This window comes from Nocardioides sp. (genome assembly GCF_964228225.1).
Taxonomy (GTDB): Bacteria; Actinomycetota; Actinomycetes; order Propionibacteriales; family Nocardioidaceae; genus Nocardioides.
Genome location: NZ_CAXQZB010000075.1, coordinates 1 through 43,959, shown reverse-complemented (window position 1 = coordinate 43,959; position 43,959 = coordinate 1). Strand labels below are relative to the sequence as shown.

38 protein-coding genes are annotated in these 43,959 nt (G+C 73.7%); 17 read left to right on the top strand and 21 right to left on the bottom strand.

Annotation, left to right across the window (positions count from 1 at the left end):
• Positions 1–112: 112 nt before the first annotated feature.
• From ACERUJ_RS17405 to ACERUJ_RS17365, 9 genes are all read right to left on the bottom strand, one after another.
• On the bottom strand, positions 113–1,261 hold the full coding sequence (locus ACERUJ_RS17405) for a substrate-binding domain-containing protein (RefSeq protein WP_370250139.1): 1,149 nt from the start codon (positions 1,259–1,261) through the stop codon (positions 113–115).
• 554 nt (positions 1,262–1,815) lie between these two features.
• A complete protein-coding gene (gene guaB / locus ACERUJ_RS17400; RefSeq protein ID WP_370250138.1) occupies positions 1,816–3,315 on the bottom strand; it encodes an IMP dehydrogenase in 1,500 nt (499 codons plus the stop codon).
• A gap of 30 nt (positions 3,316–3,345) precedes the next feature.
• A complete protein-coding gene (locus ACERUJ_RS17395; protein WP_370250136.1) occupies positions 3,346–3,744 on the bottom strand; it encodes an arsenate reductase ArsC in 399 nt (132 codons plus the stop codon).
• Positions 3,745–3,770: 26 nt separating this feature from the next.
• On the bottom strand, positions 3,771–4,721 hold the full coding sequence (trxB, locus tag ACERUJ_RS17390; protein ID WP_370250135.1) for a thioredoxin-disulfide reductase: 951 nt from the start codon (positions 4,719–4,721) through the stop codon (positions 3,771–3,773).
• A 152-nt stretch (positions 4,722–4,873) separates the two neighbouring features.
• On the bottom strand, positions 4,874–5,716 hold the full coding sequence (locus ACERUJ_RS17385) for a hypothetical protein (RefSeq protein ID WP_370250134.1): 843 nt from the start codon (positions 5,714–5,716) through the stop codon (positions 4,874–4,876).
• A 73-nt stretch (positions 5,717–5,789) separates the two neighbouring features.
• On the bottom strand, positions 5,790–6,503 hold the full coding sequence (gene sigM, locus ACERUJ_RS17380; RefSeq protein WP_370250133.1) for an RNA polymerase sigma factor SigM: 714 nt from the start codon (positions 6,501–6,503) through the stop codon (positions 5,790–5,792).
• The gene (locus ACERUJ_RS17375; protein WP_370250131.1) at positions 6,496–8,364 is read right to left on the bottom strand and encodes a hypothetical protein; all 1,869 of its coding nucleotides are present in this window, start codon (positions 8,362–8,364) and stop codon (positions 6,496–6,498) included. The genes sigM and ACERUJ_RS17375 overlap by 8 nt, the downstream gene beginning before the upstream one ends.
• Positions 8,365–8,440: 76 nt before the next feature.
• Positions 8,441–10,123: a murein biosynthesis integral membrane protein MurJ gene (gene murJ / locus ACERUJ_RS17370; RefSeq protein ID WP_370250130.1), complete on the bottom strand. Its 1,683-nt coding sequence runs from the start codon at positions 10,121–10,123 to the stop codon at positions 8,441–8,443.
• Positions 10,120–12,699: a DUF6049 family protein gene (locus tag ACERUJ_RS17365; RefSeq protein WP_370250129.1), complete on the bottom strand. Its 2,580-nt coding sequence runs from the start codon at positions 12,697–12,699 to the stop codon at positions 10,120–10,122. Before ACERUJ_RS17365 ends, murJ begins: the two co-directional genes overlap by 4 nt.
• Positions 12,700–12,784: 85 nt before the next feature.
• Here ACERUJ_RS17365 and ACERUJ_RS17360 point away from each other — a divergent pair, with 85 nt between their 5' ends.
• Both ACERUJ_RS17360 and ACERUJ_RS17355 read left to right on the top strand, forming a co-directional pair.
• Positions 12,785–14,200: a CCA tRNA nucleotidyltransferase gene (locus tag ACERUJ_RS17360; protein ID WP_370250141.1), complete on the top strand. Its 1,416-nt coding sequence runs from the start codon at positions 12,785–12,787 to the stop codon at positions 14,198–14,200.
• Between the two features lie 31 nt (positions 14,201–14,231).
• A complete protein-coding gene (locus tag ACERUJ_RS17355) occupies positions 14,232–14,708 on the top strand; it encodes an SRPBCC family protein (RefSeq protein ID WP_370250127.1) in 477 nt (158 codons plus the stop codon).
• Between the two features lie 86 nt (positions 14,709–14,794).
• On the opposite strand, the gene ACERUJ_RS17350 is transcribed toward ACERUJ_RS17355, so the two are convergent.
• From ACERUJ_RS17350 to ACERUJ_RS17340, 3 genes are all read right to left on the bottom strand, one after another.
• Positions 14,795–18,181 (bottom strand): immune inhibitor A domain-containing protein, encoded by a 3,387-nt coding sequence (locus ACERUJ_RS17350; protein WP_370250126.1) that lies wholly within the window; start codon positions 18,179–18,181, stop codon positions 14,795–14,797.
• A gap of 216 nt (positions 18,182–18,397) precedes the next feature.
• The gene (locus tag ACERUJ_RS17345; protein ID WP_370250125.1) at positions 18,398–19,483 is read right to left on the bottom strand and encodes an inositol-3-phosphate synthase; all 1,086 of its coding nucleotides are present in this window, start codon (positions 19,481–19,483) and stop codon (positions 18,398–18,400) included.
• Positions 19,484–19,580: 97 nt separating this feature from the next.
• Positions 19,581–20,168, bottom strand: a complete 588-nt coding sequence (locus tag ACERUJ_RS17340) for a PadR family transcriptional regulator (protein WP_370250124.1) — start codon at positions 20,166–20,168, stop codon at positions 19,581–19,583.
• Between the two features lie 267 nt (positions 20,169–20,435).
• Here ACERUJ_RS17340 and ACERUJ_RS17335 point away from each other — a divergent pair, with 267 nt between their 5' ends.
• Together ACERUJ_RS17335 and ACERUJ_RS17330 are read left to right on the top strand one after the other, a co-directional pair.
• Positions 20,436–22,724, top strand: a complete 2,289-nt coding sequence (locus tag ACERUJ_RS17335) for a transglycosylase domain-containing protein (protein WP_370250123.1) — start codon at positions 20,436–20,438, stop codon at positions 22,722–22,724.
• 27 nt (positions 22,725–22,751) lie between these two features.
• Positions 22,752–24,143, top strand: a complete 1,392-nt coding sequence (locus tag ACERUJ_RS17330) for a hypothetical protein (protein ID WP_370250122.1) — start codon at positions 22,752–22,754, stop codon at positions 24,141–24,143.
• A gap of 3 nt (positions 24,144–24,146) precedes the next feature.
• Here ACERUJ_RS17330 and ACERUJ_RS17325 read toward each other — a convergent pair whose 3' ends face one another.
• The 3 genes from ACERUJ_RS17325 to ACERUJ_RS17315 are packed head-to-tail and all read right to left on the bottom strand — an operon-like array spanning position 24,147 to position 27,217.
• A complete protein-coding gene (locus ACERUJ_RS17325; RefSeq protein WP_370250121.1) occupies positions 24,147–25,199 on the bottom strand; it encodes an alanine racemase in 1,053 nt (350 codons plus the stop codon).
• Complete coding sequence (locus tag ACERUJ_RS17320) at positions 25,196–26,368, bottom strand: lipid II:glycine glycyltransferase FemX (RefSeq protein WP_370250120.1); 1,173 nt, start codon at positions 26,366–26,368, stop codon at positions 25,196–25,198. Before ACERUJ_RS17320 ends, ACERUJ_RS17325 begins: the two co-directional genes overlap by 4 nt.
• Positions 26,369–26,398: 30 nt before the next feature.
• Positions 26,399–27,217 carry a deoxyribonuclease IV gene (locus ACERUJ_RS17315; RefSeq protein WP_370250119.1) on the bottom strand — a complete coding sequence of 273 codons (819 nt, stop codon included), beginning with the start codon at positions 27,215–27,217 and terminating at the stop codon, positions 26,399–26,401.
• A 235-nt stretch (positions 27,218–27,452) separates the two neighbouring features.
• Here ACERUJ_RS17315 and rpsF point away from each other — a divergent pair, with 235 nt between their 5' ends.
• From rpsF to rplI, 4 genes are all read left to right on the top strand, one after another.
• Complete coding sequence (gene rpsF, locus ACERUJ_RS17310) at positions 27,453–27,743, top strand: 30S ribosomal protein S6 (protein ID WP_370250118.1); 291 nt, start codon at positions 27,453–27,455, stop codon at positions 27,741–27,743.
• Positions 27,744–27,916: 173 nt separating this feature from the next.
• Entirely contained in the window at positions 27,917–28,453 is a 537-nt protein-coding gene (locus ACERUJ_RS17305; protein ID WP_370250117.1) for a single-stranded DNA-binding protein, read from the top strand.
• Positions 28,454–28,566: 113 nt separating this feature from the next.
• Complete coding sequence (gene rpsR, locus ACERUJ_RS17300) at positions 28,567–28,803, top strand: 30S ribosomal protein S18 (protein ID WP_370250116.1); 237 nt, start codon at positions 28,567–28,569, stop codon at positions 28,801–28,803.
• A gap of 17 nt (positions 28,804–28,820) precedes the next feature.
• Positions 28,821–29,267, top strand: a complete 447-nt coding sequence (gene rplI, locus ACERUJ_RS17295) for a 50S ribosomal protein L9 (protein ID WP_370250115.1) — start codon at positions 28,821–28,823, stop codon at positions 29,265–29,267.
• 86 nt (positions 29,268–29,353) lie between these two features.
• Here the strand turns inward: rplI and ACERUJ_RS17290 are convergent, their stop codons facing one another.
• Genes ACERUJ_RS17290 through ACERUJ_RS17270 form a run of 5 tightly spaced genes read right to left on the bottom strand, consistent with a single transcriptional unit; the run spans position 29,354 to position 33,980 of the window.
• The gene (locus tag ACERUJ_RS17290; protein ID WP_370250114.1) at positions 29,354–30,565 is read right to left on the bottom strand and encodes a hypothetical protein; all 1,212 of its coding nucleotides are present in this window, start codon (positions 30,563–30,565) and stop codon (positions 29,354–29,356) included.
• A 42-nt stretch (positions 30,566–30,607) separates the two neighbouring features.
• Positions 30,608–31,177 (bottom strand): hypothetical protein, encoded by a 570-nt coding sequence (locus tag ACERUJ_RS17285; protein ID WP_370250112.1) that lies wholly within the window; start codon positions 31,175–31,177, stop codon positions 30,608–30,610.
• Positions 31,178–31,232: 55 nt separating this feature from the next.
• Entirely contained in the window at positions 31,233–31,967 is a 735-nt protein-coding gene (locus ACERUJ_RS17280; RefSeq protein ID WP_370250111.1) for a hypothetical protein, read from the bottom strand.
• A 33-nt stretch (positions 31,968–32,000) separates the two neighbouring features.
• Complete coding sequence (locus ACERUJ_RS17275; RefSeq protein ID WP_370250110.1) at positions 32,001–32,621, bottom strand: hypothetical protein; 621 nt, start codon at positions 32,619–32,621, stop codon at positions 32,001–32,003.
• Positions 32,622–32,630: 9 nt separating this feature from the next.
• Positions 32,631–33,980 (bottom strand): MATE family efflux transporter, encoded by a 1,350-nt coding sequence (locus tag ACERUJ_RS17270; protein ID WP_370250109.1) that lies wholly within the window; start codon positions 33,978–33,980, stop codon positions 32,631–32,633.
• A 618-nt stretch (positions 33,981–34,598) separates the two neighbouring features.
• Between ACERUJ_RS17270 and dnaB the strand changes: the two genes are divergently transcribed.
• From dnaB to ACERUJ_RS17255, 3 genes are all read left to right on the top strand, one after another.
• A complete protein-coding gene (dnaB, locus tag ACERUJ_RS17265; RefSeq protein ID WP_370250140.1) occupies positions 34,599–35,930 on the top strand; it encodes a replicative DNA helicase in 1,332 nt (443 codons plus the stop codon).
• 8 nt (positions 35,931–35,938) lie between these two features.
• Positions 35,939–36,442 (top strand): hypothetical protein, encoded by a 504-nt coding sequence (locus ACERUJ_RS17260; RefSeq protein WP_370250108.1) that lies wholly within the window; start codon positions 35,939–35,941, stop codon positions 36,440–36,442.
• Positions 36,443–36,712: 270 nt separating this feature from the next.
• Positions 36,713–37,684 (top strand): aldo/keto reductase, encoded by a 972-nt coding sequence (locus tag ACERUJ_RS17255; protein WP_370250107.1) that lies wholly within the window; start codon positions 36,713–36,715, stop codon positions 37,682–37,684.
• Between the two features lie 129 nt (positions 37,685–37,813).
• Here the strand turns inward: ACERUJ_RS17255 and ACERUJ_RS17250 are convergent, their stop codons facing one another.
• Positions 37,814–38,707, bottom strand: a complete 894-nt coding sequence (locus ACERUJ_RS17250) for an esterase/lipase family protein (RefSeq protein WP_370250106.1) — start codon at positions 38,705–38,707, stop codon at positions 37,814–37,816.
• Positions 38,708–38,767: 60 nt separating this feature from the next.
• Here ACERUJ_RS17250 and ACERUJ_RS17245 point away from each other — a divergent pair, with 60 nt between their 5' ends.
• From ACERUJ_RS17245 to ACERUJ_RS17220, 6 genes are all read left to right on the top strand, one after another.
• Positions 38,768–39,433 (top strand): TetR/AcrR family transcriptional regulator, encoded by a 666-nt coding sequence (locus tag ACERUJ_RS17245; protein ID WP_370250105.1) that lies wholly within the window; start codon positions 38,768–38,770, stop codon positions 39,431–39,433.
• Positions 39,430–39,996 (top strand): GNAT family N-acetyltransferase, encoded by a 567-nt coding sequence (locus tag ACERUJ_RS17240; RefSeq protein ID WP_370250104.1) that lies wholly within the window; start codon positions 39,430–39,432, stop codon positions 39,994–39,996. The genes ACERUJ_RS17245 and ACERUJ_RS17240 overlap by 4 nt, the downstream gene beginning before the upstream one ends.
• Positions 39,997–40,046: 50 nt before the next feature.
• The gene (locus tag ACERUJ_RS17235; protein WP_370250102.1) at positions 40,047–41,249 is read left to right on the top strand and encodes a sensor histidine kinase; all 1,203 of its coding nucleotides are present in this window, start codon (positions 40,047–40,049) and stop codon (positions 41,247–41,249) included.
• Positions 41,246–41,929 carry a response regulator gene (locus tag ACERUJ_RS17230; protein WP_370250101.1) on the top strand — a complete coding sequence of 228 codons (684 nt, stop codon included), beginning with the start codon at positions 41,246–41,248 and terminating at the stop codon, positions 41,927–41,929. The genes ACERUJ_RS17235 and ACERUJ_RS17230 overlap by 4 nt, the downstream gene beginning before the upstream one ends.
• Before the next feature lie 162 nt (positions 41,930–42,091).
• Positions 42,092–43,042 (top strand): ABC transporter ATP-binding protein, encoded by a 951-nt coding sequence (locus ACERUJ_RS17225; RefSeq protein ID WP_370250100.1) that lies wholly within the window; start codon positions 42,092–42,094, stop codon positions 43,040–43,042.
• The gene (locus tag ACERUJ_RS17220) at positions 43,039–43,908 is read left to right on the top strand and encodes a hypothetical protein (RefSeq protein ID WP_370250099.1); all 870 of its coding nucleotides are present in this window, start codon (positions 43,039–43,041) and stop codon (positions 43,906–43,908) included. Before ACERUJ_RS17225 ends, ACERUJ_RS17220 begins: the two co-directional genes overlap by 4 nt.
• Positions 43,909–43,959 lie beyond the last annotated feature (51 nt).

Below are 43,959 nucleotides of genomic sequence, written 5' to 3'. Positions count from 1 at the left end.
CCGCCGCCGGGGGTGCGGGCCATGCGATCGACGCTGGGCCGGCACTCGATCCGGAGCGGACTCGGACAGGGCCCGAACCCGATCTCGGCGTCCTGAGGCGTCCGCTAGGGGCTCAGTGCTGGAACGAGCCCGTCCGGTAGGTGCTCGGCGTGGTGAGGTAACCCAGGGTGCCGAAGCCGTAGCGGTTGATGATGGTCTTCGCCGCGCTGCCGTTGAGGCCGCCGGTGAGCGACGACACGAGGTTGGCCTGCTTCGCCGTGGCGGTACCACTGCGGAAGGCGGCCGGGATCACGTTGTAGGTGTCGCGGTTGAAGGTGCCGGCACCGGGGACAGGGACGGTGTTGTAGCTGGTGCCGACCCGAGCGCCGAAGAGCGCGCCGGGGGTGAGGTTCGGCGCGGTGCCGTTGGTGGGCACCTGGCCGTTGATGCTCGCGAGCGCGGCGTTGGCGAAGGAGCCGGTGGCGTTCGAGGCCCCGTTGTTCTGGCCGATCCACTGGGCGGCCGAGAACGGGATCAGGTCGCCGCCGTTCGGGATCGCCGCCACGCTGTTCTCCGGCAGGCCGGCGGCACCCGCGGGGTCGGAGATGTAGGAACCCAAGGCGAGGCCGGTCAGGCCCGCAGCCGAGATGAAGAAGCTCCGGGTGCCCGAACCCTGCTGGGGGATCTTGGGCTGGACGGCGGTGCCGTTGACGAGCGGAAGGCCGCCCGAGAAGGTGACGACCGAGTCGGCCTCGTCGTCGACGCCGGTGTACAGCTCCTTGATCTGGCCGGTGGTCAGGTTCAGGTTCGTGAGACCGGTCGTGGTGTTGTACGCGATGCTCACGGCGTCGCGGGCGAACGGGATGTAGTTGAGGTCGGCGTTCGCGCCCGAGGGGCCCGACGACGAGCGAGCGAAATCGATCTCCTCGTTGAGGAGCTGCTTGCCCTTCCACACGCGGTTGGCCGGGTCCCAGGCGCCGGAGAGCGCGCGGACGCCATTGCCGGAACCGGAGGGGCGGACCAGCCAGACGCCGGCCGTCTTGGTCTTGATGAGCTGGTTGTCGTTGGCCACGCCGGAGCCGTCGAAGGCGTCGTAGTTGGCGATCGACGACAGCGGGCCGCCGTCGTTGGTCAGGCCGTTCCAGACGTCCTGGGTGGTGTCCGAGCCGGCGGCGGCGTAGGGGCGGACGGGCTCGGCATGGGCCGGGAGCGAGCTGCCGACGACGAGCGCTGCGCTGGCGAGGGCGGCGAGGCCGCCGGTGATCAGCTTGGTGTGCTTCATGTCCGTGAGGCTTCCGATCTTTCTGGGTCTCGTGCCGGCCTCCCGAGCGCGGGCAGCAGGCAACGGGCACGGCAGTGCGCCGAGCCGAGGGATGGACGAGCGGTAGAGGCGTGAGGACGAACCGATGAACCTGGCACGGGCCGGCGTGAGCCGGTCGTGCTGCCTGGCCGTGGGAGATCCCCGTGCCAGCCCGAGAGCGCTGCGTAGGACCCGAGTCCCGGGCGAAAGTGTTCGTCACGCCGCCGTGGCGCCGCCAGGGACGGGCTCGACAATGAATGTGAAACAAACGGTGAACTCGACCGGTTTCACGCCTGAGACCCCGCTGAGAAAGGGGTCACTGTGGCGTTTATCTCTGGGACGACGGGGAACCTTGCGGCACCGCGTTCACCGGCCGTTCGCCGGGCGTTGCGAGGCCCGTTCCGTAACGCGCTCGTCACTGAAGATTCTTGCGGCGCGCGAGCGCCGAGGACGGCGTCCGCACGGCCTCCGCAGAGGCTGTCGGCGTGGGAGAAAACGCTTGCGACCCCGCGAGACGAGGGCGGACGGGCCCGACGTCAGGGGCGGTAGTTGGGGGCCTCGACGGTCATCTCGACGTCGTGGGGGTGGCTCTCCTTGAGCGAGGCCGAGGTGATGCGGATGAAGCGGCCCTTCTGCTGCAGCTCCGGCACCGTGCGCGCGCCGACGTAGAACATCGACTGCGACAGGCCGCCGAGCAGCTGGTGGGCGACGACCGAGAGCGGGCCCTTGTAGGCCACGCGACCCTCGACCCCCTCGGGCACGATCTTGTCGTCGCTGGTGACCTCGGCCTGGAAGTAGCGGTCCTTGGAGTAGGACTTCTTGCCGCGCGAGCTCATCGCGCCGAGCGAGCCCATGCCGCGGTAGGCCTTGTACTGCTTGCCCTGGTGGAAGACGACCTCGCCGGGCGACTCCTCGCAGCCGGCGAGCATCGAGCCGATCATCACCGAGTCGGCACCGGCCACGATGGCCTTGGCGATGTCGCCGGACTGCTGCAGTCCGCCGTCCGCGATGACGGGGACGCCCGAGGGGGCGGCGGCCAGGGAGGCCTCGTAGACGGCCGTCACCTGGGGCACGCCGCAGCCGGTGACCACGCGGGTGGTGCAGATGGAACCGGGACCGAAACCGACCTTCACCGCATCGGCGCCGGCGTCCACGAAGGCCTGCGCGCCCTCGCGGGTGGCGACGTTGCCGCCGATCACCTGCACGTGGCGGGTGGCGGGGTCGGACTTGAGCCGGCGCACCATGTCGAGCAGCAGGGTGACGTGGCCGTGCGCGGTGTCGGCGACGAGGACGTCGACACCCGCCTCGATCAGGCCGGTGGCGCGCTCCCAGGCGTCGCCGAAGTAGCCGATGGCCGCGCCGACCATGAGGCGGCCGTCAGCGTCCTTGGAGGCGAGGGGGAACTGCTCGGACTTCACGAAGTCCTTGACGGTGATGAGGCCGCCGAGGCGACCCTGCTCGTCGACCAGCGGCAGGCGCTCGCGCTTGTGGCGGCGCAGCAGCGTGGTGGCCTCGTCGCGGCTGATGCCCACAGGGCCGGTGACCAGCGGCATGGGGGTCATGACCTCGTCGACCTTGGTGGTGGCCCACTCGGCCACCGGGGTGAAGCGGAGGTCGCGGTTGGTGCAGATGCCGAGGAGCCGGTTGTCGGCGTCCACGACGGGGAGGCCGGAGACGCGGTACTCGCCGCAGATGCGGTCGAGCTCCTCGAGGGTGGCCTCGGGGCCGATGGTGACCGGGTGGGAGATGATGCCGGTCTGGGTGCGCTTGACGAGGTCGACCTGGTAGGCCTGCTCCTCGGCCGAGAGGTTGCGGTGCAGGATGCCGATGCCGCCCTGGCGCGCCATGGCGATGGCCATGCGCGACTCGGTGACGGTGTCCATCGCGGCGCTGATCAGCGGCGACTTCAGGGAGATCTCGCGGGTCAGCCGCGAGGTGGTGTCGATGTCGTCCGGCGCGAGGTCGGAATGCCCCGGCAGGAGCAGGACGTCGTCGTAGGTGAGACCAAGGGCTGCGAACTTGTCCGGGACCTCCACCGGGCCAGTCTAGGGCCCGGCGCGGGGGCCTCAGACCGCCAGGGAGGTGATGAGGGCCTCGATGCGGGTGCGGATCTCGTCGCGGATGGGACGCACCGCCTCGATGCCCTGCCCGGCCGGGTCGTCGAGCTTCCAGTCCTCGTAGCGCTTGCCCGGGAAGTAGGGGCACTCGTCGCCGCAGCCCATGGTGATCACGACGTCGGAAGCCTGCACGGCCTCGGTGGTGAGCACCTTCGGGGTGTTCGCGGCGATGTCGATGCCCTCCTCGGCCATCGCGGCGACGGCGACGGGGTTGATCTCGTGGCCGGGCTTCGATCCGGCCGAGAGCACCTCGATGCGGTCGCCGGCGAGGTGCTGGAGGTAGCCGGCGGCCATCTGCGAGCGGCCGGCGTTGTGCACGCAGACGAAGAGGACGGTGGGCTTGGTCATGTCGATTCCTTCGGGGGTGGTGGGACTCATCGGGTGGAGGAGGCGAGGTGTTCTCGGACGGCGAGCCAGCGCTCGGCGTCCAGGGCTGCTGCACATCCGGATCCGGCCGCGGTGATGGCCTGGCGGTAGGTGTGGTCGACGAGATCGCCGGCCGCGAACACGCCCGGCAGGTTCGTGGCGGTCGATCCCGGCTGCGTGAGCACGTAGCCCTCGTCGTCCAGGTCGACCTGGCCGGCGAGGAGCTCGCTTCGCGGCTCGTGGCCGATCGCGATGAAGAGTCCCGTGGCGTCCAGCTGCCTACGGTGCCCCTCGATGGTGTCGACGAGCGTGATCGAGTCGAGACTCTCGACTCCGTCGAGCGAGGCGACCGCGGTGTTCCAGAGGATCTCGACCTTGTCGTCGGCGAGGGCGCGCTCCTGCATGATCTTGGAGCCTCGGAGCTCGTCGCGCCGGACGAGGAGCGAGACCTTGGAGGCGAAACGGGACAGGAAGGTGGCCTCCTCGAGGGCCGAGTCCCCGCCTCCGACAACGGCGACGTGCCGGTTGCGGAAGAAGAAGCCGTCGCAGGTGGCGCACCAGGAGACGCCCCGACCAGAGAGACGATCCTCCTGGGGCAGGCCGAGCTTGCGGTAGCCGGAGCCCATGGCGAGGATGACCGATCGGGCGGCGAAGCTGCCGTCGGCGGTGGCGACCGTCTTGACCTCACCGGTCAGGTCCACCGAGATCACGTCGTCGGCGACGAGCTCGGCTCCGAACCGCTCGGCCTGGGCCCGCATGTTCTCCATGAGCTCCGGGCCCATGATGCCGTCGCGGAAGCCGGGGAAGTTCTCGACCTCGGTGGTGTTCATGAGGGCGCCGCCCGCGGTGACCGAGCCCTCGAAGACCAGCGGCGACAGGCTGGCACGGGCGGCGTAGACGGCCGCGGTGTAGCCCGAGGGGCCGGAGCCGATGATGATGACGTTGCGGGGCTCGGTCATGGGGACTGGATCCTCCTGGGATCGATGGGGTCGGCCGACGCCGGCGTGGTGCGCCGGGACCGCCGGGACTCGGCGGACGGTGGCCTGCGTGCTGTCAGTGACTGGAACGCAGCCTAGACGCGGGCTGTTCCCCGACCCCGGCGTCTCGTGGGTCACCCGACGGTGGCGACCACGATCGAGCGCAGGGACTCGCCGGTGCCGCACTGCAGCAGGTCCACGACCTGGGTGTCGCCGGTGGGGGCGCGGAAGGCCAGCACCGCCGGTCGGTCGGCGTAGAGCACGGGGACCAGCAGTCCCGGTCCCCAGGCGGCGGCGTCGCACACGAACTCCGGGTCGGTGCTCAGGGCGGCGCCGTCCAGGGGCGTGGCGTCCTCGGAGACGACGCCGACCGGGGCGGTGAGGCGCGCGACCTGGCGGGCGAAGCGGCGCTCGGTGAGGCGCACCGTGAGCGGCACGGGACCGCTGCCGACCCGACCGACGTCGGAGTCGTAGGGCAGCTGGCTCATGTCGGCGCCGGGAGGCGGGACCAGGGAGCCCGTACCGACGCCGGACTCCGCTCCCGGGTCGGCACCGGAGTCGGCCGCCGCTCCGCCGGCCTCGGGTGCGGCCTGGGGCACCGTCGCGTCGGCCCCGGCCCGGGCGTCCTCGGCGACGGCCGCCGACGTGGCGTCGCCCTGGGGCGTGGGATCCACCAGGAGCCGGCCGCCACCCACGCCGACCACCACGATGGCCGCGGCGGCGAGGAGCAGGCGCCCGGCACGTCGACGACGCACCGCGAGCTCGACCACCTGCGCCTGCGCGACCGGGGTGCCGGCGCCCGGTGCCTGCGCCGCGGCGGGCGCGGCGGGGGTCGCCTCCGTCTCGGCCAGCCCGCGCAGCACGTCGTCGAGCCGGGCGGCCACCGCCTCGGGGATCGGGTCGGTGTGGCGCGCCTCGCCGAGCAGACGCCGGACGGCGGCGTCGTGCTCGGGGCTGAGGTCGGGCTCGTCGGTCATGGGGCGCTCTCGGTCGCAGGCAACGGGTCGGACAGGGTCGGACAGGATCGGACAGGATCGGACAGGATCAGGCTCAGGGAGCCGTCGGTGCCGCGGGTGGGGCGCGCGACGGTCCCGAGGATGGGACGTCGGTGCCGTGCGGTCGGTTCCCGGCCGGCGCGGCGTCGGGCGTGGCGTCGGTCACGAGGAGCGCGGCCAGCAGCGGGGCCAGGCGGGCCCGGCCGCGCGAGCAGCGCGACTTCACCGTGCCGACCGCGCAGTCGAGGATGGCGGCGGCCTCCGCGACGGAGTAGCCCTCCATGTCCACCAGCACGAGCGCGGCGCGCTGGTCCTCGGGCAGCGTGCGCAGCGCCGCGAGCACCTGCGCCCGCCGCTCGGCGCGTTCGCCGGCCTCGGCCGGGTCCTCGCCGGCGGCGGTCACGAGGGCGCCGCGGCCGGCGTACTCCTCGAGGTCGTCGGGCAGCGCGGACGCGCGGCGCACCTGGGCGGCGCGCAGCCGGTCGAGGCAGGCGTTCACGACGACGCGGTGCAGCCAGGTCGTGACCTGGGCCTCGCCGCGGAAGGACCCCGCGCGCCGGTAGGCGGCGATCATGCCGTCCTGCAGGCCGTCGGCGGCGTCGTCGGGGTCGCCCATGGTGCGCAGGGCCACCGCCCACAGCCGGTCGCGGTGCCGACGGAACAGCTCGCCGAACGCCGCGGGGTCGCCTGCGACGTGGGCCGCGAGCAGCGCGGCGTCGGTGGGCTCGCCGGCGCCGCCGGGGCCGGGGTGCGTGCCGGTCTCACTCACCGCGCACCACCACCTCCGCGACCTGGCCCCGGTAGCGGCCGTCGCCGTCGCGCGGCAGCGCGGTCAGCCACACCACGAGGTAGCGGCCGGCGGCGGCGTCGTCGGGGGTGAGGGTGAGGGTGGTGGTGTCGGCGGTGCCGGTGGCGACGGGCTCGAGCGACTCCTGCGACGTCGGCGGTCGCGGGAGCAGGTACAGCGACACCGTCGTGGGCTGGCCGACGAAGCGCAGGGCCACCGAGGCGACCGTCCGCTCGGCGCCGAGGTCGACCACGAGCCCGACGCCGGTCTTGAGCCCCGGCGGCGGGCCCAGCTGGTCGTTGTAGCCCGACGTCGACCAGGCCGTGGCGGGGTCGCCGTCGACCGCGAGCGGAGCCTGGCTGTCGTTCTCGCCGTCGCCGCCGGTGTCGAAGGGGTCGAAGGCGGTGGCGGTGAGGCCGGTGAGGCGGGCCGCGCTGGTGGTGCCGGACTCCCCGCCGCTGGGGGCCGCCGGATCGCTGCCGCCGTCGCCGTTGCGGTTGAGGGCGTAGAGCACGCCCACCCCGACGAGCACCGCCAGGGTCAGCAGCGCGGCCAGGCGCAGCCACGACCTGCCGGGCACGGGCTCGCCGTCGGGGACCGCGCTGAGCGTGCCGGTGGTGGCGGCCCGGATGCGGCCGATGCCGCTGCTGACGGCGCTGAGCGGTCCGCGGCCGTGGTCGCTCTCCCAGGGCCAGTAGTCCTCGGCGGGCGTGGGGGCGGGGTCGTCGACCGGCACCCGCGGGGTGCGGGTGTCCTCGGCCGCGAACAGGGGTCGCTCGGGCGGCTCCTCGAACGGCGGCGGCGGGGGCGCGGGCGTGCTGCGACGCTCGAGCCACGACACGTCGTCGAGCACGTCGTCGAAGATCGGCATACCGGCCTCGGTGGGGACCTCCTCGATCGCGACCGACTCCCGGGGCGGCCGCTGGTCCGACGGCTGGTCCGGCTGCGCCGCGCGGCGCGGCTCGTGGGGCGGGGGGTCCGGCAGCGGCGGGAGGGTGATCGGGCCCTCCTCGCGCAGCGGGGGGAGGCTGGCGAGCAGGGCCTGGGCCATGGAGCCGGTGTCGCCCACGAACTCCAGCAGGTAGTCGTGGATGGCGCGGGCGGACCCGAAGTCGGCGACGACGTCGCGCGGCGGCGGCGCCCCGGGGTGCAGCACGACGTCGCACAGCAGGTCGAGGGGGCGCGGGATGCCGGCGCGCACCTGGCGCGGACGCAGCACCGAGCCGTGCTCGGCGGGGGCGCGCGGCACCGCGGAGCCGCTGGCCCCGGCCCAGCGGCCGGTGAGGGCGCAGTAGAGGAGCCCGGCGAGGTCGGCCAGGTCGCGACCGCGGGCCGCGCGCTGGTCGCCGTCGGGGGCGACGCCGTGCAGGGCGGCGTCGACGCAGAAGCCGATCACGCGCACGTGGCCGACCTTGTCGACCAGGACGTTCTCGGGGTTGAGCCGGCCGTGGGTGACGCCGGCGGTGTGGGCCGCTGCCACCGCGCGCGCGACCTCGCCCACCAGGAACGCCGCGCGGCGCGGCCCGAGGGTGAGGCCGCTGGCGACCACCTGGTCCAGGGAGACGCCCCAGGACCACTCGTTGACCACGAAGCAGACGTCGTCGGTGGTGTCGACGTCGAGCACGCGCAGCACCCGGCGGTCGGCGACCGCCGCGGACTGGCGGGCCGCGGACATCAGGCCGGGGGCGCGGGCGTCGTCGGCGCCGATGACGTGCACGGCCACGTCGCGCTCCAGCACGGTGTCGTAGCCGCGCCAGAACCGGCCCTCCCCGGACTCGGCGAGCAGGTCGACCAGCCGGTAGCGGTCGCCGAGGACGTCACCGGGGCGGGTGGCGTTCGGCACCGGAGCCTCCTGATCGGTCGGGTCCTCGGGTCCCGGCGGCGCCGGGTCGCGGGTGGCTCGGTCCATCGTAGGGATCTCAGGCCCGGCGCGTCCGCCGGAACCGGCGCGTCACCTGATCCAGCACCTCGGTGACCTCGCGCAGCTGCACGGCCCGGGCGGTCGCGAGCATCACGCCGACGGCCAGCAGCCCCACGGCGGCGGCCCGCAGACCGGCCACGGCCAGCACGGGGTCGGGCACGAGCTCGTCGAGCAGCCAGGACGTGCCGCCCGCCACCACCGCCCCCAGGGCGGCCACGACGCCGAGCCGCAGCCCGTAGTGGGTCGGCTCCCGTTCCTCCGCGGCGCCCGTCGCACCCGTCGCGGCGGCGCCCAGCCGGCGTCGCAGCACCACACCGGACACGGCGGCGCCCACGGCGTAGGACACCAGGTAGGCCACCACGAGGGCCGGGGCCGTGGCCTCGGCGTCGGTGGTCGCCACCAGGGCGCTCGCGGCGAGGATGTTGGTGCCCGCCACCACGCACTGGATCCAGAACACGGTGCGGGTCAGCTCCAGGGCGTAGAAGCCGCGCAGCACCAGGTAGTGGACGGTGAAGAAGACCACCGCCGGGCCGAAGAGCGCCAGGGTCGGCGCGTACTGCGCGAAGGCGTCGGCCGCGGCGCCGTAGCCCCAGATCACCTGGGACACGTCGCGCGCCACGAACGGCAGCACCGCCGCGAACGGCACGATCACGGCGAGCGCGGTGCGCAGCACCGAGCCGATCGACGTCGCCAGGCGTGCGAGGTCGCCCTCCGCGGCGGCTGCGGAGAGCCGGGGCAGCACGGCGGTGGCCAGGGACACCGTGATGACCGAGTGGGGCACCATCACGATCAGGAAGGTCGAGGAGTAGATGGTGTAGCCCGTGCCGCCGCCCGCGGAGCCGTCGGAGGCCAGGCGCACCACGACGGTGTAGGCGACCTGGTTGACGATCACGAACAGCACCGTCCACACGCCCAGCCGCAGGGTGTGGCCCAGCCCGGTGCCGCGCAGGTCGAAGCGCGGGCGGTAGCGCACCCCGGCGCGGCGCAGGTAGGGCAGCAGGATCAGCAGCTGGGCGACGATGCCGAGGGTGGAGCCCAGGCCCAGCAGCAGCTCCTGGTCGGCCGAGAACGGCCCGACGACCTCGGCGCCCTGCGCCGGACCGAAGACCACCAGGTAGACGACGAGCACGGCCACCGAGATGACGTTGTTGGCGATCGGGGCCCACATCATCGGGCCGAACGCGCCCCGGGCGTTGAGCACCTGGCCCACCAGCACGAACATGCCGTAGAAGAAGACCTGCGGCAGGCAGAACCGGGCGAAGGCCACGACCGAGTCGAACTGCGCGGCCCGGGTCGGGTCGTCGGCCCAGCCCACGAACAGCTGCATCAACCACGGCGCTGCCACGACGAGGGCGACCGTGACCAGGAGCAGGAAGCCGGCGGCCGCGGTGATGACGCGGTCGGTGTAGGCCCGGCCGCCGTCCTCGTCCTGCTTCATCGCCCGCACCAGCTGGGGCACCAGCACGGCGTTGAACACCCCGCCGGCCAGCAGGATGTAGAGCATGTTCGGCACCGTGTTCGCGATCGTGAACACGTCGGCGTGCAGGCTCGCCCCGAGGGCGGCGGCGAGCAGGGCCGAGCGGACGAAGCCGCTCAGGCGCGACACGATCGTGCCGGCGGCCATGACGGCGCTGCTGGCCAGGACCGAGGGACCCTCCCCCGCGGAGGGAGCGGTGCTCATGCCGACCCGGGACCGCCGGCGTCGGAGCGGGCCCCCTCGCGGGCGGCGCGCGCGGCCTCGGCGGCCTCGGCCTCCTGCGCGGCGCGCCGGGTGAGTGGCTCCTCACCGCGCAGGCGACGCACCAGGCGCACCCCGATCGCGCCGAAGAGGATCACCAAGCCCGAGCCGAGGATGATCCAGATGACGTCGCTGACCTGCGCCGAGCGGATGCGCACGACGTCGGAGCCGCCGAGCGGGGTGCCCTCGACGTCGGTGACCTCGAGGGTGACGGTGTGCACGCGGTTGGTGCTCGTGCGGGCCCGCAGCAGCACGGTGGTGCGCTGTCCGGGCGCGAGCTGCACCGGCGCGGGCCGGGTGATGCGCAGGTCGCCGTCGGTGACGGCGCGCAGGCCGACCGCCACGGTGGTGTCGAGGGTGTTGCGCAGCCGGACGATGAAGTCGCCCGAGGCGCCCGAGAGCGTGATGCCGTCGGTGACCGAGACCTCCACGCCCTGCAGCCGCTCGCCGATCCAGTCCTGGGTGGCCTGCAGCCGGGCCCGGGCGGCGGCCTGGTCGGCCGGGCCGCGGCTGCCCACCGACAGGGCGGCCAGCACCTCGCGCTCGACCTCCCCGGCGACCTCGGTGTTGCCCACCACGAGGTTCTGCAGCGTGCGTCCGGACTGGAGCGTGGCCTGCGCCTCGGTGATCAGGGCGGCGTCGAGCTCGCGGCGCACCTGCTCGGTCGGGATCGTGAGGTCCGCCGACGTCAACGGCACCGGGGTGCGGTCGGACTCCGCGCCGTCGATGGTGGTGAGGTCGAGCCACGGCACGCGCAGCCCGTCGAAGAACCCGGCCGGGTCGTCGAGGCCCCACTCGGTGGGCAGCACGGTGACGACGGGCTCCTGGTCGGCGCGCAGCGCGCGCACCGCGACCTCGGCCAGCAGGCGCTGACGCAGCGCCACCGCGGACTGCGACGGACCGGGGCCCGGGCCCCCCTGGGACAGCGCGGCGGAGGTCATCACGACCGCACGGCCGTCGATGTCGGCCAGCGGCGGCACCGCGCCGTCGCGGCCGGTGCGCACCATGTCCTCGGTGGCGGCGAGCACGGCGTCGGCCGGGGCGGCGGTGATCATGCCGGAGGTGAGGTACCCGCCGGCGCCGGTGATGAGCGCGCGGGTGCCGAGGTCGAGGGAGTCCAGGGTGGTGCTGCGCTGGGTGAGGGCGGCGGTGAGCAGCGTGGGGTCCAGGCGCAGCGCGGCGCCGACGTCGAGGTTGCCGTAGGGCAGGGTCAGCACGTCGCTGCGCCGGTCGCCCAGCAGCTGGGCCAGCCGGTCGAGCCAGCCGGCCGCCGTCGCCGCGACCGCGGCGTCGGGGTCGTCGTCGACGTCGGGGAGCGGTGCGGCGTCGTCGGTCGGGGCGGGGGCCTGCGTCCCGGCACCCGGGGACGTCGCTCCGGCCGACCCGTCGGGGCTCCCGGTGTCGTCGGTGTCGTCGGGGTCGTCGGTGGGCTCGGGCAGGGGGGCCGCGACGGCGCGCGGCGGGTTGCCGTCGGCCAGCCGGGCGACGGCGTCCACGAGCGCGGGGTCGACCACCCAGGTGACCGGCGGTGCCCCGCCCTCGCGCACGAAGTCGAGGATCTCGCTGAGGCGACCGCCCTCCGACATCGTGCGCACCCACTGCTCGGGCAGCGCCACCCGGCCGTCGGCGTCGGTGGCCACGGCGCGCACCAGCGGCACGACCAGCGCGGCCCGTGCCGGGGTGGTGACCCGGCGGGGGACGTAGGGCAGCAGCGTGCGGGCCCGGCCGGCGGCGCGGGTGGTGTCGCGGCTGCCGTCGGGGCCGGTGGCGATCACCTGCACGCTGAACCAGTAGACGCCGCCCGCGTCGAGCTGCACGCGGTCCAGGGGCAGTCGCAGGGTGAACGGCGCGGTCTCGCCGGGGCCGAGGACGTCGATGCGGCCGGGCTCGGCGATGTCGGTGATCCGCTCGCCGACGTACAGGTCCGGCTCGGAGGCGACCGCCTCGGCCACGGCACCGGGGGTGCGCATCGGGGCCAGGTCGTCGCCGATCACCGGGTAGAGGTTGAGGGTCGACCAGGTGTCGTCGGTGCGGTTGGTGACCGTGCCGGTCACGCGGATCTCGCCGTCGCCGCCGATCGCCCCGGGGGGACTCGGGGTCGGGCGTGCGCCGGGGGAGGCGATCAGCTCGCTGTCGACGAGCGCCCCGGCGCGGACGCGACCCCGCGGCGGCGGCGCGGGGGAGGTGAGCGTGGAGGGGGTCAACGAGAGCAGCCGCACCCGCAGCGGGTCGTCGTCGAGGGCCGCGGCGCGCGCTGCCGCCCGCGCGGCCGGGCGGGCGGCACCGGCCCGGGCGGCGCCGCCGGTCGAGGCGCCCGCGCGGGGGCCGTCGGCGCCGGGATCGGCGAGGCTGGGCGTCGTGGCGAGCAGGGGGGCGAGCAGCGCGGCACCGGCGAGGCCGGCGGCGGCGAGGCGGCGCCGTCGGGGGGTGGCGCGCGGTGTCCCACGGGGTGCGTCAGCGGAGGATCGGCCGCCCCGGGACCCCGGCGCGAGCGCGCGGGATCGAGCGAGGAAGGCCACGAGGAGAGGGTAACGGGCCGGAGTCACTAAACTCCGCGCCGTGCCCGAGCCCTGTTCCCCGTCCCCCGTCGGGGAGCCGTTGTCGATGGTGGAGGTCCAGTCCCGGGTCGCTGCCGAGCTCGATCGGCTCGCGCCGGTCCTCGACTCCCTGGGGGAGGCGTTCGCCGCCGTCGGGGAGGAGCTGCACCTGGTGGGCGGTCCGGTGCGCGACGCCATGCTCGGCCGCAGCCACCACGACCTCGACTTCACCACCTCCGCCACCCCCGACGTCAGCGAGCGCATCCTGGCGCGCTGGGGCGAGGCGTGCTGGGACGTCGGCCGCGCGTTCGGCACGATCGGCGCACGCCGCGGCGACTGGCAGGTGGAGGTCACCACCTACCGCTCGGAGTCCTACGACCCCGACTCCCGCAAGCCGCAGGTGCAGTTCGGCGACTCGCTGGCCGGCGACCTCGGCCGGCGTGACTTCACGATCAACGCGATGGCCGTGAGCGTGCCGGGTCGGGCCTTCGAGGACCCGTTCGGCGGCCTGGTCGACCTCGCGCACCGCACGATCCGCACCCCCGGCGCCCCCGAGCTGTCCTTCGGCGACGACCCGCTGCGGATGATGCGGGCCGCCCGGTTCGCGGCCCAGCTCGGCTTCACCGTCGCCCCCGAGGTGGTGGCGGCGATGACCGCCATGGCCGAGCGGATCGAGATCATCTCCGCCGAGCGGGTGCGCGACGAGCTCGTCAAGCTCATCTGCGCCCCGTACCCGCGCCTGGGTCTCACGCTGCTGGTCGACACCGGGCTGGCCGACCGGGTGCTGCCCGAGCTGCCCGCGCTGCGGCTCGAGCGCGATGAGCACCACCGTCACAAGGACGTCTACGAGCACACCCTGACCGTGCTCGAGCAGGCGATCGACCTCGAGGAGCGGCTCGGGAGCCGGCCCGACTTCATCGCCCGCTTCGCCTCCCTCATGCACGACGTCGGCAAGCCGCGCACGCGCCGCTTCCTCGAGGACGGCACCGTGACCTTCCACCACCACGACGTCGTGGGGGCGAAGCTGACCCGCAAGCGGATGCGCGCCCTGAAGTTCTCCAACGACGAGGTGGCGGCGGTGAGCTCGCTGGTCGAGCTGCACCTGCGCTTCCACGGCTACGGCTCGGGGGAGTGGACCGACGCCGCGGTGCGACGCTACGTGCGCGACGCCGGCGACCAGCTGGCCCGGCTCCACGTGCTGACCCGCGCGGACTGCACGACCCGCAACCAGCGCAAGGCCGACCGCCTCCGCCGCGCCTACGACGACCTCGAGCAGCGCATCGAGCGACTCTCCGCCCAGGAGGAGCTGGCCTCGATCCGTCCGGACCTGGACGGCAACCAGATCATGGAGCTGCTCGGCATCCCCGCCGGCCGGGAGGTGGGCGAGGCCTACCGCCACCTGCTCGAGCTGCGCCTGGACCGCGGGCCGATGAGCGAGGAGGAGGCGCGGGAGGCGCTGCTCACGTGGTGGTCGTCACGCTGACGTCGTGGCGGGCCCGCCGTACCGTCCGGGCATGACCGACGCCACTCCCGTGCCCACCCTCGAGCACAGCATCGACATCGCCGCCCCCGTCTCCCGCGTCTGGGAGCTGGTGAGCGACCTGCCCCGGATGGCCTCCTGGAGCCCCCAGGTCGTCAGGACCACCGTCGCCGGCGGCGTCGTCCGTGAGGGTGCGACGTTCAAGAACTTCAACCGCCAGGGCGTGCTGCGCTGGCCCACCGCCGGCAAGGTGGTGCGCTACGTCGAGGGCCGCGAGATCGCGTTCCGCATCAAGGAGAACAAGACGATCTGGTCCTTCACCCTCGCCGACGACGGCCAGGGCGGCACGCGGGTCGTGCAGCGCCGCGAGGCGCCCGACGGCATCTCGACGGTCTCGAAGGTGCTGACCAAGGCCATCCTCGGCGGCCCCGAGAAGTTCACCGCCACGCTCAACAGCGGCATGCAGCAGACGCTGTCCCGCCTCAAGGCCGAGGCCGAGTCCGGCGCCTGACCGGGACCTCCAGCGCACGCACGACGGCCGCCGGGATCGAACGCCTCCCGGCGGCCGTCGCCGTCTCCCGTGTCCCGCGGTGCGGGTCAGCCGCCCGACGCCGTGCCGGGCGGCACGGTGTAGCCGGCGTCGAACCGACCGCAGCCGGCGCCGAGCCGGAACCGCACGGCGGCGGTGAGGTTGCCGTCGGCGCGCTGCGGGCCCAGCCCCTGGCCCGCCATCGACAGCACCCGGAACGCCAGGCAGCCGTAGGTGAACCGCCACGGGTCCGCGACCCCGGGGTAGCGCGGATCGGTGCCGGTGGAGGCCGGGTCGACGTAGTTGTCGGTGTGACCCGGCGCGCCCGGGCGCACGAAGTCGGAGAACGAGCGACGCCCGGCGGCGAGGGTGAAGGTGGCGTCGTCGAGGTTCGGCGTCGCGCTGCCCGGGGTGGGCCGTGAGTCGATCGGCGTCTGGGCGGGCGGGTCGTCGGTGCCGGCGTTCCCGTAGCCGTGGGCCTCGTCGGTGTAGGCCAGGTAGAGCCCGGGCTGGAAGCCGATCGGATCGCGGTCGATCTCGCCGTTGCCGTCGAGGTCGAACCCGGAGCGGTCGCGCAGCTCGAGGTAGTAGGCGTGGTCGAAGTCGGCCTCCGCGCCCGCGGCGACGTACTGCCAGCCGGGCGTGCACACGCCCGGGCCGTCGTTGCGGCAGCCGCCGTTGAAGATCCGGGAGTCGTCGTACCCGCCGCTGCGCTCGAAGTCGCTGGAGAACAGCACCTTCCTCCCGCCGGGGGTGGTGGCGGTGATCCGGACGTCGTCGATGAACCAGCCGGGCCGGGCCAGACCCGGGTCGGTGCTGTAGCTGAAGCGCAGCACGGGGTTGGCCGCGCCGGCCAGCTCGGAGATGTCGAAGGTGTCGGCCAGGAAGGTCGCCTTCGGCGTGTTCCCCAGCGTGCGGTCGGTGGTGACCGACAGCTGGCTGCCGTAGGAGGCGCTGCTGCCGGTGATGCCGTTGGAGTAGGTGCCCTGACAGGAGTTCTGGTTCGGGTTGGTGGTGCTCGTGGTCGGCACCCCGCGCTCGCTGGGCTGCGAGCGGTAGGTCTGGCCGCCGTCGGTGGAGGTCAGCACGAAGCCGTAGTCGTAGTCCCACTCGATGTCGAAGAGCGACTTCAGGCTCAGCTGCACGCGGGTCCCCTTCGGCAGCCTCTTCAGGCCGGGCACGACGAGGTCGAGGTTGTGGCCGGCGTTGTCCGTGGCGCAGCCGAAGTCGTTGCCGGCCCCGGAGAACCAGGCGTGTCGCCTGCTCGCTCCGACGCCCGAGGCGAAGGCGCTCGGCTCGAGCAGGGAGCGGCCCGGCAGCTTGGCCACCAGCATCAGGGAGTTGTGCACGATGCCGTCGCGGCCGCGTCGCAGGGTGTAGGGCTGACCCGTCGGCGTGCGCCAGGTGATGGCGCCGATGTCCTGCTTGGAGTCGGTCATCCCGCGCAGCGTCGTCGTGCCGCGGGGCAGCACCCGGGGCACCACCCAGCCCAGCTCCTGGCGCGCGTAGGCGTCCATGTTCTGGCTCTTGTCGGTGGCCATCAGCGTCCAGTCGCCATAGGTCTCGCGGCTGCCGGTGGAGTAGAAGTCCGGCAGCCCCAGGGAGTGGCCGTACTCGTGGCTGATCACCGAGGCCTTGTCGATCGCCGTCTCGGGGTTGACGTTGTAGGGCCCCACGCGCACGAACACCTTGCGGGAGGTCGGGCGGGTGGTCATCCGCTGGTAGGTCGCGTCGGTCCAGAACAGCGGCCGGCCCTGGAGGTCGGTGAGCTGGTCGTGGGTCACGAAGCCGGGCAGGCCGGTCGCCGGATCGGTGTAGCTGGACTCCAGCGAGGAGCTGTGGGGCCAGATGTTGTCGTAGGGCAGGGTGTCGGACGCCGCGTCGGAGCAGCGCCCCAGCTGGGAGGCCCCGTTCCCGCCGCACCCGGCGTAGACGACCATGAAGAAGTCGACGACGCCGTCCTTGTCGGTGTCGAAGTCGGAGTAGTCGATCTCGGGGTCGGCGAGTGCGGCCGCGTCGGCCACGAGCTTGCCGGTGACGCCGCAGCCGGAGTCGATCTGCTGCAGCGCGGCCACGCCGGCCAGGGCCCCGATGAGCGCGGAGCCGTTGGCGTCCGAGCCGTACCAGGCGGTGGTGCCGGGCAGGTTGTACACGCCGTCGGTGATCCGCTCGGGGTAGAGCGGCGTCCCGGTGGCCGGGACGGGGCTGTCGGCCACCGTCACGCCGGTGCAGGTGGTCAGGGTGGTGGGGTCGATCCCGGTGAAGGGGAAGCCGGGGGCGTAGTCGAAGTCGGCGCTCGCGATGCCCGAGGACGGCACGTCGCCGTCGGGGAAGAGTTGGCCCAGCGACATCTCCTGGTAGAGGTTGAACGTCGACCCGGTCTTGCGCGGGCTGTTGATCACCCGGTCGAGGTCCTCACCGGCGTGGCCGGCGGTCCAGGTGCGGTCGAGGTACTGCACGGGCACCACCGGGAAGGGCCGGTCGCCGTAGCGGGCGGTGTCGAAGCGCGGCGCGGGCGGGATCACCTTCGGGCCGTGGCTGGTCGACGTCGCCCGCACCCGGCCCGCGCGCAGCACCGCGCGGCTGGACAGGTCGCGCCACACGATCGTGGGCTCGTCCTTCGTGGTGGCCGCGCGGGAGGTGAGCACCAGCGTGGCGGTGCGGCCCGGACGCAGCGCGGGCAGCGTCCACACCAGGCCGGAGCCGGCGGCGCGCACGCGCCCCGAGCCCTCGGCCTTGCGCACGCTGGTGCCCCGGGGAACGGTCAGCGTCACGGTGGCGCCGCGCACCGGGCGCCGGGTCGGGTTGGTCACCAGCAGGCGCGAGGGGTAGCGCTCCCCGGGCTTGACCCAGCCGACGCTGGAGACGAAGGAGTTCACCAGCCGCAGCCGGGGCCGGGTGGCCCGCACGGTCACGGCGGTGGCCCCGGCCCGCGCCGCGGCGTAGGAGTCCAGCCCGGCCAGGCCGCCCACGACGTCGCCCAGCGACCGCGCGTCCAGCGCGCGCACCGCCAGCCGGGCGTCGTCGCCGCCGGCGAGCGCGGCGGTCACCGCACCCGGGACGACGGTGCGGAACCGGCCGGCGTCGTCGGTGGTGACCCGCTGCCGGCCGCGCTCGCGGCCCGCGGCGTCGACGACGGCGAGGGTGAAGGTGGCCGGCACCGGCACGGCGTCGGCCAGGGCCCCGGCCAGCGACCCGCCGAGGGCGTCGGCGATCCCGAGGGCGCGGCCGGACACGGCGAAGTCGGCGCCCGGGCGCAGCGGACGGGTCGGTGCGGCCATCCGCACGTGCAGCAGGTCGGTGGTCGCCAGCGCGGGCGCGGCGGGTGCCGCGGGCGCGACGGCGTCGGCACCGCCGCCGGCGATCGAGAGCGGGGTGGCGAGCAGGGTGGCGGCGAGCAGGCCGGTGGCCACGGTGGTGGACCGGCGGCGACGCGCGCGGGGCAGGACGGACATGGCGCTCCTGGGACGAGGGACCGGAGTCCGCTGCGTCGCTGCAGGGTGGCCGGGCCGAGACGGGTCGTGGAGTGCAACGAGGCCCGCGCCCTCCCGGTTACGCGCCGGCGGGGACCCACGACCGACCGACGCGGGACCCCGGGACGCGCCACGACCCGCCGCCCCAGCGGGGCGACGGGTCGTGGCGGGTGGTTCAGGTGGACCAGGGGGAGGAGGTCACTCCTCGCCGCGGATGAAGGCCTCCACGCGACGGCGGCCCTCGTCGTCGGGCAGCTGCACCGGCGGGGACTTCATGAGGTAGGAGGAGGCGCTGATGATCGGGCCGCCGAAGCCGCGGTCCTTGGCGATCTTCGCCGCGCGGATGGCGTCGATGATGATGCCGGCGGAGTTGGGGGAGTCCCAGACCTCGAGCTTGTACTCCAGGTTCAGCGGCACGTCGCCGAAGGCGCGACCCTCGAGGCGGACGTAGGCCCACTTGCGGTCGTCGAGCCACGCGACGTAGTCGGACGGGCCGATGTGGACGTTCTTGTCGTCGACCAGACCGGACAGGGGGCCGGTGAGGTTGGAGGTGACGGCCTGGGTCTTGGAGACCTTCTTGGACTCCAGGCGCTCACGCTCGAGCATGTTCTTGAAGTCCATGTTGCCGCCGACGTTGAGCTGGTAGGTGCGGTCCAGCACCACGCCGCGGTCCTCGAACAGCTTCGCCATCACGCGGTGGGTGATGGTGGCGCCGACCTGGCTCTTGATGTCGTCGCCGATGATCGGGACGCCGGCGTCCTCGAACTTCTTGGCCCAGACCGGGTCGGAGGCGATGAAGACGGGAAGGGCGTTGACGAAGGCCACGCCGGCGTCGATCGCGCACTGGGCGTAGAACTTGTCGGCCTCCTCCGAACCCACGGGGAGGTAGGAGACGAGCACGTCGGCGCCGGTGTCCTTGAGGACCTGCACGACGTCGACCGGCTCGGCCGCGGACTCCTCGATGGTGAGGCGGTAGTACTTGCCCAGACCGTCGAGGGTCGGGCCGCGCTGCACCTCGACGCCCAGGGTGGGGACGTCGCAGATCTTGATGGTGTTGTTCTCGGAGGCGTTGATGGCCTCGGAGAGGTCCTTGCCGACCTTCTTGTCGTCGACGTCGAAGGCGGCGACGAACTCGACGTCCTTGACGTGGTAGTCGCCGAACGCGACGTGCATGAGACCCGGGACGGAGCCGTTCGGGTCGGCGTCGGCGTAGTACGTGACGCCCTGGATCAGGGAGGTGGCGCAGTTGCCGACTCCCACGATTGCTACTCGAACCGAACCCATCGGTCTGTCCTTCCTCGGATCTCTCGATCGCTTGCTGGTGCCGCTGCCCTCCGGGGGCGGGGACGGCGGGGGCTGGTGGTGGTGGTGCGGGGTGCCGTCAGGTGGCAGGGGCGGTGCCGGGACCGTTGGCGCCCCGTTGGGCCTCGGCCTGACGCCGCTCGGCGTTGATGAGGTCGGAGAGCCACTGGACCTCACGTTCGGCCGACTCGACGCCGTGGCGCTGGAGCTCCGCGGAGTACCGGTCGACCTCCTTCTCGGTCAGCTGCAGCTGGCGCTGCACCCGCTCGAGTCGTTCCTGGAGGCGGCTGCGACGTCCTTCGAGGACGCGGAGCCGGATCTCCATGTCGGTGCGCCCGAAGAACGCGAACCGGATGTCGAAGTTGTCGTCCTCCCACGCGGCGGGGCCGACCTCGGACATCAGGCGCTCGAACTCCGCGGTGCCGGCCTCGGTGACCCGGTACACGATCCGGGGCCGGCGCGAGACCGGCGAGAGCGGCGGGGCCGTCTCCTCGATGAGGTTGCCGCGCAGCATCTTCTTCAGCGTCGGGTAGAGCGAGCCGTAGGACAGCACGCGCCCCCACCCGAGCATCAGGTTCAGCCGCTTGCGGAGCTCGTAGCCGTGCATGGGTCCCTCGTGCAGCAGTCCGAGGACTGCCAACTCGATCGTCTCCGCACGCCGTGCCACGAGATGCATCGTAGCGATATATCCGCAGAAGATGAACTTCCGATGCGTGTGACCTGATGCATCTCGCGATCGCATCGCGGATGCGGGACCGGCGCCGGACCGGACGCAGGTCACGCCCGCGGTGCTTGGGGTGGGGGCGGTGCGGCTGCGTACCCTGATCCGAGCCCCGCGGCGCGGGGCGCGCCGGCCGCGGCGCTGCACCGATGCGCGGTCGACGACCAGGGACGGCACCGGGTGGGTCCCCCACCCGCGAAGGACGAGGTGGACGTGGACGGCAAGCGGAAGGCGGCGGGCACCCCGGCGACCGGCGGGCGCGGAGCGTCCCGCCCGGCGCAGGGGTCACGAGCGGTCTGGAAGCGGCGGCTGCTCCGCACGGCGAAGTGGGGCGGCATCTCCTCGCTGGTCCTGGCGCTGGTGGGCGTCGCGGGCTTCGTCTTCCTCTACAAGTCCATCGACATCCCGGCCGCCAACGCCGAGTTCCTCACCGAGACCACCTTCGTCTACTACGACGACGGCGAGACCGAGCTGGGCCGCTTCGAGAACCAGTTCCGCGACTCGATCTCCCTCGACGAGATGCCGGACACCCTCAAGGAGGCGGTGGTCGCGGCCGAGAACCGCACCTTCTGGACCGACTCCGGGATCGACCCCAAGGGCATCCTGCGGGCGCTGTTCAACAACGTCGCCGGCGGCTCGCGCCAGGGCGCGTCCACGATCACCCAGCAGTACGTCAAGATCCTCTACCTCTCCCAGGAGCAGTCCTACAAGCGCAAGGTCAAGGAAGCGATCCTGTCGCTGAAGGTGCAGCGGGAGTTCTCCAAGAGCGAGGTGCTCGAGAACTACCTCAACCTCATCTACTTCGGCCGGGGCGCCTACGGCGTGGAGGCCGCGGCCAACGTCTACTTCGACAAGGACGCCGCCGACCTCGACCTGCGCGAGTCGGCGGTGCTGGCGGCGCTGCTCAACGACCCCAACGACCTCGACCCGAGCAACGGCCGCGACGCCCGGATCGCGCTGCGCGGCCGCTACGACTACGTGCTCGACAGCATGGTCGAGACCGGCGACCTCACCGCCTCCGAGGCCGAGCGCGCGAAGAAGCGGCTGCCGGACTTCCCCGAGCAGAAGGCCGAGGACGCCTACGGCGGCCAGCGCGGTCACATGCTCACCCTCGTGCGCAACCAGCTGCTGAAGCTGCCCAACTACGAGACCGGGGAGCTGTTCACCGAGGAGGAGATCAACGGCGGCGGCCTGCGGATCACCACCACGCTGAACCGGAAGATGATGGACAACACCATCGAGGGCGTGAAGGCGATGCGTCCCGAGGGCGTCGGCGACAAGCAGCTGCACGTCGGTGCGGCCACCGTCGAGCCCGGCACCGGTGCGCTCAAGGCGTTCTTCGCCGGTCAGGACTACCTGAAGTCCCAGCTGAACTGGGCGGTGCTCGGCGGTCAGGCGGGCTCGACGTTCAAGCCCTTCGCGGTGGCGGCGGCCCTCAAGGCCGGCTTCTCGATCAAGGACACCTTCGACGGCAACTCCCCCTACGAGACGCCCGACGGCATCGACTTCGAGAACCAGGGCGACACCGACTACGGCAGCCGGGTGAGCCTGATCCAGGCCACCGAGGACTCCATCAACACCGCCTTCATCGACCTCACCCTGGCCATGCCCGACGGGCCGCAGGAGATCATCGACACCGCGGTGGACATGGGCATCCCGCCGGAGAAGGTGGGCCGCAAGGACCCCTTCGGCATCCCCACCGAGACCGGTGGTCTGGAGCCCAACACCGGCGTCGCCCTCGGCTCGCAGACCGTGAGCCCGATCAACATGGCCAACGCCTACGCCACCATCGCCAACGGCGGGATGCGCGCCGATCCCTACGTGGTGGAGAAGGTCACCGACGCCTCCGGCACCGTGCTGTACCAGCACCGGGTGGAGGAGCAGCGGGCGATCAGCGCCGACGTCGCCGCCGACGTCGCCTACGCCATGCAGCAGGTGATCGTGGCCGGGTCGGGCTCGATCAGCGCCCCGCTGGCCGACGGTCGACCCGCCGCGGGCAAGACGGGCACCGCCACCAAGACCGGCGGCGCGGTGTCGTCGTCGTGGTTCGCCGGCTTCACGCCGCAGTACTCCACCGCGGTGATGTACGTGCGCGGCGACGGCAACGGCCAGCTCGACGGCTGGCTCCCGACCTCCTCCGACGGCCGTGAGGGCTACTTCGGCGGCAACTACCCGGCCAAGACCTGGAACGCGATCATGAACGCCGACCACGAGGGCCTGCCGATCCTGCAGTTCCCCGACCCGGTCTACGTCGACGGCGACGCGCCCTCGGAGGGCCACGAGCCCTACACCCCGCCGCCGCCGAAGCCGACCAAGGACAAGGACACCGAGTCCCCCACCGAGGAGCCCACCGACGGCCCGACGGACTCGCCCACGGACTCCCCGACCGACACCCCGACGGACTCGCCCACCGACACACCCACGGACTCCCCGACCGACACCCCGACGACCGAGCCCACCTGCGGTCTGCTGGGGTGCTCCGGCGGCCGCCGCTCCGGCTAGGCCGGGCCAGGGGACAGGGGGCCCCGCGTGCCGCACGTGCATCCCACGCAGCACGACACCGTCGTCCGCGCGCTCAGCGAGGTGGTCGGCGGGCCGGTCGGCACGCGGGCGGGGCGGCGGCGTCGTCGCACCCCCGGGCCGGTGGCGGTGCTGCTGGCGCTGACCGCGCTCACGTGCGTGCTCGGGATGGCCGCGGCCGGCTCGTGCGCGGGCCAGTCCTTCCAGCGCGGGCTGACCCTGCCCGACGGCGCGCCCGACCAGCGCGCCGCCGCGCGGCTGTGCACGAGCCCGATCGCCGACCTCTCCGACGACGCCGGGCGGGGGGAGTCGCTGCGCGCCTGGGAGGCCGCGCCCGGGCGCTGGACCGGGAGCGACCTGCCGCCCGCGGTGGCGGGCTGGGTGGCGGTGACCACCGCGATCACCCACCGGCTCATCGGGGCCCCGCCCGCGGAGCAGCGCTACCTGCGCCCCGCCAGCGAGCTGCTGGCCGATCCGCGGGTGGACACCGAGCGCACGGTCTTCGTGGCCGTCAACGTCGTGGGACTCTCCGCCCTGGCGCTGCTCGCCGTCGGCGCGCTGGCCCGGGTCCGGCGCCGCGTGGGTCCCGCGCGACCGTGGGACGCGGCGTTCCTGGCGCTGTCCCCGCTGCTGGCGCTGACGCTGCTGCAGGGGTGGACCCTGCTCGCGCTCGCCCCGGCGGTCCTGGCGCTGGCCCTCGACGTCACCCGCCGTCCGGTGGCGGCGGGCGCGGTGCTCGGGGTCGCGGTGGCCGCGGGCGGCTGGCCCGTGCTGCTGCTCGCGGCGTGGGCCCTGGCCGGCGTCGCCCGTCCCGCGCTGCTGCGGGCCGGGGCGGCCACCGCGCTGGGCGTCGTCGTCGTGTCGCTGCCGGTGGTCGTGGCGGGGGCCGGGCCGAGCATCGGGCGCTGGCTCACGTCGACCGACACCCCGCCGCTCGGCTCGGTGTGGACGCTGCTCGTGGGCACCGGCCTGCTGGGCCAGGACGCCGTCGCCCCGGCGGCGTGGACCCTGGTGGGCGTCGCGGGCGCCCTGGTGGTGCTGCTGGTGGCCCGCTCGGCGAGCGCTCCGGAACCGGCCCAGGCGATGGCGCTGCTCGTGGGGGTCGTCGTGCTGCTTCAGCCCGACCACGGCGCGGGCGCCGCGCTGTGGCTGGTGCCCTGGCTCGCCCTCGCCGCGCCCCGCTGGCGCGACCACCTGGCCTGGCAGGGCGTCGGTGTCGTCGCGCTCGCGCTGGTCGCCTGGTCGCAGGCCGGCCTGCTCGGCGCGGCCGGCGACGGCGACGCCGACCTGTCGTGGGTCGGCATCCTGCTGCGGGTCGCCGTCACCGTCGGCGTGCTGGGTCTCGTGGCGCGCGACCTGGTTCGGGGCGTCGTGCGGGGCGGGGACCGGGCGGCGTCCTAGGTCCTAGGACACGACGACGTCGTCGAAGCTGGTGGCGGTGTAGCGCACCCGCACCCCGATCCGCTCGCCCACGACCGGCACCCGCGCGCCCGCGGGCACGAACAGCATCGAGACCTGCATGTGGGGCGGTTCGGCGAACAGGCGCTGCTTGCCGTCGATCGTGAACGGGGAGCGGACGAACCCCACGGCGTCCATGCCGCCGCGGGCCAGGGTGGCCGCGCGGGCCTTGAGCGTGGAGTCGCCCGTGGGTGCCTCCAGGCCGATGCCGTGGGCGGTGCCGCCGCTGACCACGAGCAGGTGCCCGGCCTTGGGGGCGGTGCGGCCGCGGTAGCCGAAGGCGTCGCCGCGCTCGACCGGGTGCACGTCGAGCACCGTGGCGCCGACGTCGAGGGCCTCGCGGTCGCCGAGCCACAGCCCGGTGCCGATGCGGGGGCGCAGCACGAAGTCGCCGAACCCGTGGCGCAGCTCCGCGAGCTCGGCGGTGCTGAGGTGGCTCACCCAGACCGTGCGCAGGTCGGGCAGGTCCGCGGCGACGGCGTCGTTGAGCAGCCGGCGCACCTCGCCGACGTGGTTGCCCTGGGCCAGCGGCAGGTGCAGGGCGACGCCCTCGAGCCGCGCCCCGGGGTGGCGGCGCAGCCGGTCGGCGGCCTCCCACAGCTCGCGGGCGGTGAACCCGTGGCGCTGCATGCTGGTGCGCTGCTCGAGCACGAACCGGGCGCGCGGGTCGCGGGCCAGCAGCGCCTCGACGTCCTCGACCCGGCCCAGGGTGTGCACCACGCGGCGGGTGAGCGCGGGATCGAGGTCGGGCACGAAGGGCCGCCACGGCGAGAGCACCACCAGGTCGCCGTCGAAGCGCAGCGCGACCTCGGGCACCTCGTGGTAGGTGCCGACCGCGACGGCGTCGACGCCCAGCCAGCCGGCGCGGCGGGCCAGGCGGGCGTTGCCGAACCCGTAGCCGTTGCCCTTGATGACCGGCACCAGGCCGGGGTGGGTCTCGGCGACGCGGCGCAGGTGGCCCCGCCACCGCTCGCCGTCGACGGTGAGGACCAGGCTCATCGGCGCCGCCGCAGGTAGAGCTCGAAGGCGCGGTAGAGCACCGAGGAGATCGGCAGGTCCCACTCCCCGGCGTACTCCACGGCCTCCCCGCCGGTGCCCACCTTGAACTGGATCAGGCCGGCGTGGGGGTCCGCGGCGTCGAGGGTGTCGGTGATGCCGCGCAGGTCGTAGACCTCCGCCCCGGCGGCCAACGCGTCGCGCATCATCGCCCACTGCACCGCGTTGGAGCCGCGCACGTCGCGCTTGGCGGTGGAGGAGGCGCCGTAGGAGTACCAGGCGTGGGTGCCCACGCGCACCGCGATCGTGGCGGCCACGAGGTCGCCCTCGTGGTGGGCCTGCCACAGCCGCAGCCGGTCGGGGTCCTCCCCGCACAGCGCGCGCACCATCGTGCGGAAGTAGGGCAGCGGGCGGGGGGTGAACCGATCGCGCTCGGCGGTGTGCACGTAGAGGGCGTGGAAGGCCGCCACGGTGTCGTCGTCGGGCACGCCGGTGGAGGCCGTGACGACGACGCCCTCCTTCTCGGCGCGCTTGATGTTGCGCCGCCACAGCTGGTTCATGCCGCGCAGCACCTCGTCCTCGGTGCGGGCCCGGGTCGCCCCGGAGTCCGGGTCGGTCGTGGTGAGCGGCACCTGGAACACGTGGCGCGGCTGGCCGGCGGCGAACCCGCCGTCCTCCCCCTGCGGCCGCCAGCCGAGCTCGCGCAGCTGGCTCACGACGCGCGCACCCGCCGGGTGGCGGTGGGTGGGCGGCACGTCGTCGAGGCGACGCACCTGCGGATCGGCGAGGCCGGCCTTGAGGGCGGCGGCGTCCCAGCGCCGGGTCGTGACCGGTGGCCCGATGCGCACGCCGAACGCGCCGGCGGAGCGCAGGTGGGCCACCATCGGGGTCAGCCAGGCCGCGAGGTCGTCGTCCCAGTCGATGACCGGACCCTCGGGCAGGTAGGCGAGGTAGCGCCGGACCCGGGGCAGCTGGCGGTACAGCACCAGCGCCGCGCCCACCGGGGGAGCATCGGGTGCGTCGTCGTCGAACCACCCCAGGGACTCCGCCCGCCACTCCGCCTTGACCTGCGCCCACGCGGGGGTCTGCAGGAAGGAGGCGGAGGAGCGGCTGCGCAGGTACGCGAGGTGCTCGGCGGCGGTGACGGGTCGGACCTTCAGCAGCCGGGGCACCCCGCGAGGCTACCGAACCCCGCGCCGCGCTCAGCCCAGCCGGGCGCGCAGCCAGGCGAAGTCGGCGGTGTGCTCCTCGGCACCGCCCGGCGTCTCGCACACCACCGGAGCGGCGGCGTCGCGGATGACGGCGGCGAGCAGGTCGGGGTCGATCCGACCGGCGCCGAAGTTGGCGTGGCGGTCGGCGCCGGAGTCGAAGTCGTCGCGCGAGTCGTTGGCGTGCACGAGGTCGATGCGCCCGGTGATCGCCCGCACGTCGTCGACGACGGTCTCCAGCGCGTTGCCGCCGGCGTGGGCGTGGCAGGTGTCGAGGCAGAAGCCGACCATGTCGGCGCCCGCCGCCCCGGCCACGGCGTCCCACACCCGCGCGATGCGGTCGAGGTGACGGGTCATGGCGTTGTCGCCGCCGGCGGTGTTCTCGATGAGCAGCGGCAGGGTGAGGTCGGTGGCCTCGATCGCCTTGCGCCAGTTGTCGTACCCCTTCTCGGGGTCGTCGGCCTTGTTGACGTGGCCGCCGTGCACGATCAGGCCCTTCGCGCCGATCTCGGTGGCGGCCGTGACGTGCTGCTGCAGCAGCTTGCGGCTCGGGATCCGGATCCGGTTGTTCGTGGTGGCGACGTTGACGATGTAGGGCGCGTGGACGTAGAGGTCCACCCCGGCCTCCTGGGCCGCGGCGCGCAGGGCCGCCGCGCCGCCGGGATAGCGGATCTCGGGGCCCTGGTAGGACTGCGGGTCGCCGAGGAAGAACTGCACCAGCGGCGCCTGCCGGGCGATCGCCTCCGCGACCGGGTCCTCCTGGGCGACGTGGGCGCCGAGGCGCAGCGGGCTCGTGCCGGGGGTCTCCACCATGGTCAGCGAGCCTAGAGCGGGGCACCGACACCCGCGGGTGGGGCCTCTCGGAGACGGTGGTGCGGGCGCCTCGCGCGATTGGGAGCGCACCGCCGGCCGCTGCTACCTTGTCCTGTCCCCCAGCACCGACCCACCGACGGGGCCCGCACGCGCGGGCGCGGTGCCGGGACGAGCATCAGCCCTCCTGCCACGGAGAGACCGTGGCCGCCGAGTCCACAGGAGGTGGAAACACGCTGTGCGTGCTTACGAAGTCATGATCATCCTCGACCCCAACCTCGAGGAGCGTTCGATCGAGCAGCAGCTGGGCAAGTACCTCGACGTCGTCAAGAAGGACGGCGGCAGCATCGACAAGGTCGATGTCTGGGGTCGTCGTCGCCTGGCCTACGAGATCAAGAAGAACGCCGAGGGCATCTACGCCGTCGTCAACCTGCAGGCCGAGCCGGCCACCGTCAAGGAGTTCGACCGCCAGCTCACGCTGAACGAGTCGATCCTGCGCACGAAGGTGCTGCGCGCCGACGCTCGCTGATCCGAGGATCGCTCGTGTCCGGAGCCGCTGGAACCCTCCGGCCGGGTCACGGCGCGAGCATCATCGGGGCGAGTCTGTGGACCAGCCCTTGGGAGTTGTCGGTCCCCGGGTCCAGCATGGGCACCGAGCATCCCGACTCCCGGCACGATTCATGAACCTGTAGGAGACCTGACATGGCAGGCGAGACCGTCATCACCGTCGTCGGCAACCTCGTCGACGACCCGGAGCTGCGCTTCACCCCCTCGGGGGCGGCCGTGGCCAACTTCCGGATCGCGTCGACGCCGCGCACCTTCGACCGTCAGTCCAACGAGTGGAAGGACGGCGACGCGCTGTACCTGTCCTGCTCGGTCTGGCGGCAGGCCGCGGAGAACGTCGCCGAGTCCTTGCAGAAGGGCATGCGCGTGGTCGTGCAGGGGCGCTTGAAGCAGCGCCAGTACGAGACGCGCGAGGGTGAGAAGCGCACGGTCGTCGAGCTCGAGGTCGAAGAGGTCGGTCCCTCGCTGAAGTACGCCACCGCCAAGGTCGCGCGCGCCAACCGCTCCGGCGGCGGGGGCGGCGGCTACGGCGGCGGGCAGCCCAGCGGCGGCGGCTACGGCGGCGGCGCCCCGGCGCCCGCCGACGACCCGTGGGCCAGCCCGGCCCCGGCGGCCTCCTCGCCCCAGGGCGACCCGTGGGGGGCCCCGGCGGGCTCCGACGAGCCCCCGTTCTGATCCCCCACTCCTCCCAGGTCTGAGTCCCGCGCGGTGGCCACCGGCCATCGCACACCGACCACCACCACCATCCCGGCCACGAGACGCCGGGCTCTTAAGGAAAGAGCACCACGATGGCGAAAGCACCGATCCGCAAGCCGAAGAAGAAGCAGAACCCCCTCAAGGCGGCGGGCGTCACCGAGATCGACTACAAGGACACCGCGCTGCTGCGCAAGTTCATCTCCGACCGCGGCAAGATCCGCGCGCGTCGGGTGACCGGCGTGTCCGTGCAGGAGCAGCGCAAGATCGCCCTGGCGATCAAGACCGCGCGCGAGGTCGCCCTGCTGCCCTACACCTCCACCGGTCGCTGAGAGAGGGGACGGACGATATGAAGCTCATCCTCACCCAGGAGGTCGACGGTCTCGGCTCCGCCGGCGACGTCGTCGAGGTCAAGGACGGCTACGGCCGCAACTACCTCGTGCCCCGTGGCGTCGCGGTCCGCTGGACCCGCGGCGGCCAGAAGCAGGTCGAGTCCATCAAGGCGGCGCGCGCCAAGAAGTCGGTGCGCGACCTGTCCCACGCCGAGGAGATCAAGACCAAGCTCGAGGCCACCGCCGTGGACGTCAAGGTCCGCGCCGGCGCCAACGGCCGTCTGTTCGGCACCGTCACCGTCGCCGACCTCGCCGCCGCCATCGAGGGCGTCGTGGGCGAGTCGGTCGACAAGCGCACGCTGGTCGTCAACCAGCCCATCAAGTCGCTCGGCGCCCACACCATCGGCGTCAAGCTGCACGACGAGGTCGCGGCCACCGTCGCCCTCAACGTGATCCCGGCCTGACCCCGGCCGGGTAGCACCACGGCCCGCCGTCCTCCTCGAGGACGGCGGGCCGTGTCGCGTTCCGGGGGCGCCCCCCGGGGCCGCCGTCAGTGCAGGAGGACGGCGTCGAGCAGGGCGGGGCGCTTGGCGGAGGCCGTGCGCACCCGGAAGGTGATGACGCCGGTGAACTCGCGGTTGAAGTAGCGCTGGTAGACCACGCCGATCACCGAGGTCGAGTCGCTGACCTGGTCCAGGGCCAGGAACGGCTGGCGGGGTCCCGTGCGCATCTCCAGCACGCCGAAGCCCTTGCCCGACGGCGCGATCACGCGCATCTCCTTGACCTTGCTGGCCTTGACGTTGAAGGTCGCGCCCTTGCGGGTGCTGACCATGAGGTCGCCGGCGAAGAACGCGGGGTTGCTGATCATCGACCAGCCGCCCTTGCCCGAGCCGCTGCGCAGGTTGCGCGGCACCGAGAACTGCAGCCGGGGACGGTTCGACTCGTTGCCGGCGGCGTCGACCGCCTGGGCGTCGAGGGTCAGGTCGCCCGGCGGGAGCGGCCCGATCGGGTTCTGCCCGTCCTGGCAGGGGAACGCCACGCCGTTGAGGCGGCAGGTCAGGGTCGCGGCGTCGGGGGAGTTGACGGTCGGGGTGAGGGTGTTGGTGAGGACCATCGGGAAGTCGGGGCTCTGCTGGTCGAACAACGGCACCCCGAGCAGGGCGAGCCCGACGCCGGGCGGCACGCTGTCGAGCTCGAAGGTCAGCGACTCCGGTGTCTGGTCGACGTCGGGCAGGTCGGCGCTGGCACCGGTGGAGCCGAAGAGCCCGGCGTTGGGCGCCTGGGTGGCGTCCTGGGGCCGGTCGTTCTGGTCGAAGGCGCGCACGCGGAAGGTGTACGGCGTGCCCGCGGTCTGCTCCAGGTCGCGGGCCTCGAACGGGCTCACGCACCCGGTCCACGTGTCCGGCGCGGTCCCGCGGTAGAGCTGGCACTCGTAGCCGATCCCATCGGTGTCGGCGTCGGTGTGGGCGCCGGAGAAGGTGATCGAGATCGAGGTGGTGCGGATGAACCCGGCGGCGTTGGGCACCGGCGTCATCGCCCCCAGCGTGGTGGTGGGCGCCACCTCGTCGTCGCAGCGGGTCTGGGCGCCGAGGATGCCGCCGGCGCTGACGGGGTCCTCGGTGAGGCACTCGGGGGAGGCGAGCGCCGGGGCGGGTGTCGTGAGCGGCACCAGCGCGGCTGCCACCAGGGCCAGACCGCTGAGGACGGCGCTCGCGCGCGGGCCGGGTCGGCCGACACGACGACGGGTCGGGGCGTGGGACATGGGCGAACTCCGGTTCGGGGAAGGGGGTCCGGACGCCCTAGGTTACGAGTCCGCGCGCCCTGATGGGCGCGCTTCGTCGAACCCGGCGGCCCAGCCGCGTGTCGCGAAGGTCAGCAGCAGCGCCACCAGCACCAGCGGCACCAGCGCGATCAGGGTGTCGGCGACCGGCCCGAGGGCCTCGACGTCGCCGCCGAAGACGAGGACCGGGAGCAGGATCAGCACGCCGTAGGCCCCGGCCGCGAGGCGCCACCAGGTGAGGGCGGCCTGGTCGCCGACGACGCGGGCGCGCCCGGCCAGGTCCTGGCACAGCAGCAGGATCGCCCCCAGCTGCGGCAGGTTGGCGGTCCAGCGCAGCGCCTCCTCGCCCGCGGCGACGGCCTCGAGGACCGCCGGCACCCACAGCGCGGCGTCCACCACGCCGGCGAGGGCGATCAGCGCGAGCAGGGGGCGCAGCAGCGGCGTCGGTGCCAGCCGCGAGGCCCCGACGCCGATCACGACCCAGCCCAGCGGGTCGGGCAGCAGGTCCCAGCCGCCGGCGGTGGGGGCCTCGAGGGCCAGGAGGAGCACCCCGATCGCCACCAGGTGCAGCGGCTGGAGGGGGGCACGGGTCACGGCCGCAGCCTACGGCGTGGTCCGCCGGTGGCGGCGGGACCCGGCCGGGCCCGGGTCAGGTCAGGGCGAGGCTGTCGAGGAGGTCCTGGGCCAGGGCCGAGGTGGCGGCGGCGTCGCCGAGCGAGACCGTGATCACCGCGACCTGACCGTCGAGGCCGATGACGATGGCCTCGCCGTGCACGGTGATCGACCCGGCCTGGAGGGTGTAGGTGGTCGCGAAACCGTCGCCGGCCGCGGTGCTGACGTCGCGGCTGTCGATGTCGGTGGCACCGATGGCCTCGTACTGGCCCTCGATCGCGCGCAGGTCCAGCGGCTGGTCCTCCACGAGCAGGACGTTGAGGTTCCCGCGGAAGCCGCCGTCGGCCGGGGCGGTCGCGTAGAAGACGACGTTGCTGGCCACCAGCTGCTGCAGCTGCTCGGGGGTGGCGCCCAGCCGACCGGCGACGTCGTCGCTCACACCCGCCTGGTCCAGCTGCTCCTGCAGCGCCGCGGCGTCCAGCCCGGTCCAGTCGGCCGGGAGCGCGAAGGACAGCCCGGCGCGCGGCACCTCGTAGGTGGTGACGTCGCCCTCCGCCGGGGCGGGCGCGGCGGTCTGGTCGTCGGCGGTCGGGTCCGGTGACGCCGGGGTGGGCTCGTCGGTCGGTCCGGTGCTGGGTGCGGTGCTCGGCGAGGTGTCGGTGATCGTGGTCGTCACGTCGCCCTTCCCGCTCGAGGCGCCGGAGCAGGCGGCGAGCGTGGTGAGGGCGAGGACGGACGCGACGGCTGCGAGGCCCCGAGACAACGTGGTCACCCGCCCCACCCTACGGCGGACGCCGGCCGGTGGTCAGCGCAGGGCGAGGCTGGTGCGGATGACCTCGGCGACCCGGTCGGTCTCGGCGCGGGAGCCCGTGGTGACGGTGATGACCGAGAGACGGTCCCCGGTGTCGATGACCATCGCGAGCAGGTCCGCCTGGACCCCCTGGGCGTCGAGCCGGTAGGCGACGGCGAACGAGTCGCCGACGTCGGTGGGGAAGTCGGTCTCGCGAACGTCGGTCCCGCCGAACGACTCCACCTGGTCGATCAGGACGGCGCGGGGTGGGAGGGCCTCGGAGGAGGTGAGCACGTTCAGGCTGGAGCCCCCCGGCCCGACGGCGAAGAGGACGACCTCGTCCAGGATCGCGTCTTGCTGGGAGGAGGAGATCCCGCCCCGCTCAGCGAGTTCGTCATCGATCTCGCTTCCGGCCAACGCGTCAGCCAGCTCCTCGTTGTCGCGGCGCTCCCAGCCCTCCGGCAGCCGGAAGGACAGGTCGGTGCCGTCGATCCTGAGCCGGCCGCCGTCGTACTTGGCCGCGGTGCCGAGGCTCGCGCAGCCGGTGAGCCCGAGGGTCCCGACCAGGGCCAGCAGGAGTGCCGTCACCATCGGCAGGCGGTGACCGCGTGCGCGGGGCCCGGGGAGAGGGGACATGGGCGGAGGCTACGGTGAGCCGGGTGCTCCGCGGGCGGTCTCGGGACCCAGCCGCATCCAGCGCCCGGCGCGAGCCCGGGGCAGCAGGGTGGCGAGCCGGCCGCCCACGAAGGTCACGCTGTGGGCCACCCAGACCGCGACCAGACCGCCCCCGGCCGCCGCCGTGAGCAGCACGGTGGGCACGCCGAGCAGGGCGACGCCGAGCGCCGCCGACGCCAGGTACGCGCCGTCGCCGGCGCCGATCAGCACCCCGTCGAGGACGAAGACCAGTCCGGCGGCGGGTTGGGCGATCGCGGCGACCGCGAGCACCGGCACCAGCGCGGCCCGGACGGCATCGTCGGGGGTGAGCAGTGCGATGAGCGGGGGTCCGAGCGCGAGGAGCAGCAGACCCGTGACGACACCACTGGCCCAGCCCCACGTGCGCAGGCGACGGGTGAGGGCCCGGACCTCGGCGGCGTCGCCGGCCCCGAGGGCCTGCCCGACCAGCGCCTGGGCCGCGATGGCGACGGCGTCGAGGGCGTAGACCGTGACGCCCCACAGCGTCATCGCGAGGTGGTGGGCGGCGAGGTCGGTGTCGACGTCGCCGGATCCGGCGCCGACCGCCACGGTGGTGGCCACCAGCACCCCGCGCAGCGCGGCGGTGCGCACCAGCAGCGCCGCCCCGGCGCGTCCGCGGGCTGCGAGCGCGCGCCGGCGGGGTCGCCAGCCCGACACCGTGCCCCGCCGGGTGATCGCGAGGATCAGGGCGGCGGCCGCGAGGTACTGGGTGAGCACCGTGCCGAGCGCCGATCCCACCAGGCCGAGGCCGTCGCGGGGGCCGGGTGGGCCGTGCACGAGGCCGATGTTCAGGGCCGCGTTGACGGCCACGGCCGCCAGCGCGACCCGCAGCGGGGTGCGGGTGTCCTGCAGGCCGCGCAGCACGCCGGTGGCGGCCAGGAGCACGAGCAGGGCGGGCACGCCGAGCGCGGAGACCCGGAGGTAGCCGGCGGCGTGGTCGGCCACGACGACGTCGTCGGTGAGGAGGGCGACCAGTGGATCGGCGAGCAGCAGTCCCAGGACGCCGAGCACGCCGCCGACCACCGCGGCGAGCCCGATCCCGTCCAGGCCGAGGCGCACGGCGACGCGGGTGTCGCCGGCCCCGGCCTGTCGCGCGACGGCGGCGGTGGTGTCGTAGGCCAGGAAAACGCACAGTCCTGCCGCGGTCTGCAGGACCAGGCCCGCGACGCCGAGGCCGGCCAGCTCGGGGGTGCCGAGCCGGGCGACCACCCCGGCGTCCACGAGCAGCAGCAGCGGCTCGGTGAGCAGGGTGACCAGGGCGGGCGCGGCCAGTCGCACGATGGCGGCGTCCCGGATGTGCACCGGCCCCAACCTAGGGCAGGAGCGCGCCTGGACCGGATCGTGATCCGGGCGGTGGAAAACCTTGACAAACCTGTGGATACAGGACGGGGGGTCCCCATTGTCGACAAACCGACCGGCGGATGGACGGTGAACAACGGGGAAAGCAAAAGTTCTGGCAGGAGTTCGTCCTCCACACGGCGGATCGACTGTTCGTGCAGGTCAGCGCGGTGAGCGCCGAGGTTGGCCGAAGGTTGTCCACAGCCGTGTCCCCAGGGTGTGCACATCGCCACGCCGTTCATCCACGGGTACTCCCAGGTTGTCCACAGGGGCCTGGGGACAAGGTGCTTTCCTCCCGTCGCGCCGACCCGTAGCGTCGCGCGGACGCCGAGGTCCCGGGCGGTCCTCGCCGGTCCCGGGCGGCCCCGATCCGGCCCCGATCCGGCCGGACTGTCGGCGCCTCCACCTAGCCTCGGCACCACCCCACCAGCAGCCCCGCAGCACCCACCCCCCATCGCGCCTGGAGTCGCCCCCGTGAGCCTCGCCGAGTCCGACCTCACCCCGCCCGAGCCGCCCTTCGAGCCGCCGTTCGACTCCTGGGACGACGGCGGCGCCGGACCGTCCCCGGCGTTCGCCGACGAGATGGCGCGCAGCGGCGGCGGGCGCACCCCGCCGCAGGACATGGCGGCGGAGCAGTCGGTGCTCGGCGCGATGCTGATCTCCAAGGACGCCATCGCCGAGTCGGCCGAGGTCGTGCGCGGCGTCGACTTCTACCGGCCCAGCCACGAGGTCATCTTCGACGTCTGCATCGACCTGTTCGGTCGCGGCGAGCCGGTGGACATGATCACCGTGGCCGCCGAGCTTCAGCGTCGCGGCGAGCTGCAGAAGATCGGCGGGGCGCCCTACCTCCACACCCTCGCCTCGAGCGTCCCGATCGCGGCGAACGCCGAGTTCTACGCCCGGATCGTGCACGAGAAGGCGATCCTGCGCCGCCTGGTCGACGCCGGCACGCGCATCGCCCAGTTCGGCTACGCCGGCGAGGGCGAGATCGACGACATCGTCGACCGCGCCCAGGCCGAGATCTACCAGATCACCGACAAGCGGGCCACCGAGGACTACGTCCCCCTGATCGACATCATGGACGGCGTCCTGGATGAGATCGAGGCGATCGGCAACCGCGAGGCCGGTCTGTACGGCGTCCCGACGGGCTTCGCCGATCTCGACGACCTCACCAACGGCCTGCACTCGGGCCAGATGATCATCGTCGCCGCCCGTCCCGCGATGGGGAAGTCCACGCTCGCGCTGGACTTCTGCCGCGCGGCCTCGATCGCCAACAACCTCACCAGCGCCTTCTTCAGCCTGGAGATGACGCGCTCGGAGATCAGCATGCGTCTGCTCTCGGCCGAGGCGAAGGTCCCGCTCAACCACATCCGCAACGGCAAGATGAGCCAGGACGACTGGGACAAGCTGGCCCGCCACATGGGCCGGGTCTCGGGTGCGCCGATGTTCATCGACGACAGCCCCAACATGACGATGATGGAGATCCGCGCGAAGGCCCGGCGCCTCAAGCAGCGCCACGACCTGCGGCTGATGGTCATCGACTACCTCCAGCTGATGACGTCGGGCAAGAAGGTCGAGTCCCGCCAGCTGGAGGTCTCGGAGTTCTCCCGCCAGATCAAGCTGCTGGCCAAGGAGCTGGAGATCCCGATCATCGCCCTCTCCCAGCTCAACCGTGGCCCCGAGCAGCGCGGCGACAAGCGCCCGATGATGAGCGACCTGCGTGAGTCCGGCTCGATCGAGCAGGACGCCGACATGGTGATCCTGCTCCACCGCGACGACGTCTACGAGAAGGAGTCGACCCGCCCCGGCGAGGCCGACCTCATCGTGGCCAAGCACCGCAACGGCGCCACCCGCGACATCATCGTGGCCTTCCAGGGCCACTACTCACGGTTCGTGGACATGGCCCAGGGCTGAGTCGTCCGATGGCGCTCGCGCGCACGACTCAGGTGCTGATCGATGAGTCGAAGGCGAAGAGCTACCTGATGGTGACCGCAGCAGCATCGCCCTCCCTGTGGGCCGGTCTCCGAGCCGACCTCTCGTCGATGGTGATGCCTGGACAGCGCAGCCTCCACATGAAGTCGGAGAGCGAGGGGCGCCGGATCCAGATCGCCGATCGGATCCTCAGCGCGGTGGCGGACAGTCTCGTCGTGGATGTCATCGACGCGGGGAGGATCGGCACTGAACGGACACGGCGCGCACGCTGCCTCGAAACCGTGGTGGATCTTGCGTTCAGATCAGGTGGGGCTCACCTGATCATCGATCGAGACCTCGGCCTCCAGCAGTTCGATCGACAGCAGCTCATCGAGGCCGTTCGCGGGCGTGCGACGGACGGGACGGTGACTTACGAGCATCGTTCCCGTCACGAGGATCCGGGTCTGGCCGTTCCAGACGCGATCGCGTGGGCATGGGCTCGCAACGACCAGTGACGTCGTCGGTTCAAGCCGTCGCTCCGCGCGTTTCACCGCCCGGGGATCAAGTGAGCGGCGGAAAAATCGCGAAGCCCGAGCGCCGCGGTCGTCCGGCCGGGTCTCGGGCTCACTTCCCCGGCCTCAACGGCCAGGACCTTCTTAGTATCTGCCGGGGAGACGGCCGGATCAAGTTGCTCGCGCTCGTGCAGGCACCGGCTGCGGTGACGGCGACCGTGGTCTGTTCGGTGTGGGGCCGGGCTGTCACCGGCCGGGGCTAGGGTCGAGTCCATGGTCGCCACGCGTCATCTCGGAAGGTCCGGTCTGGTCGTCTCGGTGGTGGGGCTGGGGTGCAACAACCTCGGCCGTCCCGGCACGGCCACGGAGAGCCAGGAGGGCACCGACGCCGTCGTCGATGCGGCGATCGAGGCCGGCATCACGCTCTTCGACGTCGCCGACGTCTACGGCGGCCACCCGGGGCTCTCGGAGGAGCGGCTGGGGGTGGCGCTGCGGGGCCGGCGCGACGAGGTGGTCGTGGCCACGAAGTTCGGCATGGACGTGCGCGGGGCGAACGGTCCCGACTTCGGGGCCCGTGGCTCGCGGCGCTACCTCGTGCAGGCGGTGGAGGCGTCGCTGCGGCGGCTCGGCACCGACTACCTCGACCTCTACCAGTTCCACACCCCCGACCCCACGACCCCGATCGAGGAGACCCTCGCCGCGCTCGACGACGTCGTGCGGGCGGGCAAGGTGCGCTACGTCGGGCACTCCAACCTCGCCGGGTGGCAGATCGCCCACGCCGAGTTCGTGGGCCGCGAGCTCGGCACCCGGTTCATCTCGGCGCAGAACCACTACAACCTGATCGACCGTCGCGCCGAGCTGGAGGTCGCCCCCGCGTGCGAGGCCTACGGGCTGGGCCTGCTGCCCTACTTCCCGCTGGCCAACGGCCTGCTCACCGGCAAGTACCGCGGCGGTGCGCCCGCGGGCAGCCGGCTCACCCAGGTGCGCCAGCACCTGGTCGAGACCGCGCAGGGCGAGCAGCTCACCCGCTTCCACGACTTCGCCCGGGCGCGCGGGCTCACCGAGCTCGAGGTCGCGATCTCGTGGCTGGCCACCCGTCCCAGCGTGGGCAGTGTCATCGCCGGTGCCACCACCCCCGAGCAGGTCCGCGCCAACGCCGCCGCGGCGTCGTGGCAGCCCGGTCCTGAGGACCTCGCCGAACTGGATGAGATCTTCCCGACCGCCGAGCGGGTCGCCCTGTTCTGAGCCGAGCACGCCGCGTCCCGCTGCCCGACCGGGCCGGCGGCGTGGCCGGGCCAGGACCGGTCATGACGTCCCCCGCGGACGGCCGGCGGTCCCCCCGGATCCACCGGCGGTCCGCGAGCGGGGTGAGCCTCAGAAGGGCGGGCCGAAGCCGCAGCTGATCGGGGTGCGGGGGTCCAGGCCGTTCAGGATCATGCTCGTCACGCCGGAGTCGACGGCGATGCCGATGTGGCCCACCGGGTCGAAGGCGCAGCGGTCCTGGATGTAGTAGTTCGTAACCCCGGGCTCGCGCACGAAGGACGTGGACGTGGGCGTCACGACGGCGTCGTAGCGGGTGCCGATGATCGTGTAGGTCACGCCCGGCTGGGCGATCGGTCCGTCGGTGAGCGCGGCCACCGCCGGACCGCCCCGCACGAGGTCGGTGCAGGCGTAGCAGGTGGCGCCGTCGGTGAAGGCGGCCACGAGCGGCTGACCGCCGACGAGCTGGCCGAGGGTCACCAGGCCGGCGAACGTGGTGCCGTGGGTGGGCGGGGCCAGCGCCACGACGCGGCCGACCTTGCCGGCGTAGCCGGTGACCTTCGGGACGTAGAGGGAGAGGAACGCGCCCTCGGAGTGCCCGACGAGGTCCACCTTCGCGGCACCGGTCTGCGTGAGCACCCGATCGATGAACGCGCCGATCTCGCGGCCGGAGTCGGCGACGGGCGCGAACCCGCCGCCGCCCCACCAGCGCGTGGTGGGGGTCTGGCCGTAGGTCAGCGAGAACGCGCAGTAGCCGGCCCGGGCCAGCGCCGGCCCGTGCAGGGTCCAGTTCTGGTCGTTGGAGCTGAGCCCGTGCAGCAGCACCACCGGACGCGGGTGCTCGGCGCTGGGGCGGCAGGACCAGTCGTTGTAGCCCGACGACGGCGCGGCCGGCGCGGCCGGCGCGGGGGCGGCCCCGAGCAGCGTCACGAGCGGGGCGACGGCGACCGCGAGGAGCAGGGCCGCGCGGGTGCGGAGCCGGGCCGGCCGGGGGGTGCTGCGGATCATCGGTCCTCCTCGTCGAGCGGATGTTACGGACCGTAAGTTACGGGCTGTTAGCCTGTCAACGTGTCCGAGCCGCTCCCGGCGACCACGCGTCGTCGACTCTCCGGGGCGGCACGCGCCGAGCAGCTGCTGGACACCGCCGAGGCGCTGTTCGCCGTGCGGGGCTACGCCGAGACCTCGATCGAGGACATCGCCCGCGCCGCCGGCATCACGCGCCCGATCGTCTACCAGCGCCTGGGCAACAAGGAGGCCGCCTACCTCGCCGTCGTCGAGCGGGTGCGCCGCGACCTCGAGGACCGGGTCGTCGTGGCCGCCGCGGCCCGCACCGACCCGCGCGCGCAGCTGGCGGCCGGCGTCGACGCCTTCCTGGCCTACCTCGAGGACCAGCCGCAGCGCTGGACCCTGCTCTACGGCTCCTCCACGATCACCGTGGGCGAGCTCGGCGAGCGCCTCACCGACGCCCGTTTCGCCACCGTCGCGATGATCCGCTCCCTGCTGGCCGCCCACGCCGAGGACGGCCCGGCGATCGAGGCGTTCGCGCACCTGGTGTCGGGGGCGGTGGAGCAGCTCGGCCGCTGGTGGCGTCGTCATCCCGAGGTGCCGCGGGCGGTGCTCGTCGAGCACGCCCTGGACCTGCTGTGGTCCGGACTCGCGCCCCACGTCCGCGCGGCCGTCCCGGTCGAATCCGGTGGTCGGGACGCCGACGGGCGAGGCACGCTGGGCCCGTGAGCCTGACGACGCCGACCCTGCGCACCCCGCGACTGCGGCTGCGCCCGGTGGCCGCGCACGACGCCGACGCCCTGTGGCGGCTGCACTCCGACCCCGAGGTCGTGCGGTACTGGGACTCCCCGGCCTGGGAGGACCCGTCGCGGGCCGACGCCTTCCTCGCCCGCAATGCCGCGCTGGCCGCCGAGGACGGCGGGGTGCGCACCGTGATCGTCGACGACGCCGGGTTCGTGGGCTGGGTGACCGTCTGCGACTGGAGTCCGCCCCACCGCTCGGCCCGGTTGGGCTACTGCCTGGCCCCGCGCTCCTGGGGGCGGGGCTACGCCACGGAGGCCGCCCGTGCACTGCTGGCGTGGGGCTTCGCCACCCTCGACCTCCACCGGGTCCAGGCCGAGGTCGACACCCGCCACCCCGCCTCCGCCCGGGTGCTGGAGAAGCTGGGGTTCCGGCTCGAGGGCACGCTGCGCGAGGACTGCGTGGTCGACGGCGTCGTGTCCGACTCCTGGGTCTTCGGTCTGCTGCGCCCGGAGTTCGCGGGCCCCGCCGACCATTCGTCAGGTACCTGACGAATTGTCACCCGGCCCGACCGAGGGCGGCGGCGACTATCGTCGGGCCCGTGGTGCAGGACCGGGCCGGAGGCGGGGTGTCGCTGGGGGCGCTGGTGCGCCGGCATCCGCGGCTGGTCGACGTCGCGGTGGCGCTGCTCAGCGTGCCGGCGGTGCTGGCACCCGGCGCGCGGGACGGCGACGTCGGCGGGCCGGGGCTGGTGGCCGCCCTCGACGGGCCCGCCCTGGCGATGGCGCTCGCGGCCGGGGCGCTGCTCGTGCTGCGGCGCGACGTGCCGTGGCTGGTGCTCGCCGGCACCGCGCTGCTCGCCGTCGGCAGCCTGCTGCGGGTGCCGGACGGCGCCCAGGCGACGCTGCCCTCGCTGGTCGCGCTCTACACCGTGGCCACCACGGCCCGCACGCGCGTCGTGGTCGGCGCCGCGCTGGGCCTCTCGGTCGCGATCGTGCTCGCCCTGCTCGCGGCGGGCCTGCCGATCGCACAGGCGCTGCAGCGCAGCGTCGTGCCCTGGACGGTGCTCGCCGCCGTCCTCGGGCTGACCCTGCAGGCCCACCGCCGCGCCGTCGAGGTGGCGGGGGAGCGTGCCCGTCAGGCCGAGCTGACCCGCGAGGAGGAGGCACAGCGGCGGGTGGCGGAGGAGCGGCTGCGCATCGCCCGTGACCTCCATGACGTGGTGGCCCACCAGATCGCGGTGGTCAACGTGCAGGCGGGGCTGGCCCGCCACCTGCTCGACGGGGGTAGCGACGAGGACACCGTGGCGGCCGCCCGCGAGGCGCTGGCGCACGTGCGGGACGCCACCGGTCAGGTCATGCGCGAGCTCCCGGCCTTCCTCGGCGTGCTGCGCGCCGAGTCCGACGCGGTGGATCCCACCCCCACCGCCGCACGGCTGGAGGAGCTGGTGGAGTCGGTGCGCCGCGGCGGCGTGGAGGTGCGGCTGCGGGTCGGGGGCACGCCCGACCGGCTCGACCAGGGCGCCGGCGTCGCGGCCTACCGGGTGCTCCAGGAGGCGCTCACCAACGTCGCCAAGCACGGTGCCGGTGCGGCCGAGGTGAGCGTCGACCACGGCCCCGAGGCGACGGTGATCGAGGTCGTCAACAGCCTGGGACCCGCCGCCGCGGTCGCCCCGGGGACCGGCGGGGGCCACGGCCTCACCGGCATGCGTGAGCGGGTCGCGGCCCACGGCGGCACGATGCGCGCCGGGGCCGGGCCCGACCGGCGCTGGCGGGTGCACGTCGAGATCCCGGTGCGCCCATGACCAGCCCCGTGCGCGTCGTCGTCGCCGACGACCAGGCGCTGATCCGCACCGGCTTCACCGCCCTCATCGCGACGACGTCGGACCTCACCGTGGTGGGCGAGGCGGCCGACGGGCGGGCGGCGCTGGCGCTGGCCCGCGCCCACCGGCCCGAGGTGGTCGTGATGGACATCCGCATGCCGGGGCTGGACGGCCTCGCCGCCACCCGCGAGATCACCGCCGACCCCGCGCTGGGCGGGGTCCGGGTGCTGGTGCTCACCACCTTCGAGACCGACGAGTACGTCGCCGAGGCGATCCGCGCGGGCGCCAGCGGGTTCCTCGGCAAGGACATCGAGCCGGCGCGGTTCCTCGACGCCATCCGCACGGTCGCGGCCGGCGACTCCCTGCTCTCGCCCACGGCCACCCGGGCGCTCATCCAGCGCTACCTCGCCTCGCCCGACGCGCGTCTGGAGGGCGCGTTCACCCCGCGCGACGTGGCCGAGTCCGAGCTCACCCCGCGCGAGCTCGAGGTCGTCGGCCTGGTGGCCCTGGGGCTGGACAACGCCGCCATCGCCGAGCGGCTCGTGGTCTCCCCGCTCACCGCCAAGACCCACGTGACCCGGGCGATGGGCAAGCTCGGCGCCCGCGACCGGGCCCAGCTGGTGGTGTGGGCCTACCGCTCCGGCCTCGTCGTCCCCGACTGACCTCCCACCGACCCCGCCCCCGCGCACCACTCCGGGAGCAGGCGGTGCGCGGGCCCGCGTACTGCGGGGGGAGTACGCCGGGTGTCACCCGGCGGACGACGTGCGCGGGCGCGGCGCGCAGCACGCTGGAGGCATCCATCCACCACCTCCGCAGGAGATCCCATGATCGAGGTCCAGGGACTCACGAAGCGCTACGGCGACCACCTCGCCCTCGACGACGTGAGCTTCACCGTCCAGCCCGGCCGGGTCACCGGCTTCCTCGGCCCCAACGGCGCCGGCAAGTCCACCACCATGCGTCTCATCGTCGGTCTCGACCGCCCCACGGCCGGCACCGCGGCCGTCGGCGGGGTGCCCTACCGCGCGCACCTGCGGCCGATGCGCACCCTCGGGGTGCTGCTCGACGCCAAGGCCGCCGACCCCGGCCGCAGCGCCCGCGACCACCTCCGGGTGCTCGCCGCCGCCGGCGGCCTGCCCCGACGTCGAGTCGAGGAGACCCTCGAGCTCGTCGGGCTCGCCGACGTCGCCGGCCAGCGGCTGGGCTCCTTCTCCCTCGGCATGGGTCAGCGGCTCGGCATCGCCGTCGCGCTGCTCGGCGACCCCGCCACCGTCATGCTCGACGAGCCGGTCAACGGCCTCGACGTCGACGGCATCCAGTGGATCCGCCGGCTCCTCACCGACCTGGCCGCCGAGGGGCGCACGGTGCTGCTGTCCAGCCACCTCATGAGCGAGCTCGAGATGGTGGCCGACCACCTCGTGGTGATCGGCGGCGGTCGGATCCTCGCCGACACCCCCATGGCCGACTTCCTCGCCGGCGCCTCCCGCCGGCGGGTGCTCGTGCACAGCCCCGACGCCGGCCGGCTTGCCGCGCTGCTGGCCCGCGACGACGTCGTCGTGGAGTCCGCGGCCGCCGGGCAGCTCGACGTCGTCGGACTCGACGCCCCGACGATCGGACGCACGGCCGCCGCCCACGGCATCGAGCTGCACCAGCTGACCCCGCGCGACGCCTCCCTGGAGGAGGCCTACCTCGCCCTCACCCACGACGCCGTCCGCTACGCCGGCGGCGGCCTGACCTCCAGCCCGACCCCCAGCCAGACCTCCGGGAGCGCCGCATGAGCACCAGCACCGCATCCAGCACCGCCACCACGGGCACCGTCCCCGGTGCCGCCCGTCCCCACCCGGCGACCGACGGCGAGCGCGCCCCCGGCTTCCGTGCCGTCCTGGTCTCGGAGTGGCTGAAGTTCGCCACCCTGCGCTCCTCCTGGATCACCTTGGGGTCCGCGACCGCGGTGATGGTGCTCATCGGGGTCATCGCGGCTGCCGCCGTGGGCGGCGACACCCAGGCTCCGGGCGGGCCCACCTTCGACGCCTCCGACCCGATGGGCACCGTGTTGACCGGCGCCAACTTCGCCGTGCTGATCCTCGGGGTCCTCGGTGCACTCTCGGGATCCCGGGAGTACGGCTCCCGGATGATCGCCACCAGCTTCATCGCCACCCCGCGCCGCGGTCGGGTGATCGTGGCCAAGGCCCTGGTTCTCGTCGCCGTCGTCGTGCCTGCCGGGCTGGTCGGCAGCGTCGGGGCGTTCCTGGCCGGCAACGCCGTGCTCGACGCCGCGGGCGAACCGTCCCTGGGCCTCGGCGACGCCGGCGTGGTCGGCGATCTGGTGGGCATGGCCGGCTGGTTCACCGCCGTCACCCTGATCGGCCTGGGTCTGGGACTGCTGCTGCGCAGCGTCGCCGCAAGCGTCGGCACCTTGATCGGCGGCGTCCTGATCGCCCCGCCGATCGTCGGGGCGTTGCTGCCCGACGGCGCCGACCGGGCGCTTCAGGTGCTGCCCAGCAACGCCGCGGCCGCCCTCACCGTCGTACAGGCGACTGGCGATGTGACGATCGGCGCCGCGACGGGGGCCGCGATCCTCGTGGGTTGGGTCGCGCTGGTCCTCGGCACGGCGGCCCGGGCGGTCCTGGTTCGCGACGTGTGAGCCCCACCCGGGGTGACCCCGCGCCCGGGGGGGGGGGGGGGGGGGGGGGGG

Excerpts from the sequence above, each read along its gene's own strand:
- ACERUJ_RS17405 (WP_370250139.1), bottom strand. The coding sequence starts at position 1,261 with ATGAAGCACACCAAGCTGATCACCGGCGGCCTCGCCGCCCTCGCCAGC.
- ACERUJ_RS17395 (WP_370250136.1), bottom strand. The coding sequence starts at position 3,744 with ATGACCAAGCCCACCGTCCTCTTCGTCTGCGTGCACAACGCCGGCCGC.
- trxB (WP_370250135.1), bottom strand. The coding sequence starts at position 4,721 with ATGACCGAGCCCCGCAACGTCATCATCATCGGCTCCGGCCCCTCGGGC.
- ACERUJ_RS17385 (WP_370250134.1), bottom strand. The coding sequence starts at position 5,716 with ATGACCGACGAGCCCGACCTCAGCCCCGAGCACGACGCCGCCGTCCGG.
- murJ (WP_370250130.1), bottom strand. The coding sequence starts at position 10,123 with ATGAGCACCGCTCCCTCCGCGGGGGAGGGTCCCTCGGTCCTGGCCAGC.
- ACERUJ_RS17360 (WP_370250141.1), top strand. The coding sequence starts at position 12,785 with ATGGTGGAGGTCCAGTCCCGGGTCGCTGCCGAGCTCGATCGGCTCGCG.
- ACERUJ_RS17355 (WP_370250127.1), top strand. The coding sequence starts at position 14,232 with ATGACCGACGCCACTCCCGTGCCCACCCTCGAGCACAGCATCGACATC.
- ACERUJ_RS17350 (WP_370250126.1), bottom strand. The coding sequence starts at position 18,181 with ATGTCCGTCCTGCCCCGCGCGCGTCGCCGCCGGTCCACCACCGTGGCC.
- ACERUJ_RS17345 (WP_370250125.1), bottom strand. The coding sequence starts at position 19,483 with ATGGGTTCGGTTCGAGTAGCAATCGTGGGAGTCGGCAACTGCGCCACC.
- ACERUJ_RS17325 (WP_370250121.1), bottom strand. The coding sequence starts at position 25,199 with ATGAGCCTGGTCCTCACCGTCGACGGCGAGCGGTGGCGGGGCCACCTG.
- ACERUJ_RS17315 (WP_370250119.1), bottom strand. The coding sequence starts at position 27,217 with ATGGTGGAGACCCCCGGCACGAGCCCGCTGCGCCTCGGCGCCCACGTC.
- ACERUJ_RS17305 (WP_370250117.1), top strand. The coding sequence starts at position 27,917 with ATGGCAGGCGAGACCGTCATCACCGTCGTCGGCAACCTCGTCGACGAC.
- rpsR (WP_370250116.1), top strand. The coding sequence starts at position 28,567 with ATGGCGAAAGCACCGATCCGCAAGCCGAAGAAGAAGCAGAACCCCCTC.
- rplI (WP_370250115.1), top strand. The coding sequence starts at position 28,821 with ATGAAGCTCATCCTCACCCAGGAGGTCGACGGTCTCGGCTCCGCCGGC.
- ACERUJ_RS17290 (WP_370250114.1), bottom strand. The coding sequence starts at position 30,565 with ATGTCCCACGCCCCGACCCGTCGTCGTGTCGGCCGACCCGGCCCGCGC.
- ACERUJ_RS17275 (WP_370250110.1), bottom strand. The coding sequence starts at position 32,621 with ATGTCCCCTCTCCCCGGGCCCCGCGCACGCGGTCACCGCCTGCCGATG.
- dnaB (WP_370250140.1), top strand. The coding sequence starts at position 34,599 with ATGGCGCGCAGCGGCGGCGGGCGCACCCCGCCGCAGGACATGGCGGCG.
- ACERUJ_RS17260 (WP_370250108.1), top strand. The coding sequence starts at position 35,939 with ATGGCGCTCGCGCGCACGACTCAGGTGCTGATCGATGAGTCGAAGGCG.
- ACERUJ_RS17255 (WP_370250107.1), top strand. The coding sequence starts at position 36,713 with ATGGTCGCCACGCGTCATCTCGGAAGGTCCGGTCTGGTCGTCTCGGTG.
- ACERUJ_RS17250 (WP_370250106.1), bottom strand. The coding sequence starts at position 38,707 with ATGATCCGCAGCACCCCCCGGCCGGCCCGGCTCCGCACCCGCGCGGCC.
- ACERUJ_RS17230 (WP_370250101.1), top strand. The coding sequence starts at position 41,246 with ATGACCAGCCCCGTGCGCGTCGTCGTCGCCGACGACCAGGCGCTGATC.
- ACERUJ_RS17225 (WP_370250100.1), top strand. The coding sequence starts at position 42,092 with ATGATCGAGGTCCAGGGACTCACGAAGCGCTACGGCGACCACCTCGCC.
- ACERUJ_RS17220 (WP_370250099.1), top strand. The coding sequence starts at position 43,039 with ATGAGCACCAGCACCGCATCCAGCACCGCCACCACGGGCACCGTCCCC.